Here is a 57,066-nt window from a genome sequence, read left to right on the forward strand (position 1 = left end):
AGCTCACGGCAGCAGAGTGCCGTGAGCTTCTGACAACTCGCGGGGGCGGCGGGAGACGGCGTCAGGAGCGCCAGGCTCGGGCGTACCCGAGGGCCAGGATCCCGCCGACGACGACGTGCATCGCCACCAGCACGACGCCGCTCGCGAGCGTCGACGCGCTGACGGGGCCGGCGAGGGACGCCGCGAGCACCGCCGTCGCCACACCGAACCATGCTCGGCGCGACCCGCCCCGGCGACGCAGCCACGCCGCCACCGCCCACGCGGCCATCCCGGCGACCACGGCGATGAACAGCACGTTCACCGGCCCCACCGTCGGGGCGTCGCCGCCGCTCCCGGTCCCGGCGCCCCCTGCCCGCAGGTCCAGCCCGCCGACCGGGACGACGAGCGTCCACAGCAGGAGCGCCGCGGCCGCCGCCGTGCCGGTGGTCAGCCAGGCGAGCCGCGCGCCGACCGCCGGCGTCGTCCGTCCCGACGTCGCACCGGCAGTACCGGTGGTCTGCCGGCCCGTGAGGGTGTTGGTGCGCTTGGTGCTCATCGTCCTGTTCCCCGTCCCGGGCACCGGGGTGGCGCCCACGCCCCCCACGCTCTCCCGACGGCCGCGCCGGCCGCCGCGGCCAGAGGTCGGTCGTGCGCGCGACGACCGGAGGGCCGACCCCCTCCTTCGGTCGGTAGTGGCGCCGCAGGCCGCTTCCTACGCTCGAGGGCATGGACACGCAGACGAAGCCCCTCGCCACGGACGCCTGGTGCGACGCGGCGCGGTTCCGCATCCCGACGGGCGCCGTCGTCGGGCTGGCGGCCGGGCTGGCGGTGCTGACCGCGCTGACGGTGGTCGGTGCGAGCGCCGACGGCCGGGTCGCGCTCGACGTGGTGTGCGCGGTGCTGGCGGTCGCCGCGGGAGCGGCGGTCCTCGTGGCGGTCGGCCGGGCGGACGACGAGCGGCGCCTCACGGTCGCTGCGCTCGTCCTCGCGGCGCTCGCCGCCCTGTCGCCCGCGGCGACGCCCGCCTCGACCATGACGACGGCCGTCGTCGCCCGGGCCGCGCGCCTGCGGGTCGCGGTGCCGGTCGCGGTGGCGGGCGTCGTCGGGCACGCGGTCCAGGGGGCGTGGCGCGGCGCGAGCATGGGCTACGGCTGGTGGCTGCTGACCGACGTGGGCGTGCACGCGGCGCTCCTCGGCTGGGGCGCGTACGCCCGCACCCGGTCCGAGCTGCTGATCTCGCTCCGGGAGCGGGTCCGGGCCGCCGAGGCCGACCGCGACCGGCGCGCGGAGGAGGTCCGCCGGGAGGAGCGGCTGCGGATCGCGCGCGACATGCACGACACGCTCGCGCACCGGCTGTCGCTGGTCGCGACCGCCGCGGGCGCGCTCGCGTACCGGCCCGACGCGTCGCCCGAGCGGCTCGCGCAGGCGGCGTCGGTCGTGCGGGACGGGACGGCGCAGGCCCTCGACGAGCTCCGGCAGGTGGTCGCGGTGATGCGCGAGCCGGGCGACGACGTCGTCGGCTTCGCGACCCTCGACGACCTGGTGGCCCAGGTGCGCGAGGCGGGGGCGGTCGTCGAGCTCGTGAGCACGGGCAGCCTCGACGACCTGCCCCGCGCGACCCGGAGCACCGTCCTCCGCGCCGTCCAGGAGAGCCTCACGAACGCCCGCAAGCACGCGCCGGGCGCGCCGGTGCGCGTCGAGGTCACGGTGTCCGACGACGACGTCCGCATCCGGACGACCAACCCGGTCGCGCCCGTGGGGGTGGCGCCGTCCGGCCTGGTACGGGACGATCCGAGCATGCATGCGGGCACGGTCTCCGGCACGACGACCACGGGCGCCCCGGCGGGCGGGCCGCTGCCCGGCGTCGGGCTGATCGGCCTGCGCGAGCGGGTCACGGCGCTGGGCGGCTCGCTCGACGCCGGCGCGCTGGACGGCACCTGGACGGTCGGCCTGGTGCTGCCCGTCCGGAGCGTGGTCGGGGCCGGCGCTTGACGCCGTCCGACCTGCCCGGGGCCACCCACCCGCCCGGCGCCGCCCCGACGACCGCGGACCAGCCGGTCCGCGTCGTCGTCGTGGACGACGACGCCCTGGTCCGCGCCGCCCTCACGACCATGCTCGACGGCGCGACGAGCGAGGGCTCCGACGGCCCCCGCCGGCTCGTCGTCGTGGGCGACGCGCCCGACGGTGGCGCCGTCGCCGCGGTGCTCGACGCGCACCCCGCGGACGTCGTCCTCATGGACCTGCGGATGCCGCGCGTCGACGGGATCGAGGCGACCCGTCGCGTCCGGGCTCGCCCGAACCCGCCGCAGGTCGTGGTCCTCACGACCTTCGACACGGACGACGAGGTGACGGGCGCCCTCCGCGCCGGGGCGCGGGGCTACCTGCTCAAGGACGCCCGACCGGAACGCATCGTCGCGGCCGTGCTCGCTGCGGCGTCGGGCGAGGCGGTGCTCGCCCCTGCGATCGCGGAGCAGCTCATGGACCGGGTGACGGCGTCGTCGACGGCGCAGGCGAAGGCACGCGCCGCGCTGGACCGGCTGACGCCCCGTGAGCAGGACGTGGCCCGGCTCGTCGCGCAGGGCGCCTCGAACGCGGACGTCGCCCGCGAGCTCTACCTGAGCGTCCCGACCGTCAAGGCGTACGTGTCGAGCATCCTCGACAAGCTGGGCTGCGAGAACCGCACCCGTCTCGCGGTGCTGGTCCACGACGCGGGTGCGGCCTGAGCGCCGGACCTCAGCCGGCCGCGTCCGCCGCCTCGACGGCGGCGACCTCGTCCATGGTCTCGGGCGACACCCCGACCACGGGCGACGGGACGACCTCGACCGGGCACCTGGCGTGCTGGAGCAGAGCCCGGGCCACGCCGCCGGGGGCGAGGGCGATGATCCCCGCGAGCAGGCTGGTGCCGCCGTGGCGGCCCATCACGATCCGGTCGACGTCGCCCGAACGCCGGACCAGCGCGTCGGCGGGCCGGGCGTACTCGAGCTCGAGCCGGGCACGGACGCCCGGGTAGCGGGGCGTCAGCTGGTCGAGGAGCGTCTTGATCCGGCTGCCCGCCGTCGTCTCCCACTCGCGCTGCGCCGCCTTGATGTCGCCGAACGGCGAGTACAGCTCGTTGACGTCCCAGTAGTGCAGGACCGTGACGTCGGCGTCGTGGGCCTCCGCGGCCTCGAGCGCGCAGGTGAGCACCGCGGGGGCGATCGTCGACCCGTCCACGGCAGCGATGACACGTCCGTGCGTCCGGTCGCGCGACCAGGACGCCGGCACGCTCACGACCGGGCACGTCGCCCGGCCGACCACGCCGATCGTGGTGCTGCCGGTGAAGACGTGCTCGAGGAGGTCGGTGTCACGGTGGCCCAGCACGATCATCCGGCCCTGCCGCCCGGCCTCCGCGAGGATCGTCGAGGCCGCGCCCACCACCACGGACGCGTCGAGCGGCACGGTGGGCGCACGCCCTTCAGCTGCCCGCGACGCGTCGGCGACGATGCCGCGGCCGACGTCGATCATCGACTCGCCCGTGAGGAGCGGCGCCACCGAGGGATAGGCGGCGATCTCGTGGACCGCGGCGACGATCCAGACCCCGCACCCGAGCCGCTCCGCCTCCAGCGCGGCGAACTCGACCGCCCGGATCGCGTCCTGCGAGCCGTCGACCCCGACGACGACGGGCCGTTCCAGGATCGTTCGCATCACGCACCTCCGTGTCCTCGGCGGGACTCCAGTGCCCCGCTCCAGCTCCAGCCTCACCGGGGCGGTGCCGACCCACCAGGGTCCTAGGTCCCGCCTCCGACGAGGGGGCGACGTGTTGGCACCGAGGGTCGGACGGCGGTTCACTGGCCGGGGAAGGGTGGTTCGTGGACGAGAGCACGAGACGTCACCCCGCGGGCGACGCCGTGACGGCCTCGAGCATGGCGCTCGAGGCCTCGCGAAACGACGTCTCCGAGCTCCTCGACGCCGTCGTCTCGGTGGCCGGTGGCCTCGACCTGGCCACCGTCCTCCGGCGCGTCGTCACCGCCGCGAAGACGCTCGCCGACTGCCGCTACGCCGCGCTCGGCGTGCTGGGCGACGACGGCGCGCTCGTCGAGTTCCTGCCGGAGGGCCTGACCCACGAGGAGATCGAGGCGATCGCCGAGTGGCCGCACGGGCGCGGGCTGCTCGGGCTGCTGCTCCGCGAGCCCCGCGTGCTGCGCCTCGAGGAGATCGCCGCGCACCCGGCGTCGTTCGGGTTCCCGGCCGGCCACCCGCCCATGCGCTCGTTCCTGGGAGTACCGATCCGGGTGCGGGGCGCCGTGTTCGGAAGCCTCTACCTCACCGAGAAGGCGGGCGGGCGTGCGTTCGACGACCAGGACGAGGCCCTCACGCGGGCGCTCGCGGCGGCCGCGGGGGTCGCGATCGAGAACGTCCGGCTCTACGAGGCGACACGGGCCCGAGAGCTTTGGCTCGAGGCGTCGGTGTCGCTCACGCGCGCGCTCCTGTCCGGCGAGGGGCTCGACCACGCCCTGGCGTCCGCGGCCGAGCGCGCTCGCCGGATGGCCGGGGCGGCGGCCGGTGCGATCCTCCTGACCGGGGGCCGCGACCAGCCGGACGCCGCGGCGGCGAGCGGCCTGGACTCCCCGGACGCAGCCGCCGAGCTCTTGCACGACGACGTCGTCGAGGACGTCCGCTCGCGCGGCGAGCATCGGCAGGTCGCCGACTGGGAGCAGGCCGGGTCGTCCTTGCTGCTCGCACCCTCCGGGGTGCCCGGTCCCGCGCTCTTCGTGCCGTCACGGGGCGCCGACGGCCGGAGCGTCGTGCTCGCGGTCTTCCGGCGCCGCGGCGAGGATGCGTTCACGGGGGCCGAGCCCGAGCTGCTCGAGGCGTACGGCGACCAGGTCCTGGTCGCGATCGAGCTCGCGGTCGCGCGGCGCGACGCCGAGCGCCACGGGCTCAACGACGACCGGGAACGGATCGCCCGGGACCTGCACGACGTGGTCGTGCAGCGGCTTTACGGTGCTGCGCTGCTGCTCGCCGGGGCGGAGAAGCTCACGGAGAAGCCGACGGTCGCAGAGCGCCTGGGGCGCGCGATCGACATGCTCGACGACACGATCAAGGACATCCGCTCGACGGTCTTCGCCCTCGAGTCGCAGGGCCTCGCGCACGGCGCCGGGCTGCGTGCCCGCACCGCCGTGCTCGTCGAGGAGGCCGGGCGCGAGCTCGGCTTCGCTCCGGCGCTCCGGCTCGAGGGCCTGCTCGACACGGACGTCCCCGCGGGCCTCGAGCCCGACGTGCTCGCCGCCCTGCGCGAGTGCCTGTCGAACGTCGTCCGGCACGCTGCGGCGCGGCACGTCGAGGTCGTCGTCGGGCTCCACGAGGGCGAGCTGCTCGTCCGGGTCACGGACGACGGCGGCGCGGGCCGCCCGGACCGCGGCCCGGGACTCGGGCTCAGGGACCTCGCCGCGCGCGCCGCTCGGCACGGCGGCCGCTTCGCTCTCGACGCCGCCGACGGCGGCGGGACCGTCGCGGTGTGGCGGGTGCCGGTCGTCCCGGGGACGACACACGAGCCCGCGACGTAGCGCTAGATCCCGCATCCCCTGGCCGTCCGGCGACCACGCGCGCAGAGGACGTCGATCCTGACCTCGAGGCGCACGCACGACGGTGCCGCGTCGAGGGCCGGCGCGGCGAGCGGCGGGCGGGTCGCGGCGTGCACGAACCGCGCCAACCCTACGGCCACGGCGTACCAGCTCACCTGCCCGTCGCTCTCGGCTCCCTCCACCTCGTACGCCACGACCGCCCCGGGGACGGCCCGGACGACCTCGGCGTCCTGGCTGTCGCCGTCGACCACCACGACGAGCACCCGGCCGAGGAGCGCGTGCCTCGCGGGCACGACCGAGGGCATGGCGCGCGCCGTGTACAGCAGGCGGCCCGACGGGACCGAGGCGAGCAGCTCCAGGCTCTCGGCCTCGGAGAGCACCGCGGGACTCAGCACGTCTCTCATCCGTCGAGGCTCGCCCGGCGGGGGCCTATCCGCCAGGGCCGAAGGCCCCTGGTCCTCGACGCCCCGCCGACGCGTCGTCCTGCCGCGCCTTGAGCGTCGCGACGAGCGCCGCGGCCTGGGTCCGCCGGGTCATGTCGAGCTTGGCGAGGACGTTCGACATGTAGTTCTTCACGGTCTTCTCGGCCAGGCCGAGGTGCTCGCCGATCTCCCGGTTCGTCAGGCCTTCGCCGACGAGGTCGAGCACCCGGTGCTCCTGCGGAGTGAGCGCGGCCAACGGCCCCGCCTCCGGCGCGGGCTCGCGCAGGCGCGCGACGAGCCGCCTGGCGCGCGCCGGGTCGACGAGCGTCCCCCCGCGGCCGAGCGTGCGGACCGCACCGACGAGGTCGACCCCGCGCACCTGCTTGAGGACGTAGCCCGAAGCGCCCGCGAGGACCGCCTGCGCCAGCGCCTCGTCGTCCGGGAACGACGTGAGCATGAGGCACCGGAGGCCCGGCGTCCGGGACAGCACCTCGCGGCAGACGGTGATCCCGTCACCGTCCGGGAGGCGCACGTCGAGGACGGCCACGTCGGGACGTTCGGCGGGGATGCGGACCATCGCCTCGCCCGCCGTCGCCGCCTCGCCGACGACCTCGATGTCGGGCTCGGCGTCGAGGAGCGTGGCCACGCCACGGCGGACGACCTCGTGGTCGTCCAGGAGGAACACCGCGGTGGTCCCCGCGGCCCGCCGCGCCCGGTCCGGCATGGTGGTCACGCTACGCGTCCCGGGCTCGCGGCTCCGCTCGAACGCTCCGTCGCGCGCGCCGTCCGGCGGCGGAAGCCCGCGCGGCGACGGGTCCACCGCTTGTCGGTGAGGTCCGCGACCGTGACGGCCGCCGCGCAGGACGCCGCGAGCGCCCAGCCGACGGGGTACGGGGGCGCCTGGCCGAGCACGTCCGCGATCGCGGGCACGAGCAGCGACACGAGCGAGACCGCGACGGCCAGGCCGACGGCGGGACCGAGGAGCCGGTTGGTCCACCAGCCGAGCTGGGGCACGGTCCGCGTGGCGCTGCGGCAGGCGTACGCGTTCGCGGCCTGGCCGAGGACGATGGCCAGGAACGTCGCGCCCGACGCGGCCGCCTGCACCGACGGCTCCGGTGGCCCTCCGCCGGGCCGCCAGCCCGCCAGCAGAGCCGTGACCGCGAACGCGGCGAGCGCGACGACGGCCTCCGCGGGTCCGAGGACGCCGAACGCGCGACGGAGCACCGTGCCGTTCAGCAGGCGGCCGCTGGCCGGCGGCTGGTCGAGCACGTGCGCGGCGGCCGGCTCCGCTCCCAGCGCGACGGCGGACGCCGTGTCCGTCGCGATGTCGAGAGCGAGCACCTGGAGCACCCCGAGCGCCAGCGGAAGGCTGCCGCCGGACAGTCCCCAGACCATGAAGGGGGCCAGCTCGGCGACGTTGTCGGACAGGTGGTAGGTGAGGAACCGCCGGACGTTGGCGTACGTCGCTCGCCCGAGCTCGATGCCCGCGACGATGGAGGAGAACCGGTCGTCGAGCAGGACGAGGTCGGCGGCCTCGCGGGCGACGTCCGTGCCGGAGGCGCCCATGGCGATGCCGATGTCTGCCTGGTGGAGGGCGGGGCCGTCGTTGACGCCATCGCCGGTCATCGCGACGACGTGCCCCCGGTGCTGGAGCAGCTGCGCGATCCGGAGCTTGTCCTCGGGCGAGACCCGTGCGACGACCAGCCCGTCGTGGTCGAGGAAGGCGGCGCACGCCGCGTCGTCGGCGGGGAGGTCGTCGGCGAGCACGACGGGGTCGTCGGCGCGACGCAGACCGATCCGGTCGGCGATCGCGCGGGCAGTCGCCGGGTGGTCCCCGGTGACGACCGCGACCGCGACGCCCGCGCGGCGGCAGGACGCGAGCGCCTCGGGGACGTCGTCGCGCGGAGGGTCGTGCAGGCCCACGAGCCCGACGAGGTGGAGACCGGTCTCGGTCTCGTCAGCGCTGCGTGTGGGCCCAGGGGGCAGGTCTCGGGCGGCCACCGCGAGCACGCGTAGACCGCGGCCCACCATGGCGTCCACTGCCGCCTCAGCCGCGTCGGCGTCGGCGCACCGGGGCAGCACGGTGTCGGGTGCGCCCTTGGTGATGAGCCGGCCGCCGGCCGCGACCGACATCCGCCGCCGCCGCGGGTCGAAGGGGAAGGCAACGGACGACGCTCCGCGCAGCACCTCGGTGTCGAGTCCCACACGCCGCCCGAGGACGTCGATCGCCGCCTCCATCGGGTCGCCCCGTGGCACCCACGTGGTGCCGGACCGCTCGACGTAGCCTCGGCCTGCTCGCACCGCGTCGGCTGCGAGGAGGACCGTGGCCCGACGCGCGTCCGCTCCGTCGGCGTCGACGGTCCCGTCCGGCTCGTACCCGGTGCCGGTGACGTGCGCCCCGCCCTCGCGCGTCCAGGTCTCGACCACCGACATCTCGTTGCGGGTCAGGGTGCCCGTCTTGTCCGTGCACACGAAGGTCGTCGAGCCGAGGGTCTCCACAGCGTCGAAGGAGCGGACGAGCACGTGGCGCCTCGCCATCCGCTCCGCGCCCCAGGCCAGCGCCAGCGTCACCGTCGGCAGCAGCGCCTCGGGCACGAGTGCCACGGTGACGCCGATCGCGAGCACGAACCCGTCCGACAGGTCGCCTCCGACCAGCAGCGTGACGACGAAGAACAGGAGGCCCGTGCCCACCGCGATGATCCCGATCCGCCCGACGACGCGCGAGAGCTCGCGCGTGAGCGGCGGGGGCTGGCGCCGCGCCTGCGTCGTCGCCCGGGCGATCTCCGCGAGCCGCGTCCGCGCCCCGGTGCGCTCCGCGCGAGCCTGCGCGAGCCCTTCGACGACGAACGTCCCGGCGAAGAGCGCGTCCCCGCGGGCCGGCGACTCCGGCTCGCTCTCGCCCGTCAGGGTCGAGGTGTCGACGAGCAGCGCGGTCGCGTCGAGCACGACGCCGTCGGCGGGCACGCGGTCGCCCGGCTCGAGCACGAGATGGTCACCACGCACGACCTCGTCGGCGGCGACGTCGCGCCGTCGACCGTCTCGGACCACGACGACCCGTGCGGGGAGCAAGGAGCGGAGGCGCGACGCAGCCCGGCTGGCCCGCTCCTCCTGGGCGAACGCGAACACCGCGTTGAGCAGGACGACGGCGACGATCGCGACCGTGAGGGCTGGCAGCCCCGCCAACCAGCCGAGCCCCGCGGCCACCCACAGCAGCAGGGCGAACGGGTGCACGAGCTGGCGCCCGAACCTGGCGGCGCCGGACGGCCCGGCGACCACCGGGAGGGAGTTCGGACCGTCTCGGGCGAGCCGAGCCGCGGCCTCGGCCTGCGACAGTCCGGGGAACGCGTCCTGGGCCGTCGACACCGACGACGCGCGGTCCATGGCGGTTCAGATCGCCGACCAGCCGCCGTCGCTGGGCAGCACGGCCCCCGTGACGTTGGCGGAGTCGTCCGAGAGGAGCCAGGTGATCGCCGCCGCGAGCTGCTCCGGAGTCGCGATCGGCGGCACCACGGCCTGGAACACCGGACCGAGCCGCTCCTCGGCGAGGCGGGAGCGGAAGGGTGCCTCGATGTTCGTCGCGACTCCGCCCGGAGCGACCAGGTTGCACCGGATGCCCGCGGGAGCGTAGAAGAACGCGGTGCTGCGCGTCAGGCCGACCAGGGCGTGCTTAGAGGTCGTGTACGCCGCACCGGCCGACGCCCCGCGCAGCCCGGCCTCGGATCCCACGTTGACGACGGTCCCTCGGCCCGCGGCGACCATGAGGGGCAGGACGGCCCGGGTCAGACGCATCACGGCGGTGAGGTTGACCGCCAGGACGCGGTCCCAGGTCCCGTCGTCGACCTCCGCCGTCGGCAGGAAGCCGTCCATGATCCCGGCGACGTTCGCGAGGGCGTCGACCGTCCCGCCCGTCGCCCGGAGGACCGCGTCGACGGTCGTCTGCTCCGCCACGTCACCGGCCACGGTCACGACGTCGGCGCCGGCGCCGGCGAGCTCGCTCGACAGCACCGCGAGCCGCTCCGGCACGACGTCGGTCGCCACGACGCGTGCTCCTTCGCCGGCCAGCCTCAGCGCGGTGGCCCGACCGATCCCCGAACCGGCTCCCGTCACGACGGCGGTGCGACCGCCGAACCTCGTCATGTCGCTCACGACCGTGCTCCCTCCGGACGGCGTCGGCCGGTGGCCGGCTCCCACGATCAGCCTCCGCCCCCGGTGAGGCAGCGGGACAGGGCCGAAGGTCCCCTCAGGGCGCCGCGTCGGGCACGACCTGCGTGCCGGCGACGCCGCGGACGACGTCCTCGGCTCGCTCGAGCGCGCCGATCGCCGCCGGGCGGCCGGTGAGCGACGAACCGGCAGTCGTGCTGCCGGCATGCTGCTCGTGAGGTGGTCATGCAGGGACACCCCGGCTCGGGACGGGGTCACGCTGGATCGGGCAGGACATGCATCGCGAGCCGCCCCGGCCGCGGGCCAGCTCGCTGCCCGCGATGGTGATGACCTCGATGCCGTGCTTGCGCAGCATGGTGTTGGTCGCGACGTTGCGGTCGTACCCGATCACGACCCCGGGGGAGATCGCGAGGAAGTTGTTCGCGTCGTCCCACTGCTCGCGGGCGGTGGCAGGTGCGTCTTCGGCCGTGGTGAGCACGCGCAGGCGCTCGACTCCGAGGCGGTCGGCAAGCAGCCCGAACAACGGCTGCGCCGGCCCCACGTGCAGCCGCCCCTCGTCGCCGGGGGTCAGGACGTGACCGGTCAGCCGACGGCGGTCCAAGGCGGGTGTCAGGACGAAGGTCCGGGCGTCGAGCATCGTGAGGGCTGTGTCGAGATGCATCAGCGCGTGCGACCTCGGCAGCGGGACCGCGATGACTGCGTCGGCGATCCCGGCGCCGAACAGCTCGAGCGCCAGGCGTTCGGCTGCCTGGGGGGTGGTGCGTTCACCCAGCCCGACCAGCACGGTGCCGTTCCCGACGACCTCGATGTCGCCGCCTTCGATGCTGGCCCAGCGCACCGCCTCGTCGGCGCGGTAGCGGTGGAGCAGGTGCTCCTCGGCAAGGAGCGGGTGGTACTGGTAGATCGCCCGGGCGTTGACCGTCTCCGGGATGCGGGCGGCCCGCGCCATCACGCTGACGTTCACCGCCTGATAGATCCATGCCGAGCTGTCACGGGGGAACAGGGTGTTCGGCAACGGGGGAAGCACGAACCCGTGGGGATGGCGAGTCCGCCACACGAGGCTGTCCGAGAGCGGCGTCCGGATCTCGTCCGTGGTGACGCCTCCGATGATCGTGCGCGCCAGGCGCTCGGCGGGCAGGGCGTCGAAGTAGCTGCGCAGCTCTGGCGCCAGCGCCGGACCGAACCGATCCTCGGTGCACAGGCGGTTCAGGACGAAGTGGCGCCCGCCCTGCTCTCCCAGCGCCTGGGCCAGCAACTCCTCGACGTAGTGGACCACCACCCCGTGCGAGCGCAGCACGTCGACGAACTCGTCGTGCTCGGCCCGGGCCCGGGATCCCCACAGGACCTCGTCGAACAAGAGCTCCTCGCAGTTCCGAGGAGTGAGTCGGTCGAACTCGACACCGGGACGATGGACGACGACCTGCCGCAGCGTGCCCGCTTCGGAGTGGACGCCCGGGTTGGTGACGGGAACGGCACCGGCCTGTGGGGTTCCGGCTGTGCCGGTGGTGGTAGTCATGGGTGTGGTCCTCATCGTCGCGTGTCGTCGATGGCGCGTCTGACGCTGGCGGGTTCGGCTGGCCGAGGTCGGCACGTTTCACCGCCCCTCATCCAGCTCTGGAGGAATGCTCCTGCTGGGACTGCCGGTCCGTTGTGGCAGGACGTGTGGCGGCAGCCCTGCCCGCCTCACGTGTCGGTGCCCGCGCGGCGGATGGAGCCGGTCTCACCGTTCTTCGGCCCGTGGAACACGACGACGGGGCACGCGGCGTGCGCCGCGCATGCCGAGCTGACCGAACCCATCACCATGCCTGCGAAGCCCCCGTGCCCGCGGGAGCCGACGACGAGCATGCTCGACGACGCGCTCTGCTCGATCAGCGTCCGCGCCGCGGGGCCGCGGATCACGATCGTGGTCACCTTTCCGGGCAGCGAGCCCGCGAAGGCGTCCGCTACGGCGTCCGCCACGACGGTCTGAGCCCGGTCGACGAGCGCCTGCTCGTCGAACAGGTAGCGGTAGTAGCCGAGCTGCGCCGGCAGGTCCCACGCCGTGACCACCGCGAGGGGTGCGTGCAGCGCCTCCGCCAGCCGACCCGCGAACCGTAGGGCCTCGACCGACGAGGACGACCCGTCGACTCCGACCAGGATCCGCCCCGGGGCGGCGCTCTTCTCCGCGTTCATGGGACGAGCCTCGCCCGGGGCGTCCGGCGCGCACAGGGCCGAAGGTCCCGGCGGCGGCCCGAGGACGGGGGACCTTCGACCCTGCCCACGGGGAGGGGACGGGTCGCAGGCTCGGGAGAAGAGCGGCGTGCCGGAGCTCGAGGCCGCCGAACACACGAGGAGGAAGCATGACCGTCGCGGCCGACCATGACCTCAGCACCCGGAAGGACGTCCAGGACGAGCTCGAATGGAGCGCTGACGTCGACGCGGCGAGGATCGGGGTCGCCGTCGAGGACGGAACCGTCACGTTGTCCGGCGAGGTCGCGAGCTACGCGGAGCTGGTCGCCGCGAAGCGCGCCGCGCTGCGCGTGCGCGGGGTGCGAGCCGTCGTCGACGACCTCACCGTCCACGCCGCTTCCGCGTGGCCCGTCACCGAGACCGACGTCGCCCAACAGGTCGAGCGGCTGTTCGACTGGAGCAGCGCGATCCCGACGACCGTCAAGGCGGAGATCTCCAACCACACGGTCACGCTGGTCGGCCAGGTCGACTGGGACTACCAGCGGCGGGCAGCGCAGCACGCCGTCGAGAAGCTCCGCGGCGTCAACACGGTCAAGAACCTCATCACGCTGAGCGTCCGGCCCTCTGCCCCCGACACCGAGGCGCGCATCCGGAAGGCTCTGACGCGCAACGCGCAGCTCGACGCCGACAGTGTCCACGTCCAGGTCGACGGCACCGTGGTGACCCTGACGGGCAGGGTGCACTCCTGGCCGGAGAAGGAGCAGGCGACCCAGGCCGCCTGGGCCTCCCCGCACGTCACCGCGGTCGACAACCGGATCGTCGTTCGGTCCATCTGAAAGGCGGTGGAAGGCATGTCCGAAGAACACTCCCCGATGGCCTCGCTGGAGGAAGGTGTCGACGCGTTGCGTCGCGACCTGGCCGACGCCGGGCCGATCAAGTCGCTCCGTGCGCGGACGCCCACGACGGACGTCTACACCCAGGACGACCGGACGCTCGTGGTCGAGGTTCACCTCCCGCACTTCCGCGAGGAGGAGGTCGAGGTAGGGGTCGAGCACGACGCCCTCGTCATCCGTGCCCGACGCGAACGCAAGAGCGACGACGGCAAGAAGTACGTCGTGCGCGAGACCGGCTACAACTACTACCGCTCGGTCGCTCTCCCGCGGTCGGCGGACGAGGCCGGCATCACGGCACGCTTCGGCCACGGGGTCCTCCGGGTCACCGTGCCTCTGACGCATCCCGCCGTCCGGAACGTGCCCCTGAGCTCGGACACCACCTGACCCACGCACGCGGGCGCCCGTCGCCGGAGCGCCGCTGGTCCGATACCGTGGGCTCGTCGGGGCCCCTTTGGGCCACGGCACGCTCGGACGAGCGCGCCGGCGAGGAGGCTGGTCCTATGGGCAGGCTGATCTACGTCACGAACGTGTCGGTCGACGGCTACATCGAGGACGAGCGAGGCTCGTTCGACTTCGGCCCGCTCGACGACGCCGTCTTCGCGTCCACGATCGAGCTGCTGCGGGGCGTCGGGACGTTCCTCTACGGGCGGCGGCTCTACGAGGCCATGTCGGTGTGGGAGACGGACCCCACGCTCGCGGCGCAGTCCGACGCGTTCGCCGACTTCTCCGCCGCCTGGAGCGCCGCGGACAAGGTCGTCTACTCGACGACGCTCACCGCGGTCGCGACGCGCGCCACCCGGGTCGAGCGCCGGTTCGACCCGGACGCGGTCCGCGCGCTCAAGGCCCGCGCCACGCGCGACCTCATGGTCGGGGGCGCCGACCTCGCCGCCCAGGCCCTCGGAGCCGGGGTGGTCGACGAGTGCCTGCTGTACGTGTGGCCGGCGTTCGTGGGCGGGGGCAAGCCCGCGCTGCCGCTGGGTCTGCGCCGCGACCTCGAGCTCACGGACGTCGACCGGTTCGGGAACGGCGTCGTGCGCGTGCGCTACCGGGTCCCGGAGTGAGGAGCCACCGAGCTCGGAACCTGGTGCACGCCTACCGTCACCACGTCCTGACCCGCGGCAGGGGCGCCGTCAGTCGCCCGGCCACTCCCCCGTCCAGCGCTCGAACGCGCGGGCGCCGGCGCGGTTGATCAGGGCCCGCACCCCGGAGAACACGGCGCCCTGGATGAGCGCGCCCAGGACGACCTCGCGCGCCTTGTAGGACGACTCGAGGGGCTTGGGCGCCTGGTCCTCCGGCCCGGGCACGAGGTGCTTGTACACGAGCCTGAAGACCCGCGCAGCGATGAGGCCACCGATGATCGAGCTGATGATCCCGACGGGGCGGTAGAGGATCTTCGCGGCACGGCGCCGGTCCTTCGCGCGGGCGGGGTCCTCGGCCGCGTCGGTGGTGGAGTCGGTCATGGTTCGACCGTAGCCGCGCGCTCGTCCGGCGGCACGGCGTGCGGACGACTGTGGGGAAACTGTGGCGGTCCGGGTCGGGGGCGCGCGCGGCCTGGCCACGGGCACGCCCGAAGGCGCAGGATCGGAGTATGAGCCTCTTCACGCGCCACCCTCGTACCCGGTGGATCGTGCCGGGCGCGGCCGTCGTCCTCGTCGCCGGCGTCGCGGTCGGGGCGAACGCGGCCACCACGGCCCGTTCGTCCGGCAGCCCGGACCTCCCGCCGACCACGGCCGAGCAGCTCCTCGTGGACCTCCAGCAGCCGACGGCGCAGGCCCTCCAGGGCACCGCCACCGTCAAGGCGGACCTGGGCCTCCCGAGCGTGCCGGGGCTGACCGACGCCGCCGGCGTGACGGGCCCCGGCCCGGCCGGCGCGCAGGGCACGTCGGGCGCGCTGTCGCTGCTCAGCGGCACCCACACGGTCCGCGTGTGGACCGACGGCAAGGCCAGCTCGAAGGTCGCGGTCCTCGCTGACGGCAGCGAGTCCGACGTCGTCACCAACGGCACGGACCTCTGGGTCTGGTCCGGAGCGAAGCGCACGGCCGCGCACGCGACGCTCCCGGCGTCGTCGGGCGCGAAGGAGAAGCAGCGCGCCCAGGGGTTCGAGGGCCTCACGACGCCCGACGCCGTGGCACGCGCCGCGCTCGACGCCGTCGACCCGACGACGACGGTCACCGCGGACGGCACGACCCGCGTGGCCGGGCACGACGCCTACGAGCTCGTCGTCGACCCGAAGTCGTCCGACACGCTCGTCGACAAGGTCGTGCTGTCGGTCGACGCGAAGACCCACGTCCCGCTGCGCGTGCAGGTGTACTCGACGAAGCGCACCGCGCCGGTCGTCGAGGCCGGGTTCACCTCGGTGAGCTACCAGCGGCCCGCCGCGTCGACGTTCGAGTTCACCGCGCCGAAGGGCGCGAAGGTCACGCAGCTCCAGGTGCCGTCGCTCTCCGGCCTGGCGCTGGGCGAGCAGGGCGGCGCGCTGGACGCGCAGAAGCCCGACGTCGTCGGCAAGGGCTGGGACGCGGTCGCCGTCGTGACGCTCACCGCCGAGCAGCGGCAGGCGCTCGCGGGCGACCAGGCCGGCCCGCTGCTGCGGACCCTCCCCACGGTCTCGGGAGACTGGGGCACCGGGCACGTGCTGACCGGCACGCTGTTCACGGCCGTCCTCACGGACGACGGCCGCCTCGCCGTCGGAGCGGTGCCCACCTCGGTGGTCACGGCGGCGCTCGCGCACACGAAGTGAGCGGAGCGAGCGCCCCCGTCCTCGCGACGTCCGGCCTCACCAAGCGGTTCGGGGGCAAGGGCGGCCAGGTGGCGGTGGACGCCGTCGACGTCGTCGTGCCGCGCGGCGCGGTCTACGGGTTCCTCGGCCCGAACGGGTCGGGCAAGACGACGACGATCCGCATGGTCCTCGGGCTCGTCCGCCCCACCGCGGGGGACGTCCGGCTGCTCGGCGGCCGCGTGCCCGACGACGTCGCGACCGTCCTGCCCCGCGTCGGGGCACTGGTCGAGGGCCCGGGCTTCCACCCGTACCTGAGCGGCCGCGCCAACCTGGCCCGGCTCGACGCGGCCGACCGCCTCGCCGACCCGCGGACCTCCGCACGGCGCATCGACGCCGCGCTCGACCGCGTCGACCTGCTGGGCGCGGCGCGCAAGCGGTTCCGCGCCTACTCGCTCGGGATGCGCCAGCGGCTCGCGATCGCGGCGACGCTGCTCCAGCCGCGCGACCTCCTCGTCCTGGACGAGCCCACCAACGGCCTCGACCCGCAGGGCACGCGCGAGGTCCGGACCCTGATCGGCCGGCTCCACCAGGAGGGCGTGACCCTGCTCGTGTCGAGCCACCTGCTCTCCGAGATCGAGCAGGTGTGCACGCACCTCGGCGTCATGCGCACGGGCCGGCTCGTCGCGCAGGGGACCGCGGCGGACGTGCTGGGCTCGACCCGCCCCACCGCCGAGCTGACGACCCCGGACACAGCCCGCGCGTCCGACGTCCTCACCGGGCTCGGCCTCCCGGACGTCTCCCCCACGCCCGACGGCGTCACCGCGACCCTCGACGGCGTCGCCCCCGAGGCCGTGGTCGCGGCGCTCGTGGGGGCGGGCGTCGCGGTGCGCGGGTTCGCCGTCCGGCGTGCCACCCTCGAGGACCGGTTCATCGAGCTCACGGGCGGAGGCTTCGATGCCGACGAGTGACACGGTCCCCGCCGCCCCCGTCCCCACGGGGCCCGCGGACGCCGTCGAGCGGGGCGGCGGCGCCGTCGGGCAGGGCGAGCGCGACGCACGCCAGGGCGCCGTCGGGGCGTGGCTGCGGTTCCTGCGCTCGGAGCTGCGGCTGATCCTGGGCCGTCGGCGCAACCAGGTCGGGCTCGCCGTGCTCGCCGCGGTGCCGATCGTCATCGCGATCGCCGTGAAGGTCGCCGACCCCGCGGCCGGGGGCGACGACTCGACGTTCCTCAACCAGATCGCCGGGAACGGGTTCTTCGTCGCTCTGGCGGCGCTCGCGCTCGAGATCGGGCTGTTCCTGCCGCTCGCGGTGGCCGTCCTCGCAGGCGACTCCGTGGCGGGCGAGGCGAACGTCGGAACGCTGCGCGGCCTGCTCGTCGTCCCCGTGACGCGCGGGCGGCTGCTCGCCGTGAAGTACGTGGCGATGGTCCTCGGGGCGCTGCTCGGGGTCGTGCTGGTGGCGGTCGTCGGACTCGTCGCCGGCGCGGTGCTGTTCGGGCTGCACCCCGTCGTCACCCTGTCGGGGACGACGCTCGGGCTCGGCGCCGGGCTGGTGCGCCTCGCGCTCGTCGTGCTCTACGTGACCGCGTACCTCGCGGCGCTCGGGGCCCTCGGGCTGTTCATCTCGACGCTCACCGAACAGCCCATGGGCGCGACGGTCGGGATCATCATCCTCAGCACCGCCATGTGGATCCTCGACTCGATCGAGCAGCTCCACTGGCTGCACCCGTGGCTCCTCGTGGACCACCAGCTCGCCCTCGTCGACCTGATCCGCGACCCCGTCTACACGCACGACCTTTCGCTCGGGCTGCTCACCGACCTCGCGTACGCCGTCGTGTTCCTCGCGGCCGCGTGGGCGCGGTTCTCGAGCAAGGACGTCACCAGCTGACGCACCCCGCCGGCCGTTCCCAGCGCCCCCGCCGAGCAAGCGGGGTTCGCGCCGAGCAAGCGGGCGTCTCCTTCTTGCTCGGCGGGAAACCCGCTTGCTCGACGTGGTGGCTCGGCTGACCTCGCGCGCCTGCCGCTCGCGTGCGCCGAACCGCTTCGACGCGCGAGACCGGGTGAAGCCGGTCACGATGGGCCCATGACCCGTGCGCAGGGGGGAATTCGCACGTGGCTCGCGGCGCTCGCCGTCGCAGCCTCCACACTGCTCGTGGCGCCGACGGCGGCCCACGCGTCCGGGGCGGGCACGCTCGCCGCGGACATCAACGCCGCCCGCGCGTCCGCGGGGCTGGGGCGGCTCGTCTACGACGGGTCGCTCACCGGCGTCGCGCAAGCGTGGGCGAACCACATGGCCTCGACCGACCAGCTCGCCCACAACCCGTCGACGCCCGCCCAGATCCGCGGCGGCTGGTCGGCGTGGGGTGAGAACGTCGGCTTCACGACGACCGGCAGCGCGAGCGTGCTGCACCAGGCGTTCATGGCGTCGGCCGGGCACCGGGCCAACATCCTCAACAAGTCGTTCACGTCGCTCGGCGTCGGGTGGGCCACGAAGAACGGGCACACCTACGTGGCGGAGGTCTTCGCCGCGTACCCGGGGGTCGGGTCGTCGCGATCGGGCGGATCGTCGAGCGGCGGGTCGAGCTCCTCGAAGTCGTCCTCGTCGAAGTCCTCGACGTCGTCCGGCGGGTCCGGGTCGTCGGAGACCCGGTCGCAGAGCACGTTGTCGGGCCGCACGACGTCCTCGGGCGGCGGGGGCGGCGGGAGCACGTCAGCCGGACAGAGCTCGACCCCGGCGAGCGCGCCCACCGCGACACCGGTCCACCCGGACGGGCTCGTCCTCGGGGACGTCGGGCCGAAGGTCAGGGCGATGCAGGTCAGGCTCGGCGTCCACGGGCACGCGGTGCGCACGGACGGGGTGTTCGGTTCGGTCACGGACCGCGCGGTGCGCGCGTTCCAGCGCGACGCCGGTCTCACGGTCGACGGCATCGTCGGGAAGCGCACGAGCGCCGCGCTCGCCCGCCCGGCGCCGAAGAAGGCCGCCCCCGCCCGGAAGGTGCCGGCCGCCGTCGCACCCGGTCCCGCGCAGCCGGACGCGCAGGACGCCGCGAGGACCGCCGCCGCACGCGAGCCTGCGGCGGCCGGTCGCGGGGACTCCGTGCGCCTGCCCCTCGCGGCCCGGTTCTCCCCCGCGGCGACGCGCAGCGTCTTCGCGAACCCGGTCGCGTTCGGCGCCGCGCCGGCCGTCGCCGACGAGACGACGGGTTCGAACCCGAGCCCCGCGGCCGTGGTCGGCACCCTGCTCACGCTCGCCGCGGCCGCCGCGGCCGGCCTCACGTGGGTGCTGCGCCGTCGTCGGACCTGAACCGGCCGCTCAGGCTCCCGCACCACGGCTCTGAACGGAGGGCCAGACGACGACGTCGCCGGCCCACGTGTCGGGCGTGCCGATCCGGCGCAGGGAGCGCACCGAGGCCGCCATCGCCCAGCTCACGGCGAGGCCGCCGGCGAAGATGCCGAACGTCCACGTCGGCCCCCACGCGTGCAGCATCACGCCCGCGAGGAAGGGCGCGAGGGGCGTGAGCCCTGCGGTGCACAGCATCATGACGGCGTTCATGCGGCCCTGGAGCGTGCCCGGCGTGATCGCCACGGCGTACCCGATCAGGCCCGCGTTCACGGCCGGCGCCGCGAGGCCCGTGATGCCCATGCCGACGAGGTAGCCGGCGTACGTGCCGGTCACCGGCACCACGGCGGCCCCGACGACGGCGACGAGCAGCAGCGCGATCGCGAGCGGCCCCGTCGCGAACCGCGCGACCAGGCGGCCCGCGGCGAGCGAGCCGAGGAGCATCGCAGCGCCGCTCACGCCGTCGATCAGGCCGATCCGGAACGGCGCGGTGTGCAGGTCGGCGAGGTGGAGGTTCAGGCCCGCGAACAGCCCGTTGAACGTCAGGTTGACCAGCGCGAACACCCCGAGCGACGCACGCAGGAACGGGATGGACATGACGTACCGCCAGCCCTCCACGAACTCCCGCCGGAACGGCTCACGCTCGCTGCGGTGCTTGACGGGCTCCCCGAGCGGGACGCGGACCGCCAGCGCGCACACCAGCGCCACCAGGTGCCCGACGGCGCCCGCGAGCGCCGGCAGCACGCGCGACACCGCGTAGAGGAGGCCGCCGAGCGGGCTCGCCACGAGGCTCGCGACCGCCGACCTGCCCTGGACGGCCGCCATCGCCGACCCGAGCTGCGGCGTCGGGACGACGTGCCGGATCGCCGCGGACTCCGCGGGCTCGTACGTCGCGCGGGCGACGGCGGCGAAGAACGCGGCGATCGCGAGGTGGAGGGTGGTGATGCCGCCGAGGAGGGACGCGACGCCGAGGCTCCCCCACGCCGCGAGCCCGAGGACGCTGCACGCGACGACGATCGTGCGGCGGTCCCAGCGGTCCGCGACGACTCCGGCAGGCAGGGTGGCGACGAGCCCGCCGACCTGCGCGACGGCGCCGATGATGCCCGCGACCACCAGCGAACCGCTGAGAGCGAGGGCCAGCAGGGGCACCGCGAACGTCGCCATCCCGGACCCGACGACCTCGACGGTCTTGCCCGTCATGAGCAGCAGGTAGGGGCGGTTGTGCCAGAGGGTCGGGAGGTCGTCCGCGGCGCCCGCGCCGGTGGGCGGCGCGGTGCGGGCTGTCGGCGCGGCGGACGGGGTGCCCGCCCCGTCGGCGCGTTCCGGAGTCGTCGTCGGCTCGACCATGCGAGACACGATATATCGCGTCTTGCGCGGGGTCTACCCCTCGCCCCGGGGCCCCCGCAGTGTCGCTACGTCGTCGTGGAGACGGCGTCCTGCGCGGGAGCCTCCCGCCCGACGACGGCGCAGCCCGCCGGGTCCAGCGCGACCGACACCCGCGCTCCCGGCTCGGGTGCCGTGCCGGCCGTCACGGCCACGAGACGTTCGACGCCCGCCGGCCCCTCGACGTCGAGCGTGACCTCGACGCCCCGCGGACGGAACACGGACTCGACCACGGTCGCGGGCCACGTGCGCGCGGTGGTGGTGGCGCCGTCGTCGGGCAGGACGCGGAGCCCGGCCGGCCCCACCGCCACCGACCTGTCAGAACCGGGAGCCCGTTCCCGGGACGCAGGTTCTGACAACTCGCCCGGCAGGAGCGACGACGCGGGCCAGAACGCCTGGTAGCCCAGGAACGTCGCGACCTCGCGCGACGCCGGCGCCCGCCAGAGCTCGGGCGGGGCCGCGACCTGCAGGACCTTCCCGTGCGCCATGACCGCCACGCGGTCGGCGACCTCGAAGGCCTCGTCGTGGTCGTGCGTCACGAAGACGGCGGTCGTGCCGGTCGTGCGGAGCGCGACCCGAAGGTCCGTCGCGAGCCGCTCGCGCAGACCCCGGTCGAGCGCCGACAGCGGCTCGTCGAGGAGCAGCAGCCGCGGCCGGGGCGCCAGTGCACGCGCCAGGGCGACGCGCTGCCGCTCGCCGCCCGAGAGCGTCTCGACCGGTCGCCCCCCGTACCCCTCGAGCCCGACGAGCGTCAGGAGCTCGGCGACCCGCTCCTCGCGCTCGCCTCGCGGCAGGCGCGCGACCCGCAGCCCGTACTCGACGTTCCCGGCGACCGTGCGGTGCGGGAAGAGCTGCCCGTCCTGGAACATCAGCCCGAACCCACGGCGGTGCACCGGCACGCCGTCGAGGTCCCCGCCGTCCCATGTGACCCGGCCCGCAGCGACCGGCTCGAGCCCCGCGACGGCGCGCAGCAGGCTCGACTTGCCGCACCCGCTCGGCCCGAGCAGCGCGAGCGTCTCGCCGCGCGCCACGCCGAGGGACACGCCGTCCACCGCGGTCACCCCGGCGGTGCCGCCGCGGCTCCCGCCGTCGTAGCGGACGACGACGTCCCGCACCGCCAGCCCCTCGCTCACAGCTCACCTCCGTCACGTTCGCCGCGCAGCTGCTCCGCGGCCAGCATCACCACGGCCGTCAGGGCCGCGAGCACGCACGACGCCGCCAGCGCCATGCCGTAGTTCCCCTGCCCCGGGCGGCCGATCAGGTCGAAGATCGCCACGGGCAGGGTCGCCGCGTCCGGGCGCGCGAGGAACGACGTCGCCCCGAACTCCCCCAGGCTCGCCGCGAACGCGAACCCCACCGCGAGCCCCACGGACCGGGCCGCGAACGGCACGTCGACCGTCCGCAGGACGCGGCCCGGCGCCGCCCCGAGGGTCGACGCCGCCTCGCGCAGCCGCGGGTCGATGGCCCGCAGCACGGGCAGCACCGTCCGGACGACGAGCGGGACGGCGACGACGGCCTGCGCGATCGGCACGAGCAGGCCCGACGTGCGCAGGTCGACCGGAAGCCCGAGCGGCTTGTCGAGCGTGACGAGGAAGCCGAAGCCCACCGTCACCGCCGACACGCCCAGCGGCAGCATGAACAGCGAGTCCAGCGTCGCGACCGCACGGCGTCCGGCCCGGCGCCGCGGACGCCGCGACACCACCAGCGCCACCAGGCCACCGACCACGAGCGCGATCACGGTGGCGACCAGCGCGATGCGCACCGAGTTCCACGTCGCGTCCCAGACGGTGACGCTCAGCGCCCCGCGGTCTCCCGTCGAGCCCAGGGCGCGGTAGTTCCCCAGCGACCACGCGCCGTCGACGTGCAACGACCGGACCAGGAGGTTCACCAGCGGCGTCGCCAGCAGGACCACGCCCACGGCGACCGTCACCGCGAACGGCACCAAGTCGCCCCCGACGACCGACCGCGTCCCGTCGGGCCCGCGCCCCCACAGGCGCAGCCGCCGGTCCGACGCCCGGTCCGAGCCCAGGCTCAGCGCGCGCTCGCGCCGGGCGCGCGTCCGCGACGCCACGAGCAGCACCACCGCCACCACCACCAGCTGCACGACCGACAGCACCGACGCCGTCCGCAGGTCCAGGAACTGGGTCGTCTGGATCCAGATCTCCGTCTCGATCGTCCCGAAGCGCAGGCCGCCCAGCACCAGCACCACGCCGAACGCCGTCGCGCAGAACAGGAACACGATGCTCGCGGCGCTCGCGATCGCCGGTGCCAGCGCGGGCAGCGTGACCGTCCGGAAGGCCCGCCACGACGACGCCCCGAGCGCCCGCGCGGCCTGCTCGGCGCGCGGGTCCAGGCGCGCCCACAGGCCACCGACCGTCCGCACCACCACCGAGTAGTTGAAGAACACCAGCGCCAGCACGATCGCCGTGAACGTCCCGTCGAGGTGCAGGAACCCCAGCGGGCCACCCTCCACCAGCAACGACCGGAAGGCCACGCCCACCACGACCGTCGGCAGCACGAACGGCACCGTCACCAGCGCCCGCACCAGACCGCGCCCCGGCCAGCGGCACCGGAACAGCACGTACGCGCCGGGCACGCCCAGACCCACCGACAGCACCGTCCCCAGCACCGCCTGCCCCAGCGTCAGCCCGATGATGCGCCACGTCCGCGGGGTGCTGAACACGTCCCCGAACCCGCTCAGGTCCAGGTGCCCGTCCGCGACGAACCCCTTGCCGACGAGCGTGAGGACGGGCCAGGCGAAGAAGACGACGAGGAACGCGAGGGGGATCGCGACGGCGAGCCCCCACGCGGCCACCCGGGCGACCGGGGGGCGGGACCTGTGGGGCGACGGTGGTCCGTCCGGGGCCGGACGGAGCGTGCGCGCGCGACCTACCATCCGGACCCTCGTTCCTCGGGTCCTCCCGCCAGACCCGCCACGGTCGCGCGCACACGCTCCGCCCGACCCCTCAGGTGACCGTCGTCGCCTGCGCCGTCGTGCACCCGGCCGCGCCCGCGCGCTGCCGTTCTCGCCGACGCGTGCGTCCCCAGCCCCCGCAGGGACGCTCCGAACACCCGCGTGGGTGCGCCGGTCGTCCGGCGCACCACCTCACCGCTCACCGCGCACCACCAACCCGCGAAGTACTCCGGATGCCGGGGTACCCCGCGAAGTACTCCGGATGCCGGGGTACCCCGCGAAGTACTCCGGCTGCCGGGGTACCTCGCGAGGTAGACCGGCCGCCCGCATACCTCGCGAAGTACTCCGGATGCCGGGGTACCTCGCGAAGTAGACCGGCCGCCCGCATACCTCGCGAGAGGCCGGAATCTGCTGCTCCCGGGCGCGCAGGACCGCGGATTTCGGATTCTCGGCGCGCGGCACCGAGGTGCCGGATGGAAGATCGCGCACCACTCTCCCGGACCTCGCCCAGGACAGGACCACAGGAACGATCAGCCAACGACAGCAGCCGTCCAGTCCTTGATCCAGCGCTCACGGTTCGCGGTGATGTCCTCGGCGGGCACGTCGAACGGCGTCGTCGCGAGCGGCGCGAACTTCTTCCAGGCGGCCGGGATCGTGGCGGCCGGGTCGACGGGGTACATGTACATGAGGTCGGGGATCGTGGACTGGACCTCGGTGGACTGCAGCCAGTCGACGACCTTCGCGGCGGCGGCGGGGTTCTTGGCGCCGGCGAGCACGCCCGCGTACTCGACCTGCCGGAAGCAGGTGTCGAGGAGCGCGCCGGTCGTGGTGGTCGCCTTGTCCTTGCTGAGCGTGAACGCGGGCGACGACGAGTACGACAGCACGATGGGCCGCGGGCCCTTGCCGTCGGCGCCGGAGAAGTCGGTGTAGTACGCGTCCTCCCAGCCCTGGTCGACCTTGAGCCCGTTGGCCTTGAGCGCCTTCCAGTAGTCGAGGTAGCCGTCCTCGCCCTTGGCGCCGACGGTGGCGAGGAGGAACGCGAGCCCGGGCGACGACGTCGCGGGGTTCTCGACGACGGTCAGGTCCTTGTAGGCGGGCTGGGTGAGGTCGTCGAGGGTCTTCGGCTCGGCGACGCCCTTCTTCGTGAACCAGGCGTGGTCGACGTTGAGGCACACGTCGCCGTAGTCGATGGGCGTGAGCTGCTGCTTCCCGTCGCTGCCGTCGACGGCGTACCGCTGGGCTTCGGCGGGCTGGGCGCCGGGCGTGTGGTCGGCGAGGACGCCGGCGTCGACGGCGCGGGTGGCGAACGTGTTGTCGATGCCGAACACGGCGTCGCCGAGGGGCGAGTCCTTGGTGAGGACGAGCTGGTTGGTGAGCTGTCCGGCGTCGCCCTGCTTGACGAGCTTGACGGTGATGCCGGTCTGCTTCTCGAACGCGGCGAGCTGCTTCTTGTCGACGGAGAACGAGTCGTGCGTGACGAGCGTGACGGGCCCGGTCGCGGGCCCCGCGCTGGTGCCGCCGGCCGACGGTGCTGCTGCGCCGTCGTCGGACGTGCAGCCCGCGAGGGCGAGGCTGAGGGCGAGGGTGCCGGCGAGCAGGGCGGCGCGGCGGGTGGTGTGCTGCAACGTGTCCTCCACATGGTGCTGGAGGGGCGTGCGTGGTGTTCGTCGGGCGGCTGCTCGACGGGCGCCACGACGGAAGAGATTCCCGACTTCCTCCACCGGTACTAACCGGGTCAGGTTCGAGGGTCTGCGGTGGTCCCGCACTCTCAGCGCCCATCCGCGGTGCGGACGACGCTCCCCTGTCGTTCGCCCCCCAGCCTACCGCCCGGGCGGGCGCCCCGGGGTCCCCGGGCACGGGCCAGGGGGTCACCCTGGGGCGACCGGGGTGGGTCCCGCGGCACGGTGGTTCCAGGTCGCCGGACGGCGCACCGAGCACCACTGGACAAGGAGCTGATCATGGTGGACTTCAAGGTCGAGATCGTCGTTCTTCCCGTCTCGGACGTGGACCGCGCGAAGGCGTTCTACGAGAAGGCGTTCGGCGTCCCCGTGGACGTCGACTACGCGGGCCCGAACGGGTTCCGCATCGTGCACCTGACGCCCACGGGCTCGCTGGCGTCGCTCGTCTTCGGCAGCGGGATCACGGACGAGACGCCGGGCACGTCGGCGGCGGTCCACCTCGTGGTGGACGACGTCGTCGAGGCCCGCAAGGAGCTCGAGGCGCGCGGGGTCGAGGTGAGCGAGGTCTTCCACGACGCGGGCGGCGTCTTCCACCACAGCGGGACGACGGACCGCGTCCCGGGCCCGCAGCCGGAGCGCCGGTCGTACGGGTCGTGGTTCTCGTTCGCCGACCCGGACGGCAACGAGCTGTACGTGCAGGAGGTCACGAGCCGCGGCGCGGGCCGCGTCAAGCACGTGATCTACCGGTCGGTCGACGAGGTCGAGGCCGCGCTGCGGGACGCTGCGGAGGCGCACGGGCGCCACGAGCAGGAGCTCGGCCACGCCGACGAGAACTGGCCGGCCTGGTACGCGACGCACATGGCGCAGCAGGCGGGCCTCGCGGAGTGAGGTTCGCGCGACGCCTCCTGACCGGCGAGGATGGTGCCCCGTCCGCGTTGACCAGGAGGCGCCGTGCCGATCCCGACCGCTCCCGCCGGCCCGAGCGGCGGCCCGACCCGGCCCGCGCTGCGCGGCCGGGCCACTGAGCTCGCCGACCTCGACGGCGTCCTGCGTGACGTGCGGTCGGGCCGGAGCCGGGTGCTCGTCGTCCGGGGCGAGGCGGGCGTGGGAAAGACGGCCCTCCTCGACCGTCTCGTCGACGACGCGTCCCGCTGCCGGGTGGTGCGCGCGGCCGGTGTCGAGGCCGAGTCGGAGGTCGCGTACGCCGTCCTGCAGCAGGTCTGCGCCCCGCTCCTGGGCCACCTCGACGCCCTCCCCGAGCCGCAGCGCGAGGCCCTGTCGACGGCGTTCGGGCTGGGCGCGGGCGCGCCGCCCGCGACGCTCGTGATCGGCCTCGCCGTGCTGGGCCTCCTCGCGGAGGCGGCGCAGGAGCACCCGCTGGTGTGCGTCGTCGACGACGTCCAGTGGCTCGACCGGATGTCCGAGGTCGTCCTGACGTTCGTCGCGCGCCGGCTGGACGCCGAGTCGGTGGCGCTCGTCTTCGGTGCGCGCAGCCCCGACGACGGCGGGATGCTCGCCGACCTGCCCGAGCTGCGGCTCGCGGGGCTCGCTGCGCCCGAGGCGCGCGCCCTCCTCGACGCCGTGCTGCCCGGCCCGCTCGACGACGCCGTCCGCGACCGGATCGTCGCGGAGACGGGCGGCAACCCGCTCGCGCTGCTCGAGCTGCCGCGCGACCTGAGCCCGGCCGAGCTGGCGTTCGGCCTGGGCGCCCCGGACGGATCGGTCGCGACCCGCGTCGAGGACGGCTTCGCCGCACGGATCGCGGCGCTCCCGGAGGACACGCGACGCCTGCTGCTCGTCGCCGCGCTCGACCCGGTCGGCGACGTGGGCGTGCTGTGGCGCGCGGCAGACCGGCTGGGCCTGGCGCCGGACGCGCTCGCTCCCGCCCGGGCGGCGGGCTTCGTCGAGGTCGGGGCGCGGGTTCGATTCCGGCACCCCCTCGTGCGGTCGGCGGCGTGGCGGTCGGCCGACCCCGCGGCCCTGCGCGAGGCGCACGGCGTCCTCGCCGACGTGACCGACCAGGCCCAGGAGCCCGACCGGCACGCGTGGCACCGCGCGCACGCCGCCGTCGGGCCGGACGAGGACGTCGCGGCCGAGCTGGAACGGTCCGCGGACCGGGCGACGGCCCGCGGCGGCCGGGTCGCGGCGGCGGTGTTCCTGGAGCGCGCGGCCGCCCTGACGCCGGAGCCGAAGACCCGTGGTGCGCGCGTGCTCGCGGCCGCCGAGGCGCGGTTGCAGGCGGGATCGTTGCGCGAGGTCGCGGACCTCCTCGCCGCCGCGGAGCTCGCCCCGCTCGACCCCGTCCTGCGCGCGACGCTCGAGCGCCTGCGCGCGCAGGCCGCGTTCGCGGCCGACCCGGGCCGTGCCTCGGGCCCGGCGCTGCTCGCCGCGGCGCAGCGGCTCGAGGGACTCGACGTCGCCGCGGCCCGCGAGACCTACCTCGCGGCCCTGGGCGCCGCGATGCACGCCGGACGCGCCGCAGGCGACGAGGGCGCCGCGGTCGCGCGGGCCGCGCTCGCCGTCCCGCCCGGCGACGACGCGACCGGGTTGCTGCTGACCGGGCTCGCCACGTGGTTCGTCGAGGGCCAGGCCGCCGCCGTCGGACCGCTGCGCCGTGGCCTCGCCGCCGTCACGGCCGACGAGGCGCCCGGTCTGCTCTGGCTCGCGGGCCCGCTCGCCCAGGAGGTCGGCGACGACGCGACCTGGTGGCGGCTGACCGAGCAGGCCGTCGACGGAGCCCGTGCGAGCGGCGAGGTGGCGGCGCTCCCGACGGCGCTCACGTTCCGCTCCCTCGCCCTCACCTGGGCCGGACGCGCGGCCGAGGCGTCCGCGCTCAACGCCGAGGCCGAGGCGCTCGCCCAGGCGACGGGCCGACCCCTCCACCCCGCCGGACCGCTCACCCTGACGGCCTACCAGGGTGACGAGCGGGCCGCCGCCCGGGTCCAGGAAGCCGTCGTCGCGGACGCGTCGGCGCGCGGTCAGGGGCGCCTCGTCGGGCTCGCGCACCACAGCCGGGCGCTGCTCCTCAACGGCCTCGGACGCTACCCGGCCGCCCTCGAGGCGGCGCGCGCCGGCGCCGCGTTCGACGACCTCGCCTTCATCTCGTGGACGCTCGTCGAGCTGGGCGAGGCCGCCGCCCGCGCCGGCGACGACGACGCTGCCCGCGAGGCGCGGGACCGGCTGGCCGCCCGCGCGGCGGCGACCGGGACGGACTGGCTGGGCGGGCTGGCGGCGAGCGTCGCCGCCCTCACCGCGCCCGACGACGAGGCGGAGCCGCTCCACCGCGAAGCCCTCGACCGGCTCGCGGCGCCGACCCTCACGCTCCACCGCGCCCGGGCGCAGCTCCAGTACGGCGAGTGGCTGCGCCGTCGGGGGCGGCGGGTGGACGCCCGTGAGCAGCTCCGCGCGGCGCACGAGGCGTTCACCGCGTCCGACGCGCGGGCGTTCGCGGACCGGGCCGCGCGCGAGCTCGCCGCGACCGGCGAGACGGTCCGCAAGCGCACGACCGGGGCCGACGAGGACCTGACCGCCCAGGAGGCCCAGATCGCCCGCCTCGCTGTCGCGGGCCGGACCAACCCCGAGATCGGCGCCGTCCTGTTCCTCAGCCCTCGCACCGTCGAGTGGCACCTGCGGAAGGTCTTCGCCAAGCTCGGCGTCTCGTCGCGCCGGGAGCTCGCGGGGGCGCTCGCGCGCTGACCCACCGACCTGCCGTTTCGTCCGCGCGGTGGCAGGCTCCAAGCATGTCGGACGACGACCTCACCCGTCGCAACCCGGTCGCCCGCGCGATGGCGTGGGTCCTCAACACCCGGTGGGTGGTGCGTGCGCCGATCACGCTGTTCCGGTGCGGGCTGGGCTTCCTCTTCGGCGGGCGTCTCATGATGCTGACCCACCGGGGTCGGAGGAGCGGGCAGCGACGCTACGTGGTGCTGGAGGTCGTGGACCGCCCGTCGCGGGACGTCGTCGTCATCGCGTCCGGGTTCGGGGAGCGCGCGCAGTGGTACCGCAACCTCGAGGCCGACCCGCGCTGCCTCGTGAGCGTGGGCGTCCGGGTGAACGCGCCCGCGGTCGCGCGCCTCCTGCCCGACGACGCGAGCGCCGCCGCGCTGGAACGCTACGCCGCCCGCTACCCGCGCTCCTGGAAGGAGCTGCGGCGCGCGATCACCGCGTCGACCGGGGACCCGGGGTCGAAGATCCCAATCGTCCGGCTCGAGCTCCGCTGAACCGCTCGCACGACCGCCGCACCGCCTCTGCCCCCGCCGACGGCGGCGCTCGGTTCGCCGACGGCGACGCTCAGTTCGCCGACGGCGACGCTCAGTTCGCTGAGGGCGACGCTCGGACGACATGTGACCACCCACCGGGGTTGTCGCCGACCATGCGGTTGTCCACCCCGAGGACTCCAACCTGGTGGGCAAACCCCCTGGTCGCCGAGTGCCATGGTGCCTCAGCGCATGCTCGGCACGACTCCGCCGGAGCACCGATGGCGACGCATCGTTTGCGTTCGCGTCGCGCGACCATGCGGTTGCCGCCCTGAGCACCCGCGAGCATGGGATCACGCGCGTGCTCGGCGTCGACAAGGGGGTCTGCTCGAACGTCACCCTCGGCGAACCGCACGTCACCCTCGCCGAAGCGAGCGTCACCGTCGGCGAACCCAGCGTCGCCCTCGGCGACGGGGGTGCACGGGCGCCGGTCAGGGGGTCAGCGGCCAGAAGACGGGGATCAGCAGGACGCACACCACGAGCCAGGCGAGCATCGTGACGATCCCAAGCTTCCAGTAGTCGCCGAAGCGGTAGCCGCCCGGCCCCATCACCATCATGTTGGCGGGCGTCGCGATCGGCGTGAGGAACGACGCCGCCCCGGCGACGGCGACGAGCATGAGGACGGGCGCGAGCGCGGTCCCGGTCTCGGCGGCCGCGGAGACGGCGATGGGCGTGACGATGAGAACGGTCGCCGTGTTGGACACGACCTGCCCGAGCACGGCGGTGAGGACGAACAGCGCGATCAGGAGCACGTGGGGGTTCCCGGCCGGCACGACGCCGACGATCGCGTTCGCGATGCTGTCGGCTGCGCCGGAGTCCTGGATCGCGACGGACAGCGGGATGAGTCCGCCGACGAGCACGACGGTCTCCCAGGAGACGGCCCGGTAGGCCTGCTGCGGGGTGACGACGCGCAGCAGCACCATCCCGGCTGCGCCCACGAGACCGGCGATCGCGGGCGGCGCGGCGCCGGTGGCGAGCAGGACCACGGTCGCCGCGAGCACCCCGAGCGCCCGCCACGCCCGCGCGCCCAGGGGCACGAGCTGGCGTCGGACGAGCTCGGGGCTGTCGACGACGAGCAGCTCCTCGGACCGGGCGAGCGCCTCGACGTCGGGCCACGCGCCGTGGACGAGCATCGCGTCGCCCTCCTGGAGGTCGACGCCGTCGAGCCCGGTGTCGTGGCCGAGGCGACGGATCCCGAGGACGGTCACGCCGTTGCGCGTGAAACCGGGGAACCGCCGGCTCCCGACGAGGGGCGAGCGCGGCGGCACCACGACCTCCGCGACGCCACGGTCCCTGCTGACGAGCCGGCTCGGGGTCGCGCGCGTGAGCGGGGTGCTGAGGACTCGCAGGCCCGAGGCGTCGGTGAGGCCCGTGACGGACGACGACGCGCCGCTCACCACGACGGTGTCCCCGTCGGCGAGCTCGCGGTCGACGCCGTGCCCCGCGCCGGTCGCGTCCTGCACGCCGACCACGCGGCCGTCGTCGGCGTCGACGAGGTCCTCGGCGCGCCGCCCGAGGGCCGCGGAGCCGCCGGGGACGCGCAGGCGGTAGAAGCCCTGGTCGAGCTCGTAGTGCGCGGCGACGACGGCGGGGTGGGCCGAGTAGTCGGCGGGGAGGTCGGACGGCGTGCGGTGCGGGAGGAGGCGGGGCCCGAGGCGCCAGGCGACCAGGACCGTGACCGCGAGGAGTGGCAGCCCGACGAGCGCGAACTCGAAGAACCCGAACCCGTTGCCCGTCTGCTCCTTGAGCGACTGCGAGACGATCACGTTGACGGTGCTGCCGGAGAGCGCGAGCAGGGCCCCGACGCTGGCCCCGAACGCCAAGGGCATCGCGAGCTGGGAGGTCGCCGTGCCCGAGCGCCTCGCGGCGACGACCATGATCGGCAGGAGCGCGGCGGCCGAGCCGTTCGGGGTCACGAGGGCGGCCATGACGGCGGCGAGGACGACGAGCGCGACGAGGAGCCCGGACCGTCCCGTGCCGACGCGCTCGAGGAGCTGCTGCCCCGCCCACGCGGTGACGCCCGTCGCCTCGAGGCCCTCGGCCACGACGAACAGCCCCGCGATGAAGACGACGATCGGGTCGCCGAAGCCGGCGACGGCGGTCGTGGCGTCGACGACACCGGTCGCCCAGAGCGCGAGCGCCGCGAAGATCGCGACGAGGCCGACGGAGAACCGGTTCCAGACGAACAGCGCCACGACGACCCCGAGGACGACGAAGCACCAGGCGCTGTCCGACACGTTCGGACCCTACGCGGGCGGCCCGGGGCTCGCGCGTCGGCTCTCCGGGTCCCGGCGGGCGCTCGGGAGCACTACGGTGGGACCCGACAGCCCGTTACCCACCGGAGGCAGGCCGTGGCCGACCCGAAGCCCCAACCGAAGCCGACCGCGACGTCGCAGATCCTCACGGCGGTGCTCACCGCCGGTGCGGGCTGGGCGGCCCAGAAGCTCGTGCGCACCGTGTGGGCGCGCCGGGCGGGCAGCGCCCCGAAGAACGCGGCCGACCCCAACGTGTCCGCGGTCGCCGCGGTCGTCTTCGCGGCCGTCGCCGCCGCGGTCGGGGCGATCGCGCAGCGTGCCGCGACGCGCGGGGCGGAGCGGGTCGCCGCGCGGATCCACGCACCGGGTGCGAAGACGGTCGAGTCGACCCTGCGCGACTCCTCGAACGCGGAGCTCTGACGCCGTGGCGATCGTGAACGACGCGACCCCGCTGGACGACCTCCGTGGCCTCTACCCGGAGCTCGAGCCGTACGCGAGCGGCATGCTCGACGTCGGCGACGGGCAGCAGGTCTACTGGGAGACGTCGGGCAACCCCGAGGGCAAGCCGGCCGTGTTCCTGCACGGCGGCCCGGGCGGCGGCACGTCGCCCGCGCACCGGCGCCTCTTCGACCCCGAGAAGTACCGGATCGTCCTCGTCGACCAGCGGGGCTGCGGGCGCAGCATCCCGCACGCGAGCGAGCCCGACGCCGACCTCGCGACCAACACCACGTGGTACCTCGTGGAGGACCTCGAGGTCCTGCGGGAGCACCTGGGCATCGAGCGCTGGCTCGTCCTGGGCGGCTCGTGGGGTTCGACGCTCGCGCTCGCGTACGCGGAGACCTACCCGGAGCGCGTCACCGAGCTCGTGCTGCGCGGCATCTTCACGCTGCAGCGCCGCGAGCTCGACTGGTACTACGAGGGTGCCGCCGGCCAGCTCTTCCCGGAGCGGTACGCGGACTTCCTCGAGCAGGTGCCGGGCGTCGCGCCGGGCGACCGGATCGCCGCCTACCACCGCCTGCTGTTCGACCCCGACCCCACGGTCCACGTGCCCGCGGGCAAGGCGTGGACGACGTGGGAGTCGTCGACGTCGTCGCTGTTCGAGAACCCGGACCGGATCGAGGAGTCGGCCCAGGCGGCGCACGCGACCGCGTTCGCGCGGATCGAGAACCACTACTTCGTCCACCACGGCTTCTTCCGCGAGGGGCAGCTGCTCGACGAGGCCCCGTCGCTGCGCGACGTCCCGGGCGTGATCGTCCAGGGCCGCTACGACGTGGTGTGCCCGCCGGTCACGGCGTGGGAGCTGCACCAGGCGTGGCCGGGCTCGGAGCTCGTGATCGTCCCGGACGCGGGCCACGCGTTCGACGAGCCCGGGACGCTCCACCAGCTCATCGAGGCCACGGACCGGTTCGCGACGCGCTGACCACGTCGTCCTGATCGGCCGCGAGCGCCGCGGTGTCCCGCCGGGGCACCGCGGCGCTCGTCGTCGTGGGGGTGTCGCCGGGTTCGACGACGCCGCGCGCCGCGCGGAGATCTCACCCGGCGGCGAGTGTCACGTCCGGGGCATCGCGCCCGTCTCTCAGGTGGGCCGCGACCACGGGGCCCCCGGTGCGTCCGCGGCGGTGCGGGCGCCGCGGCGCCGTCTGACCGAACAACCGTTGACCTGCCAAAACATTACGCTTCAAGCAAACGGAGGCAGTTTCCATTTACTGTTGACGTGCGCCGGAGCGACTGCTGTGCTGGAACCTCACCGCCTCTCCGCCGTCTCTTCACGACGGCGCCCGGCCGGCGACCCACCCGATGACGAGTCCCTGGAGGACGTGTGTCCGAGCACCCATCGGTGAGCTCCGTGGAGGAGCCCGCCCCGACGGCCGTCAAGGACGCCGTCGACGAGCACGTCGCCCCCGACACGGGGACGGCGCCCACCGAGCTGTCGAACTACCCGCGCCGCTGGGCCGCGCTCGCCGTGATCGCCGCCGCGCAGCTCGTGATCATCCTCGACACCTCCATCATGAACGTCGCCCTCCCGTCCGCCGCGAAGGACCTCGCCATCCCGGCCTCGGACCTCCAGTGGGTCGTCACGGCGTACACCCTGGCGTTCGGCGGCCTGCTGCTCCTCGGCGGGCGCATCGCCGACTACGCCGGCCGCAAGCGGATCTTCCTGCTCGGCCTCCTGGGCTTCGCTGCCGCGTCGGCGCTCGGCGGCGCCGCGCAGGGCGAGGGGACGCTCATCGGCGCCCGCGCGATCCAGGGCGCGTTCGGCGCGCTGCTGGCGCCCGCGGCGCTCGCCCTGATCACCGTGATGTTCACCGAGTCGCACGAGCGCGCCAAGGCGTTCGGCGTGTTCGGCGCCATCGCCGGTGGTGGTTCGGCCGTCGGCCTCATCGCGGGCGGTGTCCTCACGGACTCCCTGGACTGGCGCTGGTGCCTCTTCGTGAACGTGCCCGTCGCGATCATCGCGGCGCTGTTCGCGCTCCGGATCGTGCCCGAGTCCAAGGCGCACGGCGACAGGAAGCTCGACATCCCGGGCGCTGTGCTCTCGATCGTCGGTCTCGCGACGCTCGTCTACGCGTTCACCGAGGCGTCGAAGCAGAAGACGCTGCCGAACGGCAGCGTCACGACCGTCGGGTGGACCGACTCGCTGGTCCTGACCCTGCTGGCCGTCGCCGTCGTCGCGCTCGTCGCGTTCGTCGTCGTGGAGACCCGCGTCGCGAACCCGCTCCTGCCGATGCGCGTCGCCCTCGACCGGAACCGCGGCGGCTCCTACCTGATCTTCCTGCTGGTGGGCGCCGGGCTGTTCGCGATGTTCTTCTTCCTCAGCCTGTTCCTCCAGCAGGTCCTGGCCTGGTCGCCGCTCAAGTCCGGCCTGGCGCTCCTGCCGTTCAGCCTCGGGATCATCGTCATGGCGGGCATCGTGTCGCGGCTCCTGCCCCGGTTCGGGCCCCGCCCGCTCATGATCGCCGGCCTCGCGCTCGCGACCGCCGGCATGCTCCTGCTGATCCGGACGAGCCCCGACTCGTCGTACGTGAGCACGGCCCTGCCCGCGATGATCGTGATCAGCCTCGGCATGGCCCTGGTGTTCATCCCGGCGTCGTCGACGGCGCTCGTGGGCGTCCAGCCGCACGACGCGGGCGTCGCGTCCGCCCTGCTCAACACCGCGCAGCAGGTCGGCGGCTCGCTCGGGCTCGCGCTGCTCAGCACGCTGTCGATCTCGGCGTCGTCGTCCAAGCTCACGGACCTCATCAGCGGCGGCGCGGACCCCAAGGACGTCGCCGCGCAGCACACCGCCAGCGTGTACGGCTTCCACACCGGTTACTTCTGGGGTGCGATGCTCTTCGCGATCGGCCTGCTGGTGGCGATCTTCCTCATCAACGCGAAGAAGGACGCGCTCCCCGCCGAGGGCGCGGTCGCGGCCGGCTGAGCCTCGACCACCCACCTGCACACACGGGCGACGCCCCCACCACCTTGCCGGTGGTGGGGGCGTCGTCCGTGTGCGGGACCTCGGTCAGGTACGGCTCCGCCCTCGTCCGACCAGGGCGAAGATGAGGCCAATCACCAGCACGGCGATCCCGATCCAGAGGAACACGTGTCCCAAGGAGGTGAAGCCCAGGATGAGCAGGACGACACCGATAAGAAGGATGATCAACCAGGCAGCCACAGAGGCCTCCTCTCGTCGTCGACGCCATTCGCGTCGGCCACTTCGACCTTGACGCAACCTCGCAACCTACGCATCTCAGGGCGAAGACTGCCCTGGGCGCGCGCCCTTCGCCTCGAGGTAGTCCCGGAGCACCGTCGCGTTCGCGGTCGCCGGGTCGTGCGCCCCGAACAGGAGCGTCACGGTCGGGTGACCGGCTCCCCACCCGAGCGCGTGCTCGACGGCGTCCGGCCGGGCGTCCAGCTCGGCCCGGAACCGGGTCGCGAACTCGTCGAACCTCGCCGGGTCGTGCCCGTACCAGCGCCGTAGCTCGTCCGACGGCGCGACCTCCTTGTCCCACTCGTCGAGGTGCGCCCTCTCCTTGCTGATGCCGCGCGGCCAGAGCCGGTCGACGAGGACGCGGTACCCGTCGTCGTCGGCGGGCGGCTCGTAGACCCGCTTGATCCGGTAGCCCATGCCCTCAGGCTCCCACCGCCCCCGTGGGCCCGCAGGTCCCGCGAAGTACCCCGGCACCCGGGGTACTTCGCGAAGTACCCCGGATACCGGGGTACTTCGGGGGGTCGACGACGCTCGCACAGGTGGCAGACAGGCACGCGACAGTACCGTGCCAGACCCCCTCCCTACGGTCGGTCCGCCCGGGACGTCCGCTCCCGGACCGCTCGACCGACGAGGGAGATCATGGGAGCCGCAATCCACCGCGTCTGGGCCCGGCCACGGGGCCGGGCGCTCACCGTCGGGATCGTCGCCGCGATCCTCGTCGCCGCCGGCGTCGTCTGCTGGCTGGTCCTGCGGCCCTCGGGCGACGCGGCGGCGTCCCCGGCCATCAAGCAGGTCACGCAGACCGCGACCGTCGGCACGTCGACGTTCGAGAAGTCGGTGTCCGCGACGGGCTCGCTCACCCCGACGGTCGACGAGGACGTGAGCTTCGCGGCGTCCGGCACGGTCACGTCCGTGAAGGTGGCCGAGGGCGACACCGTGAAGAAGGGCGACGTCCTCGCGACGATCGACACCCTTCAGCTCAAGGCCGACCTGCTGTCCGCGAAGGCGGACCTCGCGACGGCGAAGGCGGACCTCGCGTCCGCCGAGGACGCCGACGACGGCACGGACGCGGCCGAGCAGCAGGTCTCCGCGAAGAAGGCGGCGGTCGAGGTCGCGCAGTCGGCCGAGGACGACGCCGAGGACGCCATGGACGGCGCGACCCTCACGGCTCCGGCCTCGGGCCTCGTGACCGCCGTGAACGTCGCCAAGGGCGACGCCGTCACCGGCACGTCGACGGGCTCGTCCGGCTCGGGCAGCGGCGGCTCGGGCACGGGTGCGGCCGCCGGCAGCGGTTCCGGCGGCGCCGGCGGCACCGGGTCGTCGAGCGCCAGCAGCTCGTCGACCTCGACGGCGCCGTTCACGATCGTCGGGACGAGCTCGTGGGAGGTCGCGGTCAGCGTCGGCGAGGACGACGTCGCGAACGTCGCCAAGGGCGACCAGGTCGAGCTCACGGGCGACGACCTGACCGACACCGTCTACGGCACGGTCTCTTCCGTGGGCCTGCTGCCGTCCACGAGCTCCGGTTCCGTCAGCTACCCCGTGACCGTCAAGGTCACCGGCTCCCCCAAGGGCCTGCACGACGGCGTCTCCGTGACCGCGAAGATCGTCTACGAGCGGCGCACGGACGTGCTGTCCGTGCCGTCCGCCGCGGTCACGACGACGGACGGCACCTCGACGGTGCTCGTCGTGGGGGACGACGGCAAGACCACCAAGACGACCGTCACCGTCGGCGAGACCAGCGGCCAGAGCGTCGAGATCACGAAGGGCCTCACCGCGGGCCAGAAGATCCAGTACACGCAGACCGTCATCACGCCCGGCGGCACGTCCGGCCGGACGGGGAACCAGCAGAACGGCGAGTTCCCGAACTTCGGCGGCGGCGAGGGCGGTGGCCGCGGCTACGGCGGGTACGGCGGCGGCGCCGGAGGTCAGGGGGGCGGCCAGGGCGGCCCGCCGGCGGGCTTCGGCGGCGGCCAGCAGGGCGGCGGCCAGTGACCGCGACGCTCACCGGCCCGGCGACCAGGACGACACCCGGGGCACCCCCGGTCATCGACCTGCGAGGCGGCCGCAAGACCTACACCACCGGCTCCATCATGTTCGAAGCCCTGCGCGGCGTCGACGTGCGGATCGAGCGCGGCGAGTACGTCGCGATCATGGGCCCGTCGGGCTCGGGCAAGTCGACGCTCATGAACGTCCTCGGCTGCCTCGACGTCCTCACGTCGGGCACGTACCGGCTCGCGGGCCACGACGTCGGCGACCTCGACGAGGTCGAGCTCGCCCAGATCCGCAACGAGGAGATCGGCTTCGTCTTCCAGCAGTTCCATCTGCTGCCTTCTCTGGCGTCGTGGCGCAACGTCGAGCTGCCCCTCATGTACCGCGGGGTGGCCCGCAACGAGCGGCGCGACCGCGCCGCGGCGGCGCTCGAGCGTGTCGGGCTGGGCGACCGGCTCGACAACCGTCCGGGAGAGCTGTCCGGCGGCCAGCAGCAGCGGGTCGCCGTGGCGCGGGCGCTCGTCGGGGAGCCCGCGCTCATCCTCGCGGACGAGCCCACCGGCAATCTCGACACCGCCTCGACCGAGGACGTCCTCGCACTCTTCGACGAGTTGCACGGGCAGGGCCGCACGATCGTGCTCATCACGCACGAGCCGGAGGTCGCCGAGCGCGCACGGCGCGTGGTGCGCGTGCGCGACGGCCTGATCCAGGGCGACGGCCCGGCGTCGGCGCTGCACGACGACCGCGGCTACCTCCACCACGACGCCCCGGCCGCGGCGCCTGCGGCCCCGTCCACTACCCTCCGCACCGACGACACCCAGGAGCTGAGATGAGCTGGGGCGAGACCCTCGCGACCGGCTGGCACGCCATCCGCGCGCACTCGATGCGGTCCCTGCTGACGGTCCTCGGCATCCTCATCGGGATCGCCGCGGTCATCCTCACGGTCGGTCTGGGGCTGGGCACGCAGAAGGACGTGAGCGCGCAGATCAGCTCGCTCGGCTCCAACCTGCTCATCGTGTCCCCGGGCTCCACGACATCGTCCGCGGGCGTCCGCGGCGGGTTCGGCTCGTCGACGACGCTCACCACGTCCGACGCGTCCGCCCTCACCTCGAAGACGGCCGCGCCCGACGTCGAGGCCGTCGCCGCGGAGAAGTCGTCGTCCGAGTCGCTGGTCAACGGCGACACGAACTGGACCTCGACGGTCGTCGGCACGACGCCGTCGTGGCTGGACGTCCGGTCGCGGACCGTCGCGCAGGGCCGGTTCCTCACCGCGGCGGACGAGACGGACCGCACGACGAACATCGTGCTGGGCTCCGAGACGGCGACCGAGCTGTTCGGCAGCCCGCGCGCGGTCGGGCGGACGCTCACGATCAACGACGTCACGTTCACGGTCGTCGGGGTCCTCGAGCCGGCCGGCTCCAGCAGCTCGGACAACCTCGACGACACCGCCGTGGTGCCGATGAGCACGATGCAGAACACGATCGTCGGCGGCACGACCCGGACCGCGGTCTCGACCATCTACGTCAAGGCCGTCGGGACGGACGAGATCTCGGCCGCCTACCAGGAGACGCAACAGCTGCTGCTCAACCTGCACGGCATCACCGACGCCGACGACGCGGACTTCACCGTGAGCAGCCAGGACGCCCTCGTCTCGACCGCGACGTCCGTCTACCGGACGCTGACCGTCCTGCTCACGGGCATCGCGGCGCTGTCGCTGCTCGTCGGCGGGATCGGGGTCATGAACATCATGCTCGTGTCCGTCACGGAGCGGACCCGCGAGATCGGCCTGCGCAAGGCGCTGGGCGCCCCGCCGGTCGCGATCCGGCGCCAGTTCCTCACCGAGGCGTCGGTCCTCGGCCTGGGCGGCGGGCTCGTCGGGGCGGCGCTCGGCATCGCCGCGGCGAAGCTCCTGCCGAGCGTCCTGGACTCGTCGATCGTCGTGTCCCCCACGGCCGTCGTCGGCTCGATCGTCATCGCGGTCGGCATCGGCCTCGTGTTCGGCGTCTACCCCGCGGTCCGCGCCGCGCGCCTCGCCCCGATCGACGCCCTGAGGAGCGAGTGATGACCCGTTCCCGACCCGCGGCGCACGCCGCCTCGCACACCCCCGACTCCGTCGACCCAGGAGCTGCCATGTCACCGGTCCGTCCCACCTCCCGCCGGGCGTCGCGCGCCGCGCGCCCGTCCCTCGTCCTCGCCGCGACGGGCGTCGCCGCGGCGGTCGCGCTCTCGCTCGCGGCGTGCTCGTCGGGCTCCGGCGCGGACGGCGGCACCCAGGTGAACGCCGCCCAGGGCGAGGGGCAGCAGAACCCGCAAGGCCAGCAGGGCGAGGGCCAGGGTGCCCCCGGCCAGGGCGGCGGGCAGGGCGGCGGCCAGCGGCCGGGGACGTCCGGCGAGGTCGCGGCGGTCTCCGGCTCGACGGCGCAGGTGCAGTCGACGGACGCCCAGACCGCCGTCTCGTGGACGTCGTCCACCAAGGTCACCCAGCAGGTCGCGGGCACGCTCGCGAACGTCAAGGCCGGCGCGTGCGTCGTCGTGACCTCGGCGAGCAGCGTCGCAGGCTCCGGCTCGTCGTCGGGCGGCACGGCCTCCGCGGACGACCCGATCGCCGCGGCCACCGTCGTCGTGCAGTCCACCTCGGGTGACTGCACCACCGGCATGCGCGGCGGGTTCGGCGGCGGGGCGGGCGGCACACGGCCGCCGGGCGCGCCGACCGGCGCCACCGGCGAGATGCCTCAGGGCATGCCGACGGACCTGCCGTCGGGCGCGCCCACCGGCGGCGCCGGCGGGCGGGGCGCGGGCGGCTTCGGCGGCTTCGCGACCGGCAAGGTCACCTCGGTCTCCGCGGCGGGCTTCACCGTCGAGCAGACCGGCTTCGGCCAGGACGCGACCGCCACCGAGCGCCAGGTCACGGTCGGCTCCTCCACCACCTACACCGTCACCAAGACCGCGAAGACGTCGGCCATCAAGGTCGGCCTCTGCCTCACCGCGCAGGGCGAGACGGACTCCAAGGGCACCGTGAAGGCGACCACGATCGCGCTCAGCACCAAGGGCGACGACGGCTGCTCGGCCGGCTTCGGCGGGTTCGGCGGGTTCCGCGGCGGCCAGGGCGGTCAGCAGGGTGGCCGGTCGGGCGAGCAGGGCGGCACCGATGCCTGACCAGCCGATCGCCCCGCACGAGCTCGAGCCGTCCTCCCCCGGGCACGCCCGCTCGACCGCACGGTCGAAGCGGCGCCGTGCCCGACGCCGCCGGGTCCTCGTCGCCGGTGTCACGACGGTCGCGCTCGTCGCCGTCGCGGGCGGCGCGTACGCGTTCACGCGCGGCGACGACACCCGGTACCGCACCACGCCCGTCACGACCGGCACCGTGAACCAGACGATCGCCGCGACCGGCACCGTGGCGTCCGCGTCGCGCGACGACGCCGCGTTCTCCGTGGCGGGCACCGTCGGCAGCGTGAAGGTGCAGGTCGGCGACACGGTCAAGGCCGGCCAGGTCCTCGCGACGCTCGACACATCCGACCTCGACGACGCCGTCACGTCCGCCGAGGACACGCTCACCTCCGCGAAGCAACAGCTCGCGGACGACCTCGACGCGCAGACGAGCGCGAGCTCGAGCACGTCGTCGTCGACCGAGGGCGCCGCGTACGTCGCGCCGTCGGGGTCCGGGACCGCGAGCACCGTCGCGTACGTGACGGTCGCGCGGACCACGCCCGTCGCGGCGTCGGGCTCGGACGCCGTGGACGCCGCGAAGAAGAAGGTCCAGGCGGCGCAGGACGCGCTGCTCGCCCAGTACGACACCGTGACGCAGGCGCTCGCCGCGAGCTCGGACGGCATCACCGCGTCCGGCACGACGTGCGCCACGTTCCTCGCGGGCACGACGTCCGGCTCGGACGGGTCCACGCCCACGTCGAGCCCCACCGCGTCGGGCTCGACCGGCTCGACGTCCTCGGACGGCGACCTCGCCGCCGCCCTCGCCGACTGCCAGGACGCCGTGAAGGGCGTGCTCAGCGACCAGCAGACCGTCGACGACGCGCAGCAGAAGCTGCTCACCCTGGCGACGGACCTCGACGACGCCGTCGCCGCGCTCCAGAAGGCCGTCGCCGCCGCGGGCTCGACGTCGGGCTCGGGTTCCCCGAGCACCGGGTCCGGCTCGGGGTCCTCGTCGGGCACGCCGAGCGGGTCGGGCTCGGGCTCGTCCGGGGCTTCGGGCGCGGGCTCGTCCGGCTCGCGCGCGACGTCGGGCACGGGGACGCCGTCGGGCTCCGGCTCGAAGGGCTCCGGCGGCACCGGTTCCGGGCTGCCGTCGGGCTCGGGCGGAGGCGCCACCGGTTCGGGGTCGGGCGCGACCGGCTCCGGCGGCCAGTCGGGCTTCGGCTCGGGCTCGGGCTCGAGCGCCGGCAGCGGCGCGGGCGCGACCGGCGGCTCCGGCCAGACGGGCGGGACCGGGTCGGGCTCCCAGGGCTCCGGCCAGGGGACGTCGAGCAGGACAATCACGGCCGAGCAGATCCTCGCCGACCAGGCGAGCGTCGACCTCGCCGAGTCGAAGGTCGCGATCGCCGAGGACGCCCGGCAGCGCTACCAGCTCACGAGCCGGATCTCCGGGACCGTCGCCCAGGTCGCACTGGCCAAGGGCGACGCGGTCTCCGCGTCGTCGTCGAGCGCGGTGGTGACGGTCGTCGGGAAGAACGGGTACGTCGTCGACGCGACCGTCCCGCTCACCAAGGTGTCCCTGCTGAAGACCGGCCAGACCGCCGACGTCAGCATCGTCGGAGCCACGAAGAAGCTCGGCGGCACCGTCAGCAGCATCGGCGTGGTCAACCAGTCCGAGACGTCGACGCCGTCGTACACGGTGTCGATCACCCTCGACGACGCGTCGAAGAAGCTCTACGACGGCTCGTCCGCGCAGCTCGAGATCGCCGTCGCGGCGGCGAAGGACGCGACGGTCGTCCCGACGTCGGCCGTGACGGTGTCCGGCACCCAGCACACCGTGCAGGTGCTCCGGGACGGCAAGCCGACGACCGTCGCGGTCGAGGTCGGCGCCGTCGGGAGCGACGTCACGCAGATCACGTCGGGTCTGAAGAAGGGCGACACCGTGATCCTCGCGGACCTCACGAAGGACGTCACGAGCGGCAGCTCGGACAGCTCCACGAGCGGGCTGGGCGGGCTCGGCGGCAACCAGGGCCGGGGCGGCGGCCAGCTCCCGGGAGGGACCTTCGTCGGCGGGCCCGGCGGGTTCGGCGGCGGCGCCCCGTGACGCACGTCTGACGACCGGCACGACGAAGGGACCCCCGGCACCGAGGGTCCCTTCGTCGTCCTACCGACGCTGACGCGCCGAGGCCGGTTGCGCGGTCAGCCGGTCACGTGCGCGGCGAAGACTCGCAGCTGCGGGTTCGTCGGCAGGGTGACGGACGCGATCTCCTTCCCCGGCGTCAGCGGCACCTGGGTCGCGTAGAGGCTCACCCGCTGGGCGTGGGGGTTGGTCGAACCGGCCGGGCGGTTCCAGTAGGGCGTCGTCGCGACGACCACGGAGCCGGGCACGGCCTGGTTGTAGAACCAGTCGTTGACGTCGACCGCGCCCGACGACGTGGTCCCGTCGGTGTACGTCACCGTGAGGGTGCCCTTCTGCTCGCCGCTGGTCCCGACCGCGAGCAGCGCGAGCGAGGCGCCCGAGCCCGACATCGTCACGGTCTGCCCCGCCGCCGAGACGACGTTCGGTTCCCCGGCCGTGATCTGCGGGAAGACGAGTCCGCCGTACCCGCCGGGGATCGGCTGGCCGGGGACGACCCCGACCGACGCGAGGGCCTGGAGCGAGAACGAGTACCCGGTGCCGTCGAGGTTCCCGGCGGTCTCGTCGGCGTCGTCACTCACCCCGACCGTGTCGTACGCAGCGGCCAGCGACGCGTAGGGGACGGTGACCGCGGCGGTACCTGCCGCGTGGCCACCGACGTACTGCGACGTCGCACGGATCGTGGCGGCTCCCGTGGTCGCGTCAGCAGGCACGGAGACCTTCCAGGTCGCCTGGACCGATGCCCCGGGCGCGACGGCGCGGGTCGTCGTCGGGAGCGACGCGGTGGTCCAGCCGTCCGGCAGCTCCAGGCTCGTGCGCACGTCGCGGGCCGTGGTGGTCGACCCGTTGGTGAACGTCGTCGTGACGTCGACCGTGCTCCCCGCCCGGGCGCCGGCCGGGGCGCCGACCGTCACCGACCGGGGCTGCGTCGTCTTCGTCACCGAGAAGTAGTCCTTCGTCGGCAGGCTCGACGACGAGTCCCCGGCCCGGACCGTGTACGTTCCGGGAGTCAGCGCCCAGCTCTGCGCCTTCGTGTTCCACACCGACGCGTCGCGAGCCGTGATCGTCACGCTGACCTTCTTCGACCGTCCCGGCTCGAGCGTGACCTTCTGGAAGCCGACGAGCGACTTCGGCGGCTCACCCGAGCTCGTGGGCTGCGACAGGTAGAACTGCACGACGTCGGAGCCCGCGACCTTGCCGGTGTTGGTCACCGTCGCCGTCGCCTTCACGGCGCCGCCCTCGGCCATCTTCGCCTGGCTCACGTGCAGTCCCGAGACGCGGAACGTCGTGTACGACAGGCCGTAGCCGAACGGGAACAGAGGCTCGACGTCCTTGGCGTCGTACCACCGGTAGCCGACGTCGAGGCCCTCGGAGTACTCGACCTTCCCGTCGGTGCCGGGGAACTGCGCGTCCGTCGACGCCGGGACGTCCGCGAGGGACTTCGGGAACGTCACCGGGAGCTTCCCTGACGGGTTCGTGTCGCCGAACAGCACCGACGCGATCGCGTTCCCGGCCTCCTGCCCGGGGTACCACGCCTCGACGACGCCGGCGACGTCGTCGACCCACGGCATGGTGACGGCCGAGCCCGTGTTGAGCACGACGACGGTCCGCGGGTTCGCCTTCGCGACGGCCTCGATCAGGGCGTTCTGGTCCGCGGGCAGGTCGATGCTCGTGAGGTCGCTGCCCTCCGACGTCGCGAGGTTCGCGTAGACGACCGCGACGTCCGAGCTCTTGGCGAGCGCGACGGCCTCGGCGGTCGCGTCCGAGCCACCCGGCGGCGTCCACCCGAACTGCATGGCCGACCCGCCACCGCCCTGGTAGTACTCGATCTCGACGGCGACCTTCTGCCCGGCGGTGAGATCCACCGCGTACGTCTTGGTCGTCGCGCCCTGGTCGGCCCAGTTGTCGATGACGCGCGCTCCGTCGAGGGACAGCCGGCTGCCGTCGTCGCTCGTGACGGAGAACGTGTAGGTGCCTGTGGTGGGGGCCGTCAGCGTCCCGGTCCACCGCACCGAGAAGTTCGACGCGGGGACGCCGGCCGCCGGAGGCTGGCCGTTCCACCCGAAGCCGACGTAGGAGTCCGTCCGGGTCACCGTCGGGCTCCCGTTCAGCGTCGTGTTCGTGAAGTACTCGCCGGTGAGCCCGTGCCCCGTGCCGGACGCGGGCGTCAGGTACTGGCTCGGCACCGCCGGGAGCGCGCCGCCACCGATCGTGCTGTAGCCCTGCGCGTACGAGACGGCGACCTCGTCCTCCGCCGCGCGAGCGGTGATGCCGTCGAGCGGGGTCACCGTCCCCGAGCCCTGGGCCCACGCGCTTCCCCCGCCGACGGTCAGCGCGTTGTTGCCCGCGCCGTCACCGATCACGGCGATCGACCGCGTCTTCGGACCCAGCGGAAGGACGCCTCCGTCGTTCTTCAGCAGCACCGTCCCCGCCTCGCTGATCGCCTGGGCGGCCTTCGTGTGCGCCGGGGTGGCGGCGTCGGCGTCGGGAGTCCGCGGCGCGGGGTGGGCGACGAGGTCGAACCGGAACTCCTCGCGGAGGATGCGGGTCACCATGTCGTCGAGGCGGCTCATCGGAACCGTGCCCGCCTGCACGGCGGCCTTGAGCGCCGCCCCGAAGTGCGCGTCGTCGGGCATCTCCATGTCGAGACCGGCGTTGGCGGCGGCCACCGTGCTCTTGGTCCCCCACCAGTCCGACGTGATGAAGCCGTCGAAGCCCTGCTCGCCCTTGAGGATCCCGTTGAGGTAGCCGTTCTCGCAGGCGTTGGTCCCGTTGATCCAGCTGTAGGAGCACATCACGGACGCCGGCTTCGCCTGCTCGACCACCCGGGCGAAGGCCGACGTGTAGATCTCGTGCACCGTCCGGTCGTCCACGACGGCGTTGTCCGGCGCGTTGCCCCGGTTGGTCTCCTGGTTGTAGACGGCGTAGTGCTTGACCTGCGCCATGACGCCCTGGTCCTGGATGCCCGTCACGTCGGCGGCGGCGATCTGCCCGGCGAGGTACGGGTCCTCGCCCATGGACTCGAAGGCTCGTCCCCACCGTGGGTCACGGACGATGTTGATGGTCGGGCTCAACGAGACGTCGACGCCCTTGGTCTTGCCCTCCTGGCCCATCACGGTGCCGTACGCGGTCGCCATCGACGGGTCGAAGCTCGCCGCGAGGCTCGTCTCGGACGGCAGCTGCGTGGTGTTGCCGTCGAAGTTGTTGCCGTTCGGGGTGTTGAGCTTGATCCCGCTCGGCCCGTCGGAGAGCTTGAGCTCGGGCAGGCACAGGCGTGGGACGCCGGCGACGGCGCCCGCGTACGTCGTGTCCGAGATGCCGTGCACGAGCGTGATCTTCTCGTCGAGCGTCATCCGGGCGAGGACCTGCTTCGCCCGGGTCAGGTCCGAGGCGTGCGACGTGACCCACGGACAGGCGGCGCCCGCTGGGGAGGCCGCCGGGCTTGCGGCGAGCGCACCGTGCGCGGGGACGACCAGCGCCCCGGCGACGAGTGCCGTGGCGACGAGGCCGGAGCGACCGCCGCGTCGTCGGGGAGGGGCGGAGGGGTGCGGTACCGACCGTTTCATGCGAGACTCCTGAGCGATTGACAGCGCTGTCAAGGACACCCCGTTGTCTACGGGGTCCCGGACTCCTGTGTCAAGAGCAGGAACGCAAGGTGAGACGCAAGCTTGCAAACACGGGCTGGCGTGGGGGTCTTGACAAAACGACAACGTTGCCAGAAGGTCATTGCGTTCAGGTACTGAACCCATTGGTTGGCACTCGACCTTGTGCGTGCGTCGAAGGAGACACATGACCAGCAAGCGACGTTCCCGACAGCTCGGCCTCCTCACCGGTGCGGCAGTGGCCGCGGTGTGCCTGGTGTCCGCCGGCACGACGACCGCGGGCGCCGCGGTCGACGCGGCGGCACCACCGCCCGACGCCGTCACGGACGCCCCGGCGCTTTCCTTCGCGAACCCGAACACCGAGGCGGCGTTCGGGCCCGCCTACCGTGAGGCCCTCGACAACCTCCTGCGGACGAACACCGTCCCGTTCGACGACGCGACCTACAACCAGAGCGGCCTCATGACCGCGGACCCGGGCACGTTCGTGAAGGCGGGCGGCGGCTACCCGCAGCCGTGGACGCGCGACGCGTCGGTCAACTCGTGGAACGCCGCGAGCCTGCTCGAGCCGGACGTCGCGCGGAACACGCTGTGGTCCGCCGTCGACAAGGACGACCAGGGCCGGCTCCAGGTCAAGCAGGACGACCAGACCTGGGACCAGGTCGTCTGGGTCACCTCCGCGTGGAACCACTACCTCGTGACCGGTGACCGCTCGTTCCTCGCCGACGCCTTCCAGACCGCGAAGAACACCCTCGCGATCCGTCTCGCCGACTCCGACCCGGGCCTGAACCCGGCGTTCGGGCTGTTCACGGGTCCGTCGTTCTTCAACGACGGCGTGGCGGGCTACCCCGCTCCCCCCGCCGACCCGACGGAGTCGCTCGGCTCGGGCTCGTTCTCCTACCCCGGCATCCGGACCGGGATGTTCCTCAGCACCAACGAGCTCTACTACGCAGCCTTCCAGAACGTCGCGAACATGGCGCAGGCCCTCGGGCAGCCGTCGGACGTGGCGGCAGGCTACCGGTCGCAGGCCGCGGCCCTGAAGAAGACCATCAACGAGCGCTTCTGGAACCCGAAGACCGGCCTGTACCGGTACATGGTCCTGCCCGACGGCACGACCGGCGACTACCAGGAGGGCACCGGCCTGGCGTTCGCCATCCTCTTCGGCATCGCCGACGAGCGGCAGACCCGGTCGATCCTCGCGAACACCCACCTCATGGCCCAGGGCGTCGCCGACGTCTACCCGGACTTCGAGCGGTACAGCACGGACCAGCCGGGCCGCCACAACGCCATCGTGTGGCCCGTGGTCGAGGGCTTCTGGGGCTCGGCGGCCGCGCAGGCCGGCGATCAGACGGCCTTCGCGACCAACCTCGCCCGTCTCGCCCACCAGGCCGACGCCAACAGCGGCTTCTGGGAGATCTACAACGGCACGACGGGAGTCGTCGACGGCGGCTACCAGCGGCTCGGCGACGACCTGAAGTTCCACTGGGGCTCGGAGCCCGACCAGACCTGGTCCGCGACGGCGTACCTGCGCCAGCTCTACGACGGCGTGTTCGGCATCGGGTACACCGAGGACGGCCTCGAGCTCACGCCGACCCTGCCGACCGGCTGGGGCGACACCACGCTCTCCGGCCTGCGCTACCGCGACGCCGACCTGACGATCCGCCTGCACGGTGCGGGAGACCGCGTCGCCTCGTTCCGCCTCGACGGCAGGCCGCGCAAGGACGCCGAGATCCCCGCGACGCTCACGGGCCGTCACACGGTCGACGTCACGCTCGTCGGCGCGACGAACGGCGACCGCGACGGCGACGGGCTCAAGGACCGCGCCGACAGCTGCCCCGACCAGGCCGGCACCCGCGTGCTCGACGGCTGTCCCGCCTCGGAGAAGATCCAGTCCGAGGACGCGCTCAACGAGGGCGGCGTGAAGACGAACGTCAACCACACCGGCTACGACGGCGACGCGTTCGTCGACGGCGTCTGGAGCACGGGCGCGTCGTCGACGTACCGGCTGAACCTGCGCCCCGCGCGGTCGACCGGGACCCTCACGATCCGCTACGCGAACGCGAACGGGTCGGACGCGACGCTCAGCCTCTACGTCGACGGGAAGAAGGAGCGACAGCTCGCGCTGCCGTCCAACACCGACGGCAGCTGGGACACGTGGTCCACGTTCCGGCTCCCCGGCCTCACGCTGCACGGCCAGCACCCGACCGTGAGCCTGCGCGTGGACGATGGCGACTCCGGGCGCGTCAACCTCGACTGGGTCGGCTTCGGGTCCTGACGACCGGTTCCCACCCGACCGCAGCCTCTCCAGCACCACCGTCACCCTCACGAGAACGAAGGAGTCCTCATGTCCTCCGCACCACCCCGGCGGGCACGCGCCTCGGCGCGACCGCACGCGAGCAGACGCACGGCGCTCGGACTGATCGCCGCGACCGCCCTCGCCGCCACCACCGCCGCCACCGCGGCGCCGTCCTTCGCCGCGACCACCGGGCACGGGTCCAGCGCGCACGGGTCCACGGCGGCCGCCTCGGCGGTCGTGTCCGGCGACGCGCGCTTCGAGGTCCTGTCCCCGACCCTGATCCGCACCGAGTACGCGGGCGACGCGAAGTTCCTCGACGCGGGCACGTTCAACGCGATCGGGCGTGACGACTTCAACCGCACCCGTTTCACCTCGAAGGTGCGCGACGGCTGGTTGACCATCACCACCGACGCCGCGACGCTGCGCTACAAGGTCGGCTCCGGGCCCTTCACGCCCGACAACCTCTCCCTCTCGCTCCGCACGGGCGACCAGCAGGTCACCGCCGCACCCTGGCCGTCGACGGAGGCACCGCTGTGCGCCGTCGGCGCGCTGTGCGAGGCCGAGGGGCTGCGGCTCGTCGGCGTCGGGACCGCCAAGGACCACAGCGGCGCGACGGGCGACGGCTTCGTCGCCGGGTTCCAGAGCACCGGCAACCAGGTGAGCTTCCGGGTCGAGGCGGCCACGGCGGGCACCTACGACCTCGACCTCCGCTATGCGAACGCCCAGGGCGGCGACGGCAAGAACGTCACCCGGACGCTCAGCGTCAAGGTCGACGACGGCGCCCCGCAGGTCGTGCAGCTCCCCGTCACCGGGAGCTGGGACACGTGGAAGGTCGCGACGGCGTCTCTGAACCTGTCCGCGGGCACGCACACCGTCACGGTGCTCCGGTCGGCGACCGACTCGGGCAACATCAACCTCGACAGCCTCGCCGTCGTCACCCCCGGCGCGGCGTACCCGGGCCCGGGCGCCGCCGTCAGTGCGCCCTGCGCGTTCGGCGAGATCTGCGAGGCCGAGACCAGCACGCTGAGCGGCGGCGCGAAGGTCGCGCACGACCACAACGACTACTCGGGCACCGGCTTCACCGCGGGCCTCGAGAAGGCGGGCGCGGCCGACACGGTCTCCGTGACGGACGTCCCCAAGGCGGGCGACTACACGCTCCAGGTCCGGTACGCGAACTGGGCCGCGGCCAACGCCGCCGTGCAGGACCGCAGCCTCGCCGTCGTGACCCCGGACAAGACGACGGCGGTCGCGCTGCCGCCGACGAGCAGCTGGGACACGTGGCGGACCGTCGAGGTGCCGGTCCACCTGGCGGCCGGGGCCAACACGGTCAAGCTCGCCTGCACGGCCGACGTCACCTGCAACGTCAACGTCGACACCGTCGCGTTCGTGAAGAAGGGCGCGCCGCTGCTCGCCCCGCACGCCGCGCTCGGCGGCTACCGGCGCAGTATCGACGGGGTCGACGGCTCGGCCCTGACGAACCCCGGCCTGCTCTACCAGGACGGCTGGTCCCTGCTCGACGACACGGCGTCCGCGCAGTTCGACCCCGACACCCAGAAGGTGACCCAGCGGTCCGGCCACGGCGGCGAGACCTACCAGGACGGCTACGTCTTCGCCTACGGCCAGGACTACGCGCAGGGGCTCCGCGACCTGTCGGTGCTCACCGGTCCGTCCGAGCTGCTCCCCCGCTGGGCCTACGGCCTCTGGTACTCGGAGTACTACGACCGCACCGCGGCCGAGTTCGAGGACACGATCCTGCCGAAGTTCCGCTCGGAGGGCGTCCCGCTCGACTCGCTGGTCGTGGACACGGACTTCAAGAGCCCGGGCACCTGGAACGGCTGGGAGATCGACTCCACGAAGTTCCCCGACCCGAAGGGCTTCTTCGACTGGGCGCACGGCGAGGGCCTGCACACCGCGCTCAACATCCACCCGAGCATCGACAGCAACGACCCGCACTTCGCGCAGGCGCAGGCGACGGCGAAGGGCAAGCTCCAGAACGGCGTCTTCGACTGGGGCGACCCCGACCAGCTCAAGGCGTACATGGACCTGCACGACGCCATGGGCGCTGACGGCAACGACCTGTGGTGGCTCGACTGGTGCTGCGACTCGTCGTACTCGTCGCTCGCGGGCGTGACGGGCGACGCGTGGATCAACCTCCAGTACGCGAACGCCACCGACAAGACCGTGGGACGCGGCTTCGCGTTCTCCCGTGCGTACGGCACGCTCGCAGCCGGCGGGTACGGCAACGTCACCCCGGTCCCCACGGGCCCCTGGGCGGACAAGCGCACGACGCTGCACTTCACCGGTGACACGACGTCGAGCTGGGCGTCGCTCAAGTACCAGGTCGGGTACACCGGCGGCGAGTCGGCGGCGACGGGCATGGCGTCGATCAGCCACGACATCGGCGGGCACACGGGCGGCACCCAGCTGCCCGGCTCGGAGCCCGGGACCACGAAGCTCCCGGACGACCTCTACGCCCGCTGGGTCCAGCTCGGGACGTTCCAGCCGATCGACCGGCTGCACTCCAACCACAGCGACCGGCTCCCGTGGCAGTACGGCACGGACGCCAAGTCGTCGGCGGAGAAGTTCCTCAACCTGCGCGAGAACCTGGTGCCGTACACCTACACGCTGGCCCAGCAGGCCACGGCGACGGGCATGCCGATCGTCCGCCCGCTGTACCTGCAGTACCCGGAGCAGCAGGAGGCGTACGCCCAGACGGACAGCGAGTACCTGTACGGCCCGGACGTCCTCGTCGCTCCGGTCACCTCGGCCGGCACGACGTCGACGACGTCGGTCTGGTTCCCGGCCGGCTCCACCTGGACGGACTGGTTCACCGGGAAGACGTACCAGGGCGGCACGACGGCGCAGGTCACGACCGGGCTCGACACCATGCCGGTGTTCGTGCGGTCCGGCGGGATCGTCACGACCCGGTCGCACGACGTCACGGGCGACGTGCAGAACCCGCTCACGGACGTCACCGTCACGGTGGCCGAGGGCCAGTCCGGTCAGGCGTCGCTGTACGAGGACGACGGCTCCACGACCGACACGTCGCAGAGCGCGACGACGTCGATCGACTACCGGAAGACGGGAGTCAACCACACCGTCCGCATCGGGGCGGCGAAGGGCTCGTTCGCCGGCCAGGTGAAGCACCGCACGTGGACGGTGGCGTTCACGAACGCCACCGAGCCGCGGGTGGTCCGCGTCGACGGCCACAAGCTGTCGGCGCACGACTGGACCTGGGACGCGGCGACCCGCACGCTGACCGTGCAGGCGGGCACGCGGAGCGTCGACCAGCGGCTCACGGTGAGCTACCAGTGAGGTAGCCACCGCGCGGAACGATCCCGGGGTGCCCGGTCTCGTACGAGACCGGGCACCCCGGTGCTCTTTCTCCTCCGACGGGCGCGAGCCCCGAGCGGAGAGGAAGGTGGCGTCATGGTCCGCACCGGTCCTGCGGCGCAGGCGTTCGCGCTGGGGCGCGTCGGCGGACGGATGCCGCGTCCCGGCCTGTGCCTCCAGCTCACACGCACGGTGTTCGGGGTCGGCCCCCGCTACGCCTCGGCTGTCGCGGCGTGGGAGCACGCCGTCCGCCGCCACACGACCGCGCCCCCGCCCGGCGCCGTGGTGCCCGTGTTCTTCCGGACGCCGTCGCCGTACCGGCACGTCGCCGTGGTGCTGGGCAACGGCAAGGTCGTGTCCACGAACGGCGCCGCGATCAGCCTGTGGTCGAGCGTCGAGCACGTCGCCGAGGTCCTCCGCGGCCCGTACCTCGGCTGGACCGAGGACCTCAACGGCGCGCGGGTCCACGTCGGTGAGCCGCACCGGCACGTCCCCGTCACCGGGGTCTGGGGCTCGCTCACGACGACGGCGCTCCAGCGCCGGTTCGGCACCCGCGTCGACGGGCTCGTCACGGGCCAGGTGCGGCTCCGGGCGAACGCGAACGTGCCGTGCCTGCGCGCGGGGACCGGAGGCTCGCAGCTCGTCGTCGCGATGCAGCGGTGGCTCGGCATCGAGGCGACCGGGCAGCTCGACGGCACCACGATCCGCGCGCTCCAGCGGCGCTTCGGCACGACGGTCGACGGGTCGGTCTCCAAGCCCTCGAGCCTGGTCGAGACGATGCAGCGGGCGCTCGACGCGCCGTCGTCGGTGCTCCCGGGCGAGGGGCTCCTCCCCTCCGAGCGTCCCGTCAGCCCGAGGACCGGGGTGCCACCGCTGCTGCCCGGGATCCCCGGCGTGCTGGTGCCCGTCCTCCCGGACGACCCCGCGCTCCTCGCGGACGGTGCCACGCTCCCGCCCGACCCGATCGACCTCGGGCTGATCCGCGGCGACCTCGTCACCGCCGACCCCGCGGCAGACGCCGCCACGGTCGACCTCGACCCCGCGGACGGCACCGACCCCGACCTCGACGCGGACCACCACCTCGAGGACGCCCCGCAGGACGAGGAGGCCGGGCTCGACAGTGCCCCACAGCCGTCGTCGGGCGCGCTCACCTCGGCCTGACGCCGTTCCCGGCGCCGCACGGGTCAGCTCGGGTTGACCCCGAACGCGAGCGCGAGGCGGTCGATCTTCTGCGCACGGCCGAGACGCGGCAGGTCGGAGCCGTCACGGATCACGCGGCCCCGCGCCTCGAACTCGGCCAGGAAGTCGCGCGCCCACGCGACGTCCGACGGCGTCGGGCTGATGACCTCGTTGACCACGGGCACCTGCTCGACGTCGAGCACGAGCTTGCCCGTGAGCCCCAGGGACACCCCGACGCCCGACTGCTCGCGCACGACCGGGTGGTTGCGCGACGTCGTCGGGCCGTCGATGGGGCCGGGCAGGTCGCCGATGCGGCTCGCGACGACGAGGCGCGAGCGCGGGTACGCCATCGCGAGGTCGTCGGCGGAGGTGCCGGTGTCGCGGCGGTAGTCGCCCGACCCGAACGCGAGCCGGAACGCCCCGCGCGCCCGGGCGATGTGCACGGCCTCCTCGATGCCGAGCGCCGACTCGACGAGGGCGAGCACCGGCGTCCGGCCGCCGAGCCGGTCGAAGGTCTCGGTGACGTCCTGGGCGGCCTCGGTCTTGGCGAGCATCACGCCCGCGAGACCGGGCAGCCCGGCCAAGGCGTCGACGTCGTCGGACCAGAACGCCGTCGAGCGGTCGTTGATGCGGACCCACGTGTGGCCCTCGCCGTCCCGGAGCCACGCGACGACCCGCTCGCGCGCCTCCGCCTTCGCCGCAGGGTCCACCGAGTCCTCGACGTCCAGGACGACCTGGTCCGCGCGGGACCGGGCGGCGACGTCGTAGTCCCCGCTCAGCGCGTTGACCAGGAGCCACGAGCGCGCGATCTCCGGCGCGACGGGACGGGGGCGGCGGGTGCCGGCGGCCCCGTCGGGCGCGGCCGACGAGGGGTGCTGGGCGGTGGTGCGGTCGTCGATCGTCATGCGCTCTTCCTGGGAAGGTCTCCGGACGCGACGGTGCGCCCGCCACGGCAGCGTCTCACACGTGGGTGGGCGTTCCGGGCCAGGGCAGGCGCGGCGACGTCAGGCCGGCAGGACCGCGCGCAGCGCCATGTCGCGGGCCGTCTCGAGGACGCGGGCCGAGTGGCCCTGACCGTGGACGGCGTCGTCGGCGTCGAGCAGGGCACCGAACGCCTCGACGAGCTCGGCGTTCCTCGCCTGCACGGGCACCGGGTCGACCGATGCGGGCACGACCTCGGCCACGTGCCGCGGCAGGTGCGAGCCACGGCCGGGAATCCGCACGGCCTCGCCCGAGTGCTCCCGCGCCCGACGACGCACCTCGACCCAGGTGTGAGCGCTCAGGCCGCCGAGCTCGACGGGGAGGGGGCGGTCGGCCGCCGCGACGGCGCGCGCGACGGTGGAGACCAGCAGGTCGTGGAACGTCGGGTCCAGGCGGCCCCCCACGAGGAACCGGACGTCCGAGTCCCGGCCGGCGCGCACCGCCTCGACCGCTGCCACGAGATCGAGGATCGCGTCGGCCTCTTCGGCTCGGCGCTGGTGCTCCGACGGCGTCATGGTGCCTCCCTGTCGGGCCGGCCCCCGCTGACCCTCTTCCCCTATCCACGCGCACGCCTCGCGGGCGTGCGCGTCGGGGAGCGGGTGAAATTGGGCGGGACCTCTTGCGCACCGGCGTCGGGACGCGCGCACGAGCCAGCCGCGAGATACCGAGTTCCGACCGAGATACCGAGGCAGCCTCGGTATCTCGGCCGATCCTCAGTATCTCGGCGGGCTGCCGGGGGGTCGGCGGGGCCGCCGCCGGCCCGGGCGGCTGGACGGCAGGCCGTCCCGCGTTCGAACATATGTTCTATGGAACGATCCCGCCGGGCGGCCGTGCTGCACGCCGACCTCGACGCCTTCTACGCGTCGGTCGAGCAGCGCGACGACCGCCGCCTCCGCGGACGGCCGGTCGCCGTCGGGGGCGGCGTCGTCCTGGCCTGCTCGTACGAGGCCAAGCGGGCGGGCGTCCGGACCGCCATGGGGCTGCGCGAGGCGCGCGGGCTCTGCCCGGGCCTGATCGTGGTGCGCCCCCGGTTCGACGCGTACACGACGGCGAGCCGCGCGGTCTTCGACGTCTTCCACCGGACCACCCCGGAGGTCCAGGGGGTGTCGATCGACGAGGCGTTCCTCGACGTCGCGGGGCTCCGGCACATCGACGTGCCGCCGGTCGAGATCGGCGCGCGGCTGCGAGCGCAGGTCCGGGACGAGGTCGGGCTCGCCATCACGGTGGGCGTCGCGCGGACGCCGTTCCTCGCGAAGGTCGCGAGCCGCGTCGCCAAGCCCGACGGGCTGCTGCTCGTCGAGCCCGACGCCGAGGACGCGTTCCTCCACCCGCTGCCCGTCGAGCAGCTCTGGGGCGTGGGCGCCGTGACCGCGACCAAGCTGCACCGGCACGGGCTCTTCACCGCCGGCGACGTCGCCGCCCTGCCCGACGTCGCCCTCCGCTCGATGCTGGGCCCGGCCGCCGGCCGTCACCTGTTCGCCGTCGTGCACGGGATGACGCCCGAGCGGGTCGACACGGGACGACGCCGAGGCTCGATCGGCGCGCAACGGGCGCTCGGCCGCGGACCCCACCGCGACGGGTTCGTCCGTGCCGCGCTGCTCGGGCTCGTCGACCGCGTGTGCCGCCGGATGCGCGGGGCGCACCGGATCGCCCGGACCGTCGTCCTCCGGCTGCGGTTTGACGACTACACGCGCGCCACCCGCTCGCACACGTTCCCGCACGCCACCGACTCCGGCGACGACCTCGCTGCTGCGGCGCTCCTGCTGCTCGACGGCGTCGCCGGGCTCGTCCGCGAGCGCGGGCTCACGCTCGTGGGGGTCTCGCTGACGAACCTCGCGCCCGACGACGTCGTCCAGCCCGCCCTCCCCCTCGACCTCCGCGGCGTCGCCGGAGCGGGCTCCGACGCGCCGCGCGTCGTCGACGGGAGCCGCCGCGAGACGCACGGGCTCGACGTCGCCGTCGACCAGGTCGCGGAACGCTTCGGGTCCGGCAGCGTGCGGCGCGCGAGCCTCCTGCGCCACGGCGAGGGCTTCGCGGCCCCGCAGCTCCCGGAAGCGACCGACGACGACGCGTGAGCGTGCACGACCGCCGACCCGGCGACCCGGCGACCCACCGCTCAGGATGCGGGGCCGGCCGTGTCGAGGTCACCTCCGGCCTCGGGGTCGGCCTCGACGTCCTGCGGCGCGGCGGCGAGCTCGTGGGCGTCGTCCAGGTCCGGGTCGGCCTCGTCGACCGCGTCCGAGTCGGCCGTCGCCGCGTCCGCCGCGGGGTCGTCGACGACGTCGTCCGCGTCGTCGGTGATGGCCTCGGCCTCGAATTCAGGCGCGTCGACCGGCTCGGCGCCGATGTCTACCAGGACGATCTCGAGGTCGTCGGGGTCGAGCGGGAGCGTCGAGCCGTCGGGCAGGAGGTCCTCGTCGACGGGCGCCGGCTCGCCGAACGTCTCCTCGACCGGGAGGATCGAGGCCTTCTTGTTGAGCGCGCGCTGCATCGCGGTCACCAGACCCGAAGGGCTGGAGACCACGCCGTCGACGTGCGTGCCGAAGCGCTTCTGGAGCGCACGCACGGTGGCGCCGTCGAGCTGGCCGTCCGTCGCGGTGCCGAGCCATCGCTGCATCGCGACGACCAGGAGCGATCCCTCGGACCCGGCCTTGAGCGCTCCGACGTTCTTGTTCGCGCCGGTGCGGACCTGCCCGGAGATCACCCCGTCGACCCTCGTGCCGAAGCGGCGCTGCAGCGCCTTCGTCGTCATGGACCCCCAGACACCGGTGACCGGGAGCGTGCGAGGGCCGCCGAGCGCGTAGACGCGCACGCCGTTGAGGTCCTCGGCCCATCCCAGGTACGGCCCCTTGAACAGGGTCGCGACCTGGTCGATGCTCGACCACAGGCTGATCTTCGCCCCGTTGGTCGAGACCACCTTGCCGTTCCCGAGGGCGACCGCCACGTGCCGGTACTTCGACGGCGTCCGGAAGAACACCGGG

Annotated in this window: 45 protein-coding genes and 1 riboswitch (1 of these 46 only partly in view); of the genes, 25 read left to right on the forward strand and 20 right to left on the reverse strand. The window is 74.0% G+C overall.

Features of this window, described 5'->3' with window-relative positions; genetic code table 11:
- Positions 1 to 61: 61 nt before the first annotated feature.
- A complete protein-coding gene (locus ACFT5B_RS11535; RefSeq protein WP_386798287.1) occupies positions 62 to 535 on the reverse strand; it encodes a DUF6069 family protein in 474 nt (157 codons plus the stop codon).
- Positions 536 to 705: 170 nt separating this feature from the next.
- Here ACFT5B_RS11535 and ACFT5B_RS11540 point away from each other — a divergent pair, with 170 nt between their 5' ends.
- A complete protein-coding gene (locus ACFT5B_RS11540; protein WP_386798289.1) occupies positions 706 to 1,971 on the forward strand; it encodes a sensor histidine kinase in 1,266 nt (421 codons plus the stop codon).
- The gene (locus ACFT5B_RS11545) at positions 1,968 to 2,702 is read left to right on the forward strand and encodes a response regulator (RefSeq protein ID WP_386798291.1); all 735 of its coding nucleotides are present in this window, start codon (positions 1,968 to 1,970) and stop codon (positions 2,700 to 2,702) included. Before ACFT5B_RS11540 ends, ACFT5B_RS11545 begins: the two co-directional genes overlap by 4 nt.
- 10 nt (positions 2,703 to 2,712) lie before the next feature.
- On the opposite strand, the gene ACFT5B_RS11550 is transcribed toward ACFT5B_RS11545, so the two are convergent.
- On the reverse strand, positions 2,713 to 3,663 hold the full coding sequence (locus tag ACFT5B_RS11550; protein ID WP_386798293.1) for a universal stress protein: 951 nt from the start codon (positions 3,661 to 3,663) through the stop codon (positions 2,713 to 2,715).
- 164 nt (positions 3,664 to 3,827) lie between these two features.
- Here ACFT5B_RS11550 and ACFT5B_RS11555 point away from each other — a divergent pair, with 164 nt between their 5' ends.
- Positions 3,828 to 5,525: a GAF domain-containing sensor histidine kinase gene (locus ACFT5B_RS11555; protein WP_386798295.1), complete on the forward strand. Its 1,698-nt coding sequence runs from the start codon at positions 3,828 to 3,830 to the stop codon at positions 5,523 to 5,525.
- Between the two features lie 2 nt (positions 5,526 to 5,527).
- On the opposite strand, the gene ACFT5B_RS11560 is transcribed toward ACFT5B_RS11555, so the two are convergent.
- The 6 genes from ACFT5B_RS11560 to ACFT5B_RS11585 form a co-directional block, all read right to left on the reverse strand.
- A complete protein-coding gene (locus ACFT5B_RS11560) occupies positions 5,528 to 5,947 on the reverse strand; it encodes a pyridoxamine 5'-phosphate oxidase family protein (RefSeq protein WP_386798297.1) in 420 nt (139 codons plus the stop codon).
- A 25-nt stretch (positions 5,948 to 5,972) separates the two neighbouring features.
- Positions 5,973 to 6,689 (reverse strand): response regulator, encoded by a 717-nt coding sequence (locus tag ACFT5B_RS11565; RefSeq protein WP_386798299.1) that lies wholly within the window; start codon positions 6,687 to 6,689, stop codon positions 5,973 to 5,975.
- 5 nt (positions 6,690 to 6,694) lie between these two features.
- Entirely contained in the window at positions 6,695 to 9,346 is a 2,652-nt protein-coding gene (locus ACFT5B_RS11570) for a cation-translocating P-type ATPase (RefSeq protein WP_386798301.1), read from the reverse strand.
- Between the two features lie 6 nt (positions 9,347 to 9,352).
- Positions 9,353 to 10,102, reverse strand: a complete 750-nt coding sequence (locus ACFT5B_RS11575; RefSeq protein WP_386798411.1) for an SDR family NAD(P)-dependent oxidoreductase — start codon at positions 10,100 to 10,102, stop codon at positions 9,353 to 9,355.
- 247 nt (positions 10,103 to 10,349) lie between these two features.
- Complete coding sequence (locus tag ACFT5B_RS11580; RefSeq protein WP_386798303.1) at positions 10,350 to 11,642, reverse strand: arginine deiminase; 1,293 nt, start codon at positions 11,640 to 11,642, stop codon at positions 10,350 to 10,352.
- A 167-nt stretch (positions 11,643 to 11,809) separates the two neighbouring features.
- Positions 11,810 to 12,298, reverse strand: coding sequence for a universal stress protein (locus tag ACFT5B_RS11585; RefSeq protein WP_386798305.1), 489 nt, complete (start codon positions 12,296 to 12,298; stop codon positions 11,810 to 11,812).
- A gap of 167 nt (positions 12,299 to 12,465) precedes the next feature.
- Between ACFT5B_RS11585 and ACFT5B_RS11590 the strand changes: the two genes are divergently transcribed.
- The 3 genes from ACFT5B_RS11590 to ACFT5B_RS11600 all read left to right on the forward strand — a co-directional run bounded on the left by ACFT5B_RS11590 (position 12,466) and on the right by ACFT5B_RS11600 (position 14,249).
- Positions 12,466 to 13,131, forward strand: a complete 666-nt coding sequence (locus ACFT5B_RS11590; RefSeq protein ID WP_386798307.1) for a BON domain-containing protein — start codon at positions 12,466 to 12,468, stop codon at positions 13,129 to 13,131.
- Between the two features lie 15 nt (positions 13,132 to 13,146).
- Complete coding sequence (locus ACFT5B_RS11595; protein ID WP_386798309.1) at positions 13,147 to 13,572, forward strand: Hsp20/alpha crystallin family protein; 426 nt, start codon at positions 13,147 to 13,149, stop codon at positions 13,570 to 13,572.
- A gap of 116 nt (positions 13,573 to 13,688) precedes the next feature.
- Positions 13,689 to 14,249 (forward strand): dihydrofolate reductase family protein, encoded by a 561-nt coding sequence (locus ACFT5B_RS11600; RefSeq protein ID WP_386798311.1) that lies wholly within the window; start codon positions 13,689 to 13,691, stop codon positions 14,247 to 14,249.
- Positions 14,250 to 14,318: 69 nt separating this feature from the next.
- Here ACFT5B_RS11600 and ACFT5B_RS11605 read toward each other — a convergent pair whose 3' ends face one another.
- Positions 14,319 to 14,648, reverse strand: a complete 330-nt coding sequence (locus tag ACFT5B_RS11605) for a DUF4235 domain-containing protein (RefSeq protein WP_386798313.1) — start codon at positions 14,646 to 14,648, stop codon at positions 14,319 to 14,321.
- Between the two features lie 128 nt (positions 14,649 to 14,776).
- On the opposite strand from ACFT5B_RS11605, the gene ACFT5B_RS11610 reads away from it, so the two are divergent.
- The 4 genes from ACFT5B_RS11610 to ACFT5B_RS11625 all read left to right on the forward strand — a co-directional run bounded on the left by ACFT5B_RS11610 (position 14,777) and on the right by ACFT5B_RS11625 (position 19,210).
- Positions 14,777 to 15,928, forward strand: coding sequence for an outer membrane lipoprotein carrier protein LolA (locus tag ACFT5B_RS11610; RefSeq protein WP_386798315.1), 1,152 nt, complete (start codon positions 14,777 to 14,779; stop codon positions 15,926 to 15,928).
- Positions 15,925 to 16,875 carry an ATP-binding cassette domain-containing protein gene (locus ACFT5B_RS11615; RefSeq protein WP_386798317.1) on the forward strand — a complete coding sequence of 317 codons (951 nt, stop codon included), beginning with the start codon at positions 15,925 to 15,927 and terminating at the stop codon, positions 16,873 to 16,875. Before ACFT5B_RS11610 ends, ACFT5B_RS11615 begins: the two co-directional genes overlap by 4 nt.
- On the forward strand, positions 16,862 to 17,794 hold the full coding sequence (locus tag ACFT5B_RS11620) for an ABC transporter permease (protein WP_386798319.1): 933 nt from the start codon (positions 16,862 to 16,864) through the stop codon (positions 17,792 to 17,794). Before ACFT5B_RS11615 ends, ACFT5B_RS11620 begins: the two co-directional genes overlap by 14 nt.
- A gap of 195 nt (positions 17,795 to 17,989) precedes the next feature.
- Positions 17,990 to 19,210, forward strand: coding sequence for a CAP domain-containing protein (locus tag ACFT5B_RS11625; protein ID WP_386798321.1), 1,221 nt, complete (start codon positions 17,990 to 17,992; stop codon positions 19,208 to 19,210).
- Positions 19,211 to 19,219: 9 nt separating this feature from the next.
- Here the strand turns inward: ACFT5B_RS11625 and ACFT5B_RS11630 are convergent, their stop codons facing one another.
- The 4 genes from ACFT5B_RS11630 to ACFT5B_RS11645 form a co-directional block, all read right to left on the reverse strand.
- Positions 19,220 to 20,593 (reverse strand): MFS transporter, encoded by a 1,374-nt coding sequence (locus ACFT5B_RS11630; RefSeq protein WP_386798323.1) that lies wholly within the window; start codon positions 20,591 to 20,593, stop codon positions 19,220 to 19,222.
- A gap of 65 nt (positions 20,594 to 20,658) precedes the next feature.
- Positions 20,659 to 21,762, reverse strand: a complete 1,104-nt coding sequence (locus tag ACFT5B_RS11635; RefSeq protein ID WP_386798325.1) for an ABC transporter ATP-binding protein — start codon at positions 21,760 to 21,762, stop codon at positions 20,659 to 20,661.
- Entirely contained in the window at positions 21,759 to 23,525 is a 1,767-nt protein-coding gene (locus ACFT5B_RS11640; RefSeq protein WP_386798327.1) for an ABC transporter permease, read from the reverse strand. Before ACFT5B_RS11640 ends, ACFT5B_RS11635 begins: the two co-directional genes overlap by 4 nt.
- 548 nt (positions 23,526 to 24,073) lie before the next feature.
- Positions 24,074 to 25,168 (reverse strand): thiamine ABC transporter substrate binding subunit, encoded by a 1,095-nt coding sequence (locus tag ACFT5B_RS11645; protein ID WP_386798329.1) that lies wholly within the window; start codon positions 25,166 to 25,168, stop codon positions 24,074 to 24,076.
- Between the two features lie 70 nt (positions 25,169 to 25,238).
- Positions 25,239 to 25,356: riboswitch (TPP riboswitch) on the reverse strand.
- 145 nt (positions 25,357 to 25,501) lie between these two features.
- Here ACFT5B_RS11645 and ACFT5B_RS11650 point away from each other — a divergent pair.
- The 3 genes from ACFT5B_RS11650 (at position 25,502) to ACFT5B_RS11660 (ending at position 29,442) form a co-directional block, all read left to right on the forward strand.
- Positions 25,502 to 26,110 carry a VOC family protein gene (locus ACFT5B_RS11650; protein ID WP_386798331.1) on the forward strand — a complete coding sequence of 203 codons (609 nt, stop codon included), beginning with the start codon at positions 25,502 to 25,504 and terminating at the stop codon, positions 26,108 to 26,110.
- A 63-nt stretch (positions 26,111 to 26,173) separates the two neighbouring features.
- Entirely contained in the window at positions 26,174 to 28,918 is a 2,745-nt protein-coding gene (locus ACFT5B_RS11655) for an ATP-binding protein (protein WP_386798333.1), read from the forward strand.
- Positions 28,919 to 28,962: 44 nt separating this feature from the next.
- Positions 28,963 to 29,442, forward strand: coding sequence for a nitroreductase family deazaflavin-dependent oxidoreductase (locus ACFT5B_RS11660; RefSeq protein ID WP_386798335.1), 480 nt, complete (start codon positions 28,963 to 28,965; stop codon positions 29,440 to 29,442).
- 467 nt (positions 29,443 to 29,909) lie between these two features.
- Here the strand turns inward: ACFT5B_RS11660 and ACFT5B_RS11665 are convergent, their stop codons facing one another.
- Entirely contained in the window at positions 29,910 to 31,715 is a 1,806-nt protein-coding gene (locus tag ACFT5B_RS11665) for an SLC13 family permease (protein WP_386798337.1), read from the reverse strand.
- A gap of 114 nt (positions 31,716 to 31,829) precedes the next feature.
- On the opposite strand from ACFT5B_RS11665, the gene ACFT5B_RS11670 reads away from it, so the two are divergent.
- From ACFT5B_RS11670 to ACFT5B_RS11680, 3 genes are all read left to right on the forward strand, one after another.
- Positions 31,830 to 32,153, forward strand: a complete 324-nt coding sequence (locus ACFT5B_RS11670; RefSeq protein ID WP_386798339.1) for a DUF4235 domain-containing protein — start codon at positions 31,830 to 31,832, stop codon at positions 32,151 to 32,153.
- A gap of 13 nt (positions 32,154 to 32,166) precedes the next feature.
- A complete protein-coding gene (gene pip, locus ACFT5B_RS11675; RefSeq protein ID WP_386798413.1) occupies positions 32,167 to 33,153 on the forward strand; it encodes a prolyl aminopeptidase in 987 nt (328 codons plus the stop codon).
- Between the two features lie 417 nt (positions 33,154 to 33,570).
- A complete protein-coding gene (locus ACFT5B_RS11680) occupies positions 33,571 to 35,151 on the forward strand; it encodes an MFS transporter (RefSeq protein WP_386798341.1) in 1,581 nt (526 codons plus the stop codon).
- Positions 35,152 to 35,235: 84 nt separating this feature from the next.
- On the opposite strand, the gene ACFT5B_RS11685 is transcribed toward ACFT5B_RS11680, so the two are convergent.
- On the reverse strand, positions 35,236 to 35,388 hold the full coding sequence (locus ACFT5B_RS11685) for a hypothetical protein (RefSeq protein ID WP_386798343.1): 153 nt from the start codon (positions 35,386 to 35,388) through the stop codon (positions 35,236 to 35,238).
- 75 nt (positions 35,389 to 35,463) lie between these two features.
- Positions 35,464 to 35,841 carry a DUF488 domain-containing protein gene (locus ACFT5B_RS11690; protein WP_386798345.1) on the reverse strand — a complete coding sequence of 126 codons (378 nt, stop codon included), beginning with the start codon at positions 35,839 to 35,841 and terminating at the stop codon, positions 35,464 to 35,466.
- Positions 35,842 to 36,063: 222 nt separating this feature from the next.
- Here ACFT5B_RS11690 and ACFT5B_RS11695 point away from each other — a divergent pair, with 222 nt between their 5' ends.
- The 5 genes from ACFT5B_RS11695 to ACFT5B_RS11715 are packed head-to-tail and all read left to right on the forward strand — an operon-like array spanning position 36,064 to position 42,664.
- Positions 36,064 to 37,416 (forward strand): efflux RND transporter periplasmic adaptor subunit, encoded by a 1,353-nt coding sequence (locus ACFT5B_RS11695; RefSeq protein ID WP_386798348.1) that lies wholly within the window; start codon positions 36,064 to 36,066, stop codon positions 37,414 to 37,416.
- Entirely contained in the window at positions 37,413 to 38,246 is an 834-nt protein-coding gene (locus ACFT5B_RS11700) for an ABC transporter ATP-binding protein (RefSeq protein WP_386798350.1), read from the forward strand. Before ACFT5B_RS11695 ends, ACFT5B_RS11700 begins: the two co-directional genes overlap by 4 nt.
- Complete coding sequence (locus ACFT5B_RS11705; RefSeq protein ID WP_386798352.1) at positions 38,243 to 39,475, forward strand: ABC transporter permease; 1,233 nt, start codon at positions 38,243 to 38,245, stop codon at positions 39,473 to 39,475. Before ACFT5B_RS11700 ends, ACFT5B_RS11705 begins: the two co-directional genes overlap by 4 nt.
- The gene (locus ACFT5B_RS11710; protein ID WP_386798354.1) at positions 39,475 to 40,569 is read left to right on the forward strand and encodes a hypothetical protein; all 1,095 of its coding nucleotides are present in this window, start codon (positions 39,475 to 39,477) and stop codon (positions 40,567 to 40,569) included. Before ACFT5B_RS11705 ends, ACFT5B_RS11710 begins: the two co-directional genes overlap by 1 nt.
- Positions 40,562 to 42,664 (forward strand): biotin/lipoyl-binding protein, encoded by a 2,103-nt coding sequence (locus tag ACFT5B_RS11715; protein WP_386798356.1) that lies wholly within the window; start codon positions 40,562 to 40,564, stop codon positions 42,662 to 42,664. Before ACFT5B_RS11710 ends, ACFT5B_RS11715 begins: the two co-directional genes overlap by 8 nt.
- 95 nt (positions 42,665 to 42,759) lie before the next feature.
- On the opposite strand, the gene ACFT5B_RS11720 is transcribed toward ACFT5B_RS11715, so the two are convergent.
- Positions 42,760 to 46,263, reverse strand: coding sequence for a glycoside hydrolase family 3 C-terminal domain-containing protein (locus ACFT5B_RS11720; protein ID WP_386798358.1), 3,504 nt, complete (start codon positions 46,261 to 46,263; stop codon positions 42,760 to 42,762).
- Positions 46,264 to 46,486: 223 nt separating this feature from the next.
- Between ACFT5B_RS11720 and ACFT5B_RS11725 the strand changes: the two genes are divergently transcribed.
- From ACFT5B_RS11725 to ACFT5B_RS11735, 3 genes are all read left to right on the forward strand, one after another.
- Positions 46,487 to 48,571, forward strand: coding sequence for a hypothetical protein (locus ACFT5B_RS11725; RefSeq protein WP_386798360.1), 2,085 nt, complete (start codon positions 46,487 to 46,489; stop codon positions 48,569 to 48,571).
- 69 nt (positions 48,572 to 48,640) lie between these two features.
- Positions 48,641 to 51,907, forward strand: a complete 3,267-nt coding sequence (locus ACFT5B_RS11730) for a TIM-barrel domain-containing protein (protein WP_386798362.1) — start codon at positions 48,641 to 48,643, stop codon at positions 51,905 to 51,907.
- A 114-nt stretch (positions 51,908 to 52,021) separates the two neighbouring features.
- Positions 52,022 to 53,086: a hypothetical protein gene (locus tag ACFT5B_RS11735; protein ID WP_386798364.1), complete on the forward strand. Its 1,065-nt coding sequence runs from the start codon at positions 52,022 to 52,024 to the stop codon at positions 53,084 to 53,086.
- Positions 53,087 to 53,109: 23 nt separating this feature from the next.
- Here the strand turns inward: ACFT5B_RS11735 and ACFT5B_RS11740 are convergent, their stop codons facing one another.
- A complete protein-coding gene (locus ACFT5B_RS11740) occupies positions 53,110 to 54,009 on the reverse strand; it encodes an HpcH/HpaI aldolase/citrate lyase family protein (RefSeq protein WP_386798366.1) in 900 nt (299 codons plus the stop codon).
- Between the two features lie 99 nt (positions 54,010 to 54,108).
- A complete protein-coding gene (locus ACFT5B_RS11745; RefSeq protein ID WP_386798368.1) occupies positions 54,109 to 54,600 on the reverse strand; it encodes a hypothetical protein in 492 nt (163 codons plus the stop codon).
- A gap of 291 nt (positions 54,601 to 54,891) precedes the next feature.
- Here ACFT5B_RS11745 and dinB point away from each other — a divergent pair, with 291 nt between their 5' ends.
- A complete protein-coding gene (gene dinB / locus ACFT5B_RS11750) occupies positions 54,892 to 56,160 on the forward strand; it encodes a DNA polymerase IV (protein WP_386798370.1) in 1,269 nt (422 codons plus the stop codon).
- A 41-nt stretch (positions 56,161 to 56,201) separates the two neighbouring features.
- Here dinB and ACFT5B_RS11755 read toward each other — a convergent pair whose 3' ends face one another.
- Positions 56,202 to 57,066: the 3' portion of a hypothetical protein gene (locus ACFT5B_RS11755; RefSeq protein ID WP_386798371.1), read on the reverse strand. The gene runs 191 nt beyond the window's last position; 865 of the gene's 1,056 nt are visible here — the last part of the coding sequence; the start codon falls outside the window, past its right edge; the stop codon is at positions 56,202 to 56,204.

This window comes from Luteimicrobium sp. NPDC057192 (assembly GCF_042670205.1).
Lineage (GTDB): Bacteria > Actinomycetota > Actinomycetes > Actinomycetales > Cellulomonadaceae > Luteimicrobium.

Bases quoted from the DNA above. Each gene is read 5' to 3' on its own strand.
- ACFT5B_RS11535 (WP_386798287.1), bottom strand. From the start codon at position 535: ATGAGCACCAAGCGCACCAACACCCTCACGGGCCGGCAGACCACCGGT.
- ACFT5B_RS11540 (WP_386798289.1), top strand. From the start codon at position 706: ATGGACACGCAGACGAAGCCCCTCGCCACGGACGCCTGGTGCGACGCG.
- ACFT5B_RS11550 (WP_386798293.1), bottom strand. From the start codon at position 3,663: ATGCGAACGATCCTGGAACGGCCCGTCGTCGTCGGGGTCGACGGCTCG.
- ACFT5B_RS11560 (WP_386798297.1), bottom strand. From the start codon at position 5,947: ATGAGAGACGTGCTGAGTCCCGCGGTGCTCTCCGAGGCCGAGAGCCTG.
- ACFT5B_RS11565 (WP_386798299.1), bottom strand. From the start codon at position 6,689: ATGCCGGACCGGGCGCGGCGGGCCGCGGGGACCACCGCGGTGTTCCTC.
- ACFT5B_RS11570 (WP_386798301.1), bottom strand. From the start codon at position 9,346: ATGGACCGCGCGTCGTCGGTGTCGACGGCCCAGGACGCGTTCCCCGGA.
- ACFT5B_RS11575 (WP_386798411.1), bottom strand. From the start codon at position 10,102: ATGACGAGGTTCGGCGGTCGCACCGCCGTCGTGACGGGAGCCGGTTCG.
- ACFT5B_RS11580 (WP_386798303.1), bottom strand. From the start codon at position 11,642: ATGACTACCACCACCGGCACAGCCGGAACCCCACAGGCCGGTGCCGTT.
- ACFT5B_RS11585 (WP_386798305.1), bottom strand. From the start codon at position 12,298: ATGAACGCGGAGAAGAGCGCCGCCCCGGGGCGGATCCTGGTCGGAGTC.
- ACFT5B_RS11590 (WP_386798307.1), top strand. From the start codon at position 12,466: ATGACCGTCGCGGCCGACCATGACCTCAGCACCCGGAAGGACGTCCAG.
- ACFT5B_RS11595 (WP_386798309.1), top strand. From the start codon at position 13,147: ATGTCCGAAGAACACTCCCCGATGGCCTCGCTGGAGGAAGGTGTCGAC.
- ACFT5B_RS11600 (WP_386798311.1), top strand. From the start codon at position 13,689: ATGGGCAGGCTGATCTACGTCACGAACGTGTCGGTCGACGGCTACATC.
- ACFT5B_RS11605 (WP_386798313.1), bottom strand. From the start codon at position 14,648: ATGACCGACTCCACCACCGACGCGGCCGAGGACCCCGCCCGCGCGAAG.
- ACFT5B_RS11610 (WP_386798315.1), top strand. From the start codon at position 14,777: ATGAGCCTCTTCACGCGCCACCCTCGTACCCGGTGGATCGTGCCGGGC.
- ACFT5B_RS11620 (WP_386798319.1), top strand. From the start codon at position 16,862: ATGCCGACGAGTGACACGGTCCCCGCCGCCCCCGTCCCCACGGGGCCC.
- ACFT5B_RS11625 (WP_386798321.1), top strand. From the start codon at position 17,990: ATGACCCGTGCGCAGGGGGGAATTCGCACGTGGCTCGCGGCGCTCGCC.
- ACFT5B_RS11630 (WP_386798323.1), bottom strand. From the start codon at position 20,593: ATGGTCGAGCCGACGACGACTCCGGAACGCGCCGACGGGGCGGGCACC.
- ACFT5B_RS11640 (WP_386798327.1), bottom strand. From the start codon at position 23,525: ATGGTAGGTCGCGCGCGCACGCTCCGTCCGGCCCCGGACGGACCACCG.
- ACFT5B_RS11650 (WP_386798331.1), top strand. From the start codon at position 25,502: ATGGTGGACTTCAAGGTCGAGATCGTCGTTCTTCCCGTCTCGGACGTG.
- ACFT5B_RS11660 (WP_386798335.1), top strand. From the start codon at position 28,963: ATGTCGGACGACGACCTCACCCGTCGCAACCCGGTCGCCCGCGCGATG.
- ACFT5B_RS11690 (WP_386798345.1), bottom strand. From the start codon at position 35,841: ATGGGCTACCGGATCAAGCGGGTCTACGAGCCGCCCGCCGACGACGAC.
- ACFT5B_RS11695 (WP_386798348.1), top strand. From the start codon at position 36,064: ATGGGAGCCGCAATCCACCGCGTCTGGGCCCGGCCACGGGGCCGGGCG.
- ACFT5B_RS11705 (WP_386798352.1), top strand. From the start codon at position 38,243: ATGAGCTGGGGCGAGACCCTCGCGACCGGCTGGCACGCCATCCGCGCG.
- ACFT5B_RS11710 (WP_386798354.1), top strand. From the start codon at position 39,475: ATGACCCGTTCCCGACCCGCGGCGCACGCCGCCTCGCACACCCCCGAC.
- ACFT5B_RS11715 (WP_386798356.1), top strand. From the start codon at position 40,562: ATGCCTGACCAGCCGATCGCCCCGCACGAGCTCGAGCCGTCCTCCCCC.
- ACFT5B_RS11720 (WP_386798358.1), bottom strand. From the start codon at position 46,263: ATGAAACGGTCGGTACCGCACCCCTCCGCCCCTCCCCGACGACGCGGC.
- ACFT5B_RS11725 (WP_386798360.1), top strand. From the start codon at position 46,487: ATGACCAGCAAGCGACGTTCCCGACAGCTCGGCCTCCTCACCGGTGCG.
- ACFT5B_RS11730 (WP_386798362.1), top strand. From the start codon at position 48,641: ATGTCCTCCGCACCACCCCGGCGGGCACGCGCCTCGGCGCGACCGCAC.
- ACFT5B_RS11735 (WP_386798364.1), top strand. From the start codon at position 52,022: ATGGTCCGCACCGGTCCTGCGGCGCAGGCGTTCGCGCTGGGGCGCGTC.
- ACFT5B_RS11740 (WP_386798366.1), bottom strand. From the start codon at position 54,009: ATGACGATCGACGACCGCACCACCGCCCAGCACCCCTCGTCGGCCGCG.
- ACFT5B_RS11745 (WP_386798368.1), bottom strand. From the start codon at position 54,600: ATGACGCCGTCGGAGCACCAGCGCCGAGCCGAAGAGGCCGACGCGATC.
- dinB (WP_386798370.1), top strand. From the start codon at position 54,892: ATGGAACGATCCCGCCGGGCGGCCGTGCTGCACGCCGACCTCGACGCC.